We start from the raw sequence: 57,671 nt of genomic DNA, 5'->3' as shown, positions 1-57,671 counted from the left end.
CGGGTCCGACACCGCCTGGTCAGTGGACGGGACGACACCGGCGAGGATCACCGTGCCGCCCTCGACCGCCTCGCCGAGGTCGTCGTCCTGGCGCTCGGTGAGGAGCGAGAGGTCCAGCGAGATGCCGGCGGCTCCGGCCCGGCGCAGCAGCGGCACCGGCACGTCCGGGGCGCAACTGTGCACCACCACGGGCGCGTCCAGGCCGCGGATCAGCTCCCGCAGCGCCTCCTCGGCGACCTGCCGGTCCACGGCGCGCAGCCGCTGGAAGCCGCTCGCGGTCTTCACCTGGCCCTCGAGCACGGCGGGCAGCGCGGGCTCGTCCAGCTGGAGGACGAGCTGCGCCCCCGGGACGCGCCCGCGCACCTCCGCGAGGTGCCGGCGCAGGCCCTCGGCGAGCGAACCCGCGATGTCCCGGCAGGCGCCGTGGTCGGAGAGCGCCTTCTCCCCGTGCTTGAGCTCGACGGCCGCCGCCAGCGTCCACGGGCCGACGGCCTGCACCTTGAGCGCGCCCTGGTAGCCCTGGGCGAACTCCTCCAGGGCGTCCAGGTCCTCCCCGAGCCAGGAGCGGGCGCGCCGGGTGTCCCGGCCGGGGCGGTCGGCGAACCGCCAGCCGGACGGTTCGGTCTGGGCGAACAGCTCGACCAGCAGCCCGGCACTACGGCCGATCATGTCGGCGCCGGGGCCGCGCGCGGGCAGTTCGGGCAGGAACGGCAGCTGCTCCAGCGCCCCGGTGGAGGTCCTGGCGGCCTCCCGGGCGTCGGTGCCGGGCAGCGAGCCGACGCCGGTGGCGGCGCCGCGCAGGTCAGGGAAGGGGTGTCCGGTACTCACCCGTCCGAGCCTAGTGCGCGGCGGCACCCGGCCGGTCAGCGCCCGGGGCGGACGGTGATGTCGGTGATCTCGGCGTCGCGGGAGGCGTCCAGGGCTGCGAGGACCGCCTTGGCCACGGACTCCGGCTCGATCCAGCGGGCGGCGTCGTACTCCTTGCCCTCCTGCTGGTGCACCTTGGCCTGCATCGCGGTGGCGGTGCGGCCCGGGTAGACCGAGGTGACCCGCACGCCGTTCGGGTGCTCCTCCTGGCGCAGGGCGTCGGCGAGCGCCTTGAGGCCGTGCTTGCTGGCCGCGTACGCCGACCACTCGGCGTGGGCGGTGAGGCCGGCGCCGGAGTTCACGAAGACCACGTGCCCCTTGGCGAGCCGGAGGGACGGGAGCAGCAGCCGGGTCAGTTCGGCGGGCGCGGTGAGGTTGACGTTGAGCGTCTCCTGCCACGCCTTGACCGAGAGGTCGCCGACCGTGCCCAGCTCGACGACGCCCGCGACGTGCAGCAGCGAGTCCAGCTCGACGGGCGGCTGCTGGTGCCCCAGGGCCCAGGAGAGCCTGCCGGGGTCGCCGAGGTCGCCGACCAGGGTGCGGGCGCCGGGGAACCGCTCCCGCAGCTGCGCGGCGCGACGGGCGTCGCGGGCCAGCAGCCAGAGTTCGTCCCCTCGTTCGGCGAGCAGCTCGGTCAGGACGGCGCCGATGCCGGATCCGGCGCCGGTGATCAGATGTGCAGGCATGGCTCCGATCCTCTCAGGCCTTGAGCTGCACGAAGACCTCGGCGGGCGTGTCGGCGAAGGTGACCAGCTCCGACAGCGGCCGTGGCAGGAAGCCCTCGGCGTCCATCCGCTCCAGCTGGGTGCGCAGGCCCGCGTAGAAGCCCTCGGCGTCGAGGACGACGACCGGCTTCTCGAACATCCCGTGCTTCTTGAGCTCCAGCACCTCGGTGACCTCGTCCATGGTCCCCAGGCCGCCCACCAGGACCACGATGGCGTCCGCGCGGGCGGCCAGCTCCGCCTTCCGTTCGGCCAGGTCGAGGGCCATGAACAGTTCGTCGGCGCCGACGTAGCCCTTGTGCTTCAGCATCTCGACCATGATGCCGACCAGCTTGCCGCCCGCCGCCTTCACCCCGTCGGCGAGCAGGCCCATCAGCCCGGCGTTCGAGCCGCCCCAGACCAGGGTGTGCCCGCCCTCGCCCAGCAGCCGGGCGAATTCGGCGGCGGGGGCGGAGTAGCGGTCGTCGAGCGAGTACGCGGAGCAGAAGACGCAGATGTTCATAGTGCTGACTGGTCTATCACGCCCACCCGCCGGCGATGGGGGGCCGACCCCCTTCGCCGTGCGGGACCGGACCGGACCGGACCGGAGCGGAGCGGCCGGCTACGCCGTGACGGCCGGGCGCTCCGTCGTGGCGATCGTGGCGGAGCCGACCACCCGGGTGCCGTCGTACAGCACCACGGCCTGGCCGGGGGCGATGCCCCGGGCCGGGGTGTCGAGGCGCACGTGGAGCTCGCCGTCGACCACCGACGCGCTCACCGGGACCTCCTCGCCGTGCGCGCGCAGCTGGGCGGTGTAGCGGCCCTCGGCCAGGGGCTCGGTGCCGCACCAGCGGGGGCGGATGGCGGTGAGCGCGGTGACGTCGAGGCCCTCGACGGGGCCGACCGTCACGGTGTTGTTCACCGGGGAGATGTCGAGCACGTAGCGCGGCTTGCCGTCGGCCGCCGGGCGGCCGATCCGCAGGCCCTTGCGCTGGCCGATGGTGAAGCCGTACGCGCCGTCGTGCTCGCCGAGCTTGGTGCCGTCGACGTCGAGGATGTCGCCGGTCGCGGTGCCGAGGTGCTTGGCGAGGAAGCCCTGGGTGTCGCCGTCGGCGATGAAGCAGATGTCGTGGCTGTCCGGCTTCTTGGCGACGGCCAGGCCCCGGCGCTCGGCCTCCGCGCGGATCTCCTCCTTGGTGGTGTCACCGAGCGGGAAGAGCGAGTGGGCCAGCTGGTCGGAGTCGAGCACGCCGAGGACGTAGGACTGGTCCTTGGCGGCGTCCACGGCCCGGTGCAGCTCGCGCTCGCCGGACGGCAGGTCGACGATCCGGGCGTAGTGGCCGGTGCAGACGGCGTCGAAGCCGAGGGCGACCGCCTTGTCGAGCAGCGCGGCGAACTTGATCTTCTCGTTGCAGCGCAGGCACGGGTTCGGCGTCCGCCCGGCGGCGTACTCGGCGACGAAGTCGTCGATCACGTCCTCGCGGAAGCGCTCGGCGAGGTCCCAGACGTAGAAGGGGATGCCGATCACGTCGGCGGCCCGCCAGGCGTCCCGGGAGTCCTCGATGGTGCAGCAGCCGCGCGCGCCGGTGCGGAAGGACTGGGGGTTCGCGGACAGCGCCAGGTGGACGCCGGTCACCTCGTGGCCGGCTTCGACGGCGCGGGCGGCGGCGACGGCGGAGTCGACTCCGCCGGACATCGCCGCGAGCACGCGCAGGCGGCCGGTGGACGGAGTGGTCGGGGCACCCGGGAAGTCAGTCATGGTGACTACAAGCGTACGGGGCCGCCGGACATGCCCTACCGCCGTACGGTCGCCAGCCCGGCGTTGCGGGCCCGCAGCACCGCCGGGCCGATGGCCGCCGCCAGCGCCGTGACGTCCTGCCGCACCGAGGTGTGCCCGAGCGAGAACCGCAGCGAGGCGCGGGCCAGCAGCGGGTCCACGCCCATCGCGAGCAGCACGTGGCTGGGCTGCGGCACGCCCGCCGAGCAGGCCGAGCCGGTGGAGCACTCGATGCCCTGGGCGTCCAGCAGCATCAGCAGGGCGTCGCCCTCGCAGCCGGGGAAGGAGAAGTGGGCGTTGGCGGGCAGCCTGCCCGCCGTCGACGGGTCGCCGTTGAGCACCGCGTCCGGGACGGCGGCCAGGACGGACGCCACCAGTTCGTCGCGCAGCCCGCCGAGCACGGCCGCGTGCTCCTCCCGCCGTTCGACGGCGAGCGCCGCGGCGGCCGCGAAGCCGGCGGCGGCGGGGGCGTCCAGGGTGCCGGAGCGCACGTCGCGCTCCTGCCCGCCGCCGTGCAGCAGCGGTACGGGCGCGGCGCCCCGGGAGAGCAGCAGCGCGCCGATGCCGAACGGACCGCCGATCTTGTGCCCGGTGACGGTGAGCGCGGTGAGCCCCGAGTCGGCGAAGGAGACCGGGACCTGACCGAGCGCCTGCACCGCGTCGGCGTGCATCGGGATGCCGTACTCGGCGGCCACGGCGGCGAGTTCGCGCACCGGCTGGACGGTGCCGACCTCGTTGTTGGCCCACATCACGGTGACCAGGGCCACGGACGCCGGGTCACGCTCGATCGCCGAACGGAGCTCCCCGGGGTGCACCCGGCCGTACGTGTCCACCGGCAGGTACTCGACCGAAGCGCCCTCGTGCTCGGAGAGCCAGTGCACCGCGTCCAGCACCGCGTGGTGCTCGACCGGGCTGCACAGCACCCGGGTGCGGGCCGGGTCGGCGTCCCGGCGGGCCCAGTACAGGCCCTTGACGGCCAGGTTGTCGGACTCGGTGCCGCCGCCGGTGAGCACGATCTCGCTCGGACGGGCGCCCAGCGACTCGGCCAGCGACTCCCGGGACTCCTCGACCACCCGGCGGGCCCGGCGGCCGGCCGCGTGCAGGGACGAGGCGTTGCCGACCACCCCCAGGTGCGCCGTCATCGCGGCGATCGCCTCGGGCAGCATCGGCGTGGTCGCCGCATGGTCCAGGTATGGCATAACCATCCGATTGTAGAGGGCGCCACGATCGGGGCCCCGGGTCGGTGCCTCGATCCGGCCACCGGACGCGCCCCGGCCGGACGGCGGCGTCCGGCACTGGTTTGCACCACTGCGCCACCCAGCGGTTAGCCTGACGGACACTTCTCAAGCGAGTTCCAGGGGGGCGTCATGTCGCAGTCGGTCGACCGCGCGCTGACCCTGCTCGGCTCGCTCGGCGAGGGGCCGCTCTCGCTGGAGCAGGCCGCGGGCAGCCTCGGGGTGCACAAGTCCACCGCGCTGCGGCTGCTGCGCACCCTGGAGGAGCACGGCTTCGTCCGGCGCCAGCCGGATCTGCGCTACCGGGTCGGCGGCCGGGTGCTCTCGCTCGCCGACCGGGCACTGGAGGATTTCGACGTCCGGCAGGTCGCCGCGCCCTACCTGGCCGCACTCAACGCCCGCTGCGGCTACACCGTCCAGCTGGCCGTGCTGCACGACGGCGAGGTGCTCTACCTGGACGAGGTGGCCGGGCCCCGGGCGGCCCGGCCGTCCCGGATCGGGCGCCGGGCGCCGGTGACCGGCACGGCGGTCGGCCGGGTGCTGCTCGCCGGGCTGCCCGAGGACGGCGCCCGCGAGGACGAACTGCCGCCCGAGCTGGCGGCGGTGCGCCTGCGCGGCTGGGCGGCCGAGTCGGCCGAGCACCGCGAGCCGGTGACCTGCGTGGCCGCGCCGGTCGCGGGCAGCGGCGGGCGCACGGTCGCGGCCTGCGCGCTGAGCGCCCCGGCCAGCCAGGTCCGGCCGGCCGAGCTGGCCCGGATGGTGCCGGAGCTGCTCTGCACGGCCGAGGCGATCTCGCTCGCGTGCGGCGGCTCGCCTACTCCTCGCTGGTGCGAGAACCGTTGCGGTGCCAGGCCCGCGGGGCACGCCAGCCGTACTTCAGGGCGAGCATCCGCAGCCCGAAAGCGGTGAGCGCGGCGGCGGTGCCGGTGGCCCCGGTGAGGCGGTCGGCGCCGATCAGCAGGGCCACCAGGGCGGCGCCGACCAGGGCCGGGACGGCGTAGATCTCCCGGTCCCAGCGCAGCAGGGAGGGTATCTCCCCGGCCAGCACGTCGCGGATCACCCCGCCGCCGGCCGCGGTCACCATCCCGAGGGCGACGGCCGCGGCCGCGCCGAGCCCGTAGTCGTGGGCCTTGGCGGTGCCGGTGACGCAGAACAGGCCGAGGCCGAGGGCGTCCAGGGTCTGCACCGCCCGGTTGATCCGCTCGACCTGGGGGTGCAGGAAGAACACCACCAGGCCGGCGGCGAGCGGCGTCACGAAGTAGCCGAAGTTGCTGAAGGCGGCCACCGGTGTCGCCCCGATCACCAGGTCGCGGATCACCCCGCCACCGAGCGCCGTGGCCTCCGCCAGTACGCAGATCCCGAAGATGTCCATGTTCTTGCGGACGGCGAGCAGGCCACCGGAGAGGGCGAAGACGAAGATGCCGGCGAGGTCGAGGGACTGCTGCACGTCGGAGGGGAAGATCTGCGAGGTCACCCCACAACTATGACCTGTGCGGAACCCTCCCCTCCGCCTGCGGTCTCAGGAGGTGCCCGTACCCCCCTCCGGGCTGTGTCAGTCGCTCCCCTCGCTACCCTCCGGGAAGTGACACGCCACCTGGTGCCCGGTCTTCAGCGCCACCAGCGGCGGCTCCTGGGCGGCGCACACGTCCTGCGCCTTCCAGCAGCGCGTCCGGAACCGGCAGCCGCTGGGCGGGTTGATCGGCGAGGGCACGTCGCCCTTGAGCAGGATCCGCTCGCGCCCGGAACGCTGGCGCCGGCGCGGGTCCGGCACCGGCACCGCCGACATCAGGGCGGTGGTGTAGGGGTGCATCGGGCTGCGGTAGAGCGAGTCCCGGTCGGCGATCTCCACGACCTTGCCGAGGTACATCACCGCCACCCGGTCCGAGACGTGCCGGACCACCGAGAGGTCGTGCGCGATGATCAGGTAGGTCAGGCCCAGCTCCTGCTGGAGGTCGTCCAGCAGGTTGACCACCTGCGCCTGGATCGACACGTCCAGCGCGGAGACCGGCTCGTCCGCGACGATCATCTTGGGCTTCAGGGCGAGCGCCCGGGCGATGCCGATGCGCTGGCGCTGGCCGCCGGAGAACTCGTGCGGGTAGCGGTTGTAGTGCTCGGGGCTGAGCCCGCACAGCTCCAGCAGCTCCTGGACGGCCTTCTTGACCCCGCCCTCGGGCTGCACGCCCTGGAGCTTGAACGGCGCGCTGACGATGGTGCCGACGGTGTGCCGCGGGTTCAGCGAGGAGTACGGGTCCTGGAAGATCATCTGGATGTCGCGCCGCATCGGCCGTATCGCGCCGGCACTGAGATGGGTGATGTCGGTGCCCTCGAACTCGATCTTCCCGCCGGTGGGTTCGTCGAGCCGGGTGACCAGCCGGCCCATGGTCGACTTGCCGCAGCCGGACTCGCCGACGACGCCCAGCGTCTCGCCGGCGTTGACCGTGAAGTCGATGCCGTCGACGGCCCGCACCGCGCCGGTCTGGCGCCGCAGCAGTCCGCCGCGGATCGGGAAGTGCCGGACCAGGCCGGTCACCTTCAGCAGCGGCTCGCGCTCGGGGGCGGGCGCGGGCGCGGGGACCGCGGCCGCCTGAGTGTCCGTCATCGGTTCTCTCCAGAAAGGTGGTACGAGGCCGGGCTCACAGCCGGGGCGCGATCTCTTCGGCGAAGATGCGGTGCCGCTCGTCGGCCGGCAGGTGGCAGGCCGCGAAGTGGCCGGGCGTGGCCTCGGCCAGCACCGGGACCTCGTCGGTGGAACGTCCGCCGGTCAGCTGGGCGTACGGGCAGCGCGGGTGGAAGGCGCAGCCGGACGGCACGTTGATCAGGCTCGGCGGGGTGCCCCGGACCGGGACGAGCCGCTCCTGCAGCTCCCGGTCCAGCCGCGGCATCGATCCCAACAGGCCCCAGGTGTAGGGGTGTTCGGGGGCGTCGAAGAGGGTGTCGGCGGGGCCGCGCTCGACGCACTTGCCGCCGTACATCACCAGGATGTCGTCGGCCAGCTCGGCGACCACCCCGAGGTCGTGGGTGATGATGATGACGGCGGAGCCGAACTCCTCCTGGAGGTCGCGGATGAGGTCCAGGATCTGCGCCTGGACGGTGACGTCCAGGGCGGTGGTGGGCTCGTCGGCGATCAGCAGCGAGGGGTCGTTGACCAGCGCCATGGCGATCATCGCGCGCTGGCGCATGCCGCCGGAGAACTGGTGCGGGTAGTCGTCCACCCGGCGGTCGGGCTGCGGGATGCCGACCCGGTCGAGCATCTCGATCGCGCGGGTGCGGGCCTGCTTCTTGGAGGCCTGGGGGTGGTGCACCCGGTACGCCTCGACGATCTGCTGCCCGACCGTGTAGTAGGGGTGCATCGCGGTCAGCGGGTCCTGGAAGATCATCGCCATTTCGCGGCCGCGCAGTTGGCGCACCCGGTCCGGTCCGGCGGCGATCAGTTCCTCGCCGCCCAGCCGGATCTCGCCGGTGATCCGGGCCCGCTTGGAGCGGTGCAGGCCCATGATGCCCAGCGAGGTGACGGACTTGCCGGAGCCCGACTCGCCGACGATGCCCAGGGTGCGGCCCTTGTGGACGTCGAAGCTGACCCCGTCCACCGAGCGGACCAGGCCGTCGTCGGTGTCGAAGTGGATCCGCAGGTCGCGGACGGAGAGGAACGGGTCGCCCGACGGGGGCGACGCGGCGTCCGCCGGGGTCTTCTGGAGCTCGGTCACGAGAGCCTCACGCGGGGGTCGACGAGGGCGTACAGGAGGTCGACCACGAGGTTGCAGACGACGATGAAGAAGGCGGCCAGCAGGGTGACGCCGAGGACCTTGGGCAGGTCGTTGTCGGTGATCGCCTGGACGGCGAACTGGCCGACGCCCTTGAGCGAGAAGACCTGTTCGGTGATCAGCGCACCGCCGAGCAGCAGGCCGAGGTCCATGCCGAAGATGGTGACGATGGGGGTGAGCGCGGAGCGCAGGCCGTGCTTGACGACCACCTTGCGCTCGACCAGGCCCTTGGCGCGGGCGGTGCGGATGTAGTCCTCGCTCATCGTCTCCAGCATCCCGGCGCGGGTGAGCCGGGCGTAGAGCGCGGAGTAGAGGAAGGCCAGCGAGATCCACGGCAGGATCAGGTTGCGGGCCCACATCAGCGGGTCGGAGGTGAAGTCGACGTACTCGAGGTTGTCCAGGATCGGCCACTCGTAGCTGAAGACCGTCAGCAGCAGGGCGCCGGTGAAGAAGACCGGCAGCGAGACGCCGGCCAGCGCGACGCCCATCGAGAGCCGGTCGAAGATCGAGCGCGGCTTGAGCGCGGAGATCACACCGGTGGTGACGCCGGAGATCAGCCAGAGCACCGCCGCGCCGATGGCGAGCGAGATGGTGACCGGGATCCGGCTGGTCATCTCCGGCCAGACCTCCAGGTGGTTCTTGAAGGAGTAGCCGAAGCAGGGCACGTGGCAGGTGGCCGGTTCCGGCCCGAACTTGTACTCGGCGCCGCTGACCAGGCCCTTCAGGAAGTGCCAGTACTGGGTGTACAGCGGCTGGTCGAAGCCGAGGTTCTGTTTGACCGCCGCGATCGCCTCGGGCGACGGGTTCTTCCCGATGTACTGCGCGGCCAGCTGGTCGGTGGTCTCGCCGGCGAAGCGCGGGAGCAGGAAGAAGATCGCGAAGGTGACCGCGCTGACGACCAGCAGCAGCACCGCGGCCGCGAGGATCCTGCGGATGATGTAGGCAAACACAGTTGGGCGGCTCCGGCGGCCCGCCGCCGTCCGGGGTCTGCCGGACGGCGGCGGGCGCCGCTGCCTTCACCTGCCTTCAGGGATGCGGAGCCAGGCTCTTACTTGGTGGTGCCGATGTTCAGGTAGTCGTACTCACCCGAGAAAGCCGAGGTGGAGGCGACGTTGGTGGCGGTGTCCGAGCGGTACAGGAAGACCTTGAAGTCGGTCAGCGGCACGTAGGAGGCGGACTCCATGACCTTCTTGTCGATGTCGCCGTAGATCTTCTCGCGGGCGGCCTGGTCGGAGTTGACCGCGGCGTCGTCGAGCAGCTTGTTGACGGCCGGGTCGTCCAGCTGGGCGAGGTTGCTGTTGCCGGACGGCTTGATGGCGCGGCCGTCGACGATCTGCTGCAGGAAGCCGTAGCCGGTCGGCCAGTCGGCGCCCCACTGCATCATCATCAGACCGATGTTGTGGTCCTGGGTGAACTGCGGGGCACCGGCCGAGTCGGTCAGGTACTTGCCCTGCGGGTACTGCTGGATCTCGACGTTGATGCCGATGTTCTTCAGCTGGGCCTGGATCGCGGTGGCCGCGGCGACCTCGGTGGCGCGCTCGGTGCGGGCGGACAGGACGGTGGTGAAGCCGCCGTCCTTGCCGCAGGCCTTCAGGGAGTCCTTGGCCTTGGCCTGGTCACCCTTGTTGTCCTTGGTCTCGTACAGGTTGAAGTCCTGGTGGCCCGGGATGTCCGGCGGCAGGACGGTGTTGGCGATCTGGCCGCGGATCGGGCCGCCGAGCGCGGTCTGCACCGAGACCTTGTCGATCGCGTACTGGACGGCCTTGCGGCACTCCAGGTTGTCGAACGGCGCGACCTTGGTGTTGATCGCCATGTAGACCAGCCGGCCGCCGTAGGCGTTGTCGGTCTTGGCCTTGAGCTTCGGGTCGCGCAGGATCTGCGCCTGGGTCTGCGGGTCGACGCCGCCGCCCACCAGGTCGACCTGGGCGTTGCCGGCCAGCAGGTCCTTGTCGATGGTGGCCTGGTCGATGTTCATCTTGAGCACGATCTTGTCCGGCAGCTGCTTCCGGATCGGGTCGGTGCTCTTGTCCCAGTTGGTGTTCGGCACCAGGACGGCCTGCTTGCCGTCCTCGTAGGACTCGAACTTGAAGGAGCCCGAGGACACGATGTGCTTCACGTAGTCGGCACCGGTGTCCTTCGCCTGCGGGACCGGCGCGGTCTGCGGGGCGCTGACCAGGTAGTCGAAGTCGGCGAAGGGGTGCTTCAGGTGGAAGACGACCGTGGTGTCGTCCGGCGTCTCGATCGAGTTCAGGCCGCCGTCCTTGTCCTTGTACGGACCCTGGTACGGCGTCGCGTTGTCGACCAGCAGGTCGTGGAAGTAGGTCGGGCCGTTCGAGTTCACCTCGGGCGCGAAGTTCGAGCGCTCCACGGCGTACTTGACGTCCTTGGAGGTGATCGCCGTGCCGTCGTCGTACTTCAGGCCGGCGCGCAGCTTGTACGTCCAGGTCAGGCCGTCGGCACTGGGCTTGCCCATCGACTCGGCGAGGTCCGGCACCAGCTTGTTGCCGTCGGCGCCGGCCGCCGGGTTGAAGGTGGTCAGCGAACGGGCGTACAGGCGCGAGAAGTTGTAGATGTACGCATAGTAGGTGTTGCCCGGGTCGAGCGAGTCCGGGGTGCCCTTCATCTCGTAGGTGACCGTCCCGCCCTTCTTGTCCGAGACGTTGACGATCTGCTTGGTGGCCGCGTCGGCACCACTGCCGTCGTTCGAGCCGGCGGAGGAGGACTTGCCGTCGCCGCTCTTCGAGCTGGACGAACAGCCGGTCACGACCAGGACAACGGCGGCGGCCGCGGCGGTCAACGCGACGGTACGGGACCTACGCATGGGTGAGATCAACCCCTTGAGGATGTGGAGGAAGGAGAATTCCGACGCCGGGTCAGTTGCTCTTGGGATCGAGGGCGTCACGAAGCCCGTCGCCGAGCAGGTTGAACGCGAGCACGGTGATGAAGATCGCCAGGCCCGGTACCACCATGTACTGGGGGTCCACCTGGTAGTAGTTCTTCGCGTCGGCGAGCATGCCGCCCCAGGAGGACTGCGGGGGCTGGATGCCGACACCGAGGAAGCTCAGCCCGGCCTCGAAGAGGATGTTCGTCGGGATCAGCAGGGTCGAGTACACCAGGATCGGCCCGACCAGGTTCGGCAGCAGTTCCTTGAACAGGATGAACGGGCCGCGGGCGCCGAGGCTGCGGGCGGCGTGGACGAACTCCCGCTCGCGCAGCGAGAGGGTCTGTCCGCGCACGATCCGGCCCATGTAGGGCCAGTTGAAGAAGCCGATGACGAAGATCAGCACCATGAGGTGCAGCGGGAGGCCGTGCAGGCCGAACGCGCCGCCCTGGAGCGAGGCGGAGATCGCGATGGCGAAGAGCAGCAGCGGGAACGCCAGGAAGACGTCCATCAGGCGGCTGATCACGTTGTCCACCCAGCCGCCGTAGTAGCCGGCCATCACGCCCAGCACGGTGCCGAGGGTGTTGGACAGCAGGGTCGCGCCGAAGGCGACCAGGAGGGAGACCCAGGAGCCGTCGACCACCCGGGCGAGCAGGTCACGACCCTGCAGCGGGTCGATGCCGAGCAGGTGGTCCCCGCTCATCCCGCCCCAGTCCCCGAGCGGCAGGCCGCCGAGGTCGGCGTCCAGCAGGTCCGGGTTCGGCTGGTCGGGGTCGAGTCCGAACAGGGCCTCGATCGGCCCGGACAGCACGGCGAGCAGGATCAGCAGGATCACCACGATGCCGCCGGCGACGGCGGCCTTGTCCCGCTTGAAGCGGGTCCAGGCGATCCGACCGAGGGAACGGCCCTCGATCGTCTTGGCCGGGCTCGCGGTGGCTGGCGCCTCCGGTTCGTGCCCGGCGGTGGTCACGGATGCGGTCATGGTCAGTTGGTCCCCTCGCCGACGGTGGCCGGCCCACGGGTGCCGGGCGCCGGCTTCGGCGGTGCGGCTGCGGACGTGCGGAGGTGCTTAGGAGGAGCGGGTGCGCGCGGCAGTGCGTCGTGCACAGGCACTGCCACCACGCGGGATGGGCGTCGCGTGGTCGAGCTGTCGGCGTGCGCGCTCACCTTTGTGGGGTTTCCAGTACGCGCGATGCGTTGCGCAGAACTCTCTGTCATGCGAACTGGCTTGCGCCAGCCCTGACAACCGACAGATGCCCAACTGTGATCTGCGTGCATGCACGTCCCCGGTCTTCGGCATATCCCTCTTCACACGGCTGTAACAGGCATGTCAAGATGGGTGGACTTCGGGGACGGGAAATTCGTCCGGAAAGCACCGAAGCCGACCTGATGGTCAATCAAGTCGGCTTCGCGAATATGCCTTCGGCTGTTCCGGCAATCAGCGTCCGGGGTATCCGGGCCACGACCGAGGCGCCTGCGGCTGCCCCCAGCCCGGCGCGGGCGGCTGGGCGCCGTAGGGCCACGCCGCGGCCGGCTGCCCCGGCAGCGACTGCGCCGGGTACGGCGCCGGCGGGTACGGGCCGGCCGGCGGCCGCCCCGCCTCCCGGTCGAAGAACGGCCGGGCGTTGGCCCGCATCCACAGCGCCACCGGGTCGTACTCGTCCGCCATCGCCACCGTGGACACCGCGAGCCCCTCCGGCGCCACCGCGATCGCCCGCTGCATCAGCGCCCGCACCGCCTCCACGGCCGGCGGCGAACTCTCGTACAGGTCCAGGCCGATCGCCAGGTACGGCTCCCCCACCGTCGGCCGCACCCAGGCCCGGCGCAGCGCCCGCACCGCGCGCACCTCGCCGGCCTGCCGCTCCAGCAGCGCGAAGAACTGCTGGGCGTTCACCTGCGGCTCGCTCAGCTTCAGGGGGCCGGCCGGCAGCCGGTCCAGACCGGCGGCGATCCGCCGCAGGTCCGCCCACGGCACGCCGACCCCGCCGCCGGGCGCGTGCGGGTTGAGCCACAGGCCCCAGCGGGTGCGGTACAGCGAGGCGGCGATCTCCCGCCCGGAGATGACCTCGTGTGCTCGGGCCCAGCCGGAGGCCGTCAGCTGCTCGGGCGAGGTCACGGCCGGCGCGTAGCCGTGGCCGCTGATCTCCATGTTCCCGTACTGCGCGTCCGGGCTGCCCGGCGTGCCGTGCCAGAGCAGCATCCAGACCTGGCCGTCGGCGAGCGCGTGCAGCAGCCGCTCGTACGCGTCGTAACGCTCCGGCGCGACGTCGCGCAGGGCGCGCTCCAGCGCGCCCGGATCCGCCGGGCGCCCGGCCGGCGCCTGGCCCCAGGGGCCCGGCCCACCGCTTCCCGCTCCCGCACTCATGCGCCCACCTCGCCGCGCCTCTTTCCTCAACCCAGCCGGCCCGTCAGCCGTCTGCACGCACCCTATGGCGCGGCACCGGCCGCCGCCACGGCGACGTGCTCACGAACGATCCCCGCTCACATCCGCGTGTAGAAAGGCAGTACCCGGGTGAGCAACCACTCGACCACCGGGTCCTCGGCGAGGTCGAGCAGCACGAGGTGGACGCCGCCCGGCAGCGGCGCGGTTCCCAGCGCCCGGCCGAGCGCCTCGTTCACCGCGCCCGGGTCCGCCGGGGCGGCCGGATCCAACTGGACGCCCACGAACATCACGGTCGGCTCGCCCTCGATGCTGGCCAGTGCCCGGCGCGCGGTCAGCACTCCCGGCAGGGCCGACAGTTCGGCCCGGCAGGCGGCCAGGAAGTACTCCGGGTCCTCCCCCGGCACCGGCTCGCGCAGCGCCACCCGGCCGCCGGTCGGCGCCGCCGGCTGCTGCTCCCAGCGGTCCTCCCGCGGCCCGCGGCGCAGCTCGGCCACGCCCTGCGGCGGCACCGGGATGCCCACCGCGGCCTCGGGGTTGACCGCGATGCCCACGCCCAGCGGCAGTCCTCGGGCGAACTCCCAGGCCGGCGCTATCGCGAAGGCCATCCCCGGCGCCTGCTGCAGGAACACCTCCTGTGAGGAGAACACCGGCACGTACGGCTCCCCGGCCAGTTCGACGGTCGGCAGGTCCAGCGACTGCCCGGCCGGATCGCCCCCGGCCGGCAGCGGGATCCACACCTGGCTGCGGGCCAGCACCTCGATCACCCGCGGCGTCGCGCCCGGGTCGCCCAGCGCGGCCGTCAGCACCTGCTCCAGCTCGTTGGCCGGCCAGGCGCCGCCCGGCGGCACCGACTCCGGCCCGCCCCACCCCTGCTGCTGCTCCACCGGGTACTCCATGCGCCGCCGATCCGCCCTCGTGCCGGTCGGCCGCCCACTGCTGCGCCGACGCGCAGAAGTCTAGGCCGCGGGCAGGGTGCCGGTGGGGCACGGGTGGCGCAGGGGTTCGGTATCGGGCGGGGTGACCGGGCCCCCCTCCCCCCGCGCGCGTGGACGTGCCATGATGTGCGCGTCCGACGGCATGCGCCGCGGGCCCCCACAACTCCATACCGGCCGCTCGAACCCGCGCGGGAGAGCCCGGAGTGCCGCTCAGGCGGTACGGCCGGCGCCGAAGGAGCAAGTCCTCCCCGGAATCTCTCAGGCCCCCCTACCGCACGGGTTAGGCACATCTGGAAAGTGGCGCTCGGCCCTGTCGCGCGCCCACCCACGGTGCAAGCCGCCATGCTGTCCTGGATGCTGGAAACAGCTGCGGGCAGGTGGGCGGTGAAGCTCTCAGGTTCGACGACAGATGGGGAGACCCACGCCGCCGCATGCCCGCGCGCAGGGTCGGTCCCCGAGCGGGTCCGGTCCCGGCGCGTGCACCCCTGAGTGCCCCGACCGAGGAGTTCCTGGCCATGTCGTCCCTCCGCCTGACCGCGCTCGACGCGCTGCACCGCGCCCTCGGCGCGACCATGACCGACTTCGCCGGCTGGGACATGCCGCTGCGCTACGGCAGCGAGCGCGAGGAGCACCTCGCCGTCCGCACCAAGGCCGGTCTGTTCGACCTCTCGCACATGGGCGAGATCACCGTCACCGGCCCGCAGGCCGGCGAGATGCTGGACCACGCGCTGGTCGGCTTCGTCTCCGCGCTCGGCGTGCTGCGCGCCCGCTACACCATGATCTGCGCCGAGGACGGCGGCATCCTGGACGACCTGATCGTCTACCGGCTGCGCGAGGACGCCTTCCTGGTCGTCGCCAACGCCTCCAACGCCCAGCTGGTCCTGGACGAGCTGATCGCCCGCGCCAAGGGCTTCGACGCCGTCGTCACCGACGACCGCGACACCTACGCGCTGATCGCCGTCCAGGGCCCGGAGTCCACCGCGATCCTGGCCGGGACCACGGACGCCGACCTGCCCGGCCTGAAGTACTACGCGATCCTCCCGGCCCGGGTGGCCGACCGCGAGGTGCTGCTGGCCCGTACCGGCTACACCGGCGAGGACGGCTTCGAGATCTTCTGCCACCCGGGCGACGCCGAGGACGTCTGGCAGGCGCTGACCGCCGCCGGCGAGGGCCGCGGCCTCGTGCCGTGCGGGCTGTCCTGCCGCGACACCCTGCGCCTGGAGGCGGGCATGCCGCTGTACGGGCACGAGCTGTCCACCGACCTCACCCCCTTCGACGCGGGCCTGGGCCGGGTCGTCCGCTTCGACAAGACCACCAACGACGGCGCCTTCGTCGGCCGCAAGGCGCTGGAGCAGGCGGCCGCCGCGGCGGAGGCCAACCCGCCGAAGGTGCTGGTCGGCCTGGTGTCCGAGGGCAAGCGGGTGCCGCGCGCCGAGTACACCGTGGTCTCCACCGAGGGCGCCCCGATCGGCCGGATCACCTCGGGCGCGCCGTCCCCGACGCTGGGCAAGCCGATCGCGATGGCCTACGTCGACGCCGCCCACGCCGCCCCCGGCACCACCGTCGCGGTGGACGTGCGCGGCACGCACGAGCCGGTCGAGGTCGTGGCGCTGCCGTTCTACAAGCGCGCCCGCTGAGTCCGTCCGGCCGGGCCCGCGCGGCCCGGCCGGCACCCGCTTTCCCCATACCCGCACGTCGAAGCCGTCCGCGTGGCGGCCCGCTTCGTCGTACCCGCTTCCCATCCTGGAGAATGACGCCATGAGCAACCCCCAGCACCTGCAGTACACCGAGGAGCACGAGTGGCTGACCGCCGCTGATGACGGTGTCTCCACCATCGGCATCACCCAGCACGCCGCCGACGCGCTCGGTGACATCGTCTACGTGCAGCTGCCCGAGGTCGGCGACACCGTGACCGCCGGCGAGACCTGCGGCGAGCTGGAGTCCACCAAGTCGGTCAGCGACCTGTACTCCCCGGTGACCGGCGAGGTCACCGAGGTCAACCAGGACGTCCTGGACGACAACGGCCTGGTCAACAGCGCCCCCTTCGAGGGCGGCTGGCTGTTCAAGGTGCGGGTGGAGTCCACCGGCAAGCTGCTCAGCGCGGACGAGTACGACGCCTTCGTCAAGGCCTGACCCGTTCGTGACCGGGCGGGCCGCGCGCACGCCGGCCCGCCCCACCGCCCGGCCGTCACCCGGCACCACCCCTTGCGAGGGCGCGCTCGCACGGCACCCCTGATCCTCCTCCTCCCGGGAAGACCACACCATGACGGTTCTCAACCAGTCCCTGCACGCCCTCGACCCGGAGATCGCCGCCGCGGTCGACGCCGAGCTGCACCGCCAGCAGACCACCCTGGAGATGATCGCCTCCGAGAACTTCGCCCCGGTGGCGGTCATGGAGGCCCAGGGCTCGGTCCTCACCAACAAGTACGCCGAGGGCTACCCCGGCCGCCGCTACTACGGCGGCTGCGAGCACGTCGACGTGGTCGAGCAGATCGCGATCGACCGCGTCAAGGCCCTGTTCGGCGCCGAGCACGCCAACGTCCAGCCGCACTCGGGCGCGCAGGCCAACGCCGCCGCGATGTTCGCGCTGATCCAGCCGGGCGACACCATCCTGGGCCTGAACCTGGCCCACGGCGGTCACCTGACCCACGGCATGAAGATCAACTTCTCCGGCAAGCTCTACAACGTGGTCGCGTACCACGTGGACGAGAAGACCGGCCAGGTCGACATGGCCGAGGTCGAGCGCCTGGCCAAGGAGCACCAGCCGAAGCTGATCATCGCCGGCTGGTCCGCTTACCCGCGCCAGCTGGACTTCGCCGAGTTCCGCCGGGTCGCCGACGAGATCGGCGCCCTGCTCATGGTGGACATGGCGCACTTCGCCGGCCTGGTGGCCGCCGGGCTCCACCCGAACCCGGTGCCCTACGCGGACGTGGTCACCACGACCACCCACAAGACCCTGGGCGGCCCGCGCGGCGGCGTCATCCTGTCCAAGGCCGAGCACGCCAAGAAGATCAACTCCGCGGTCTTCCCCGGCCAGCAGGGCGGTCCGCTGGAGCACGTGATCGCGGGCAAGGCCGTCGCCTTCAAGGTCGCCGCCTCGGAGGAGTTCAAGGAGCGCCAGCAGCGCACCCTCGAGGGCGCCAGGATCCTCGCCGAGCGCCTGCTGCGCGAGGACGTCGCCGAGGCCGGCGCCACGGTGCTGTCCGGCGGCACCGACGTCCACCTGGTCCTGGTCGACCTGCGCAACAGCCGGCTCGACGGCCAGCAGGCCGAGGACCGCCTGCACGAGGTCGGCATCACGGTCAACCGCAACGCCGTCCCGAACGACCCGCGCCCGCCGATGGTCACCTCGGGCCTGCGCATCGGCACCCCGGCCCTGGCCACCCGCGGCTTCCGGGCCGAGGACTTCCGCGAGGTCGCCGACATCATCGCCGAGGCGCTCAAGCCCGCCTTCGACGAGACCGTCGCCGCCGGCCTCAGGGCCCGCGCCACCGCGCTGGCCGAGAAGTACCCGCTCTACCCGAACCTGGCCAACCAGGAGTGATCCGGCCCCGTCCGGTTCACCGGGCACAGGGCCGCCCCGGGTGACCGGCCTCACTCCGCCGGTGCACCTGGGACTCCGGGGCACCGCGCACACTGGACAGTGCGCGCGGTGCCCCGTCCCGTGTCGGCCCCCGCCCCGCCCCTTCCGCAGCACAGTCCTTCCACGAGACCAGACAAGGACGTCCCCGTGGCCATCAGCGTCTTCGACCTCTTCTCCGTCGGCATCGGCCCGTCGAGTTCCCACACCGTCGGCCCGATGCGCGCGGCCCGGATGTTCGCCCGCCGGCTGCGCTCGGAAGGCCTGCTGCCCCGGGTCACGGCCGTGCGCGCCGAGCTGTACGGCTCGCTGGGCGCCACCGGCCACGGCCACGGCACCCCGAAGGCCGTCCTGCTGGGCCTGGAGGGCAACTCGCCGCGCACCGTCGACGTCGACCAGGCCGACAAGGACGTCGAGCGGATCACCGCCGAGAAGCGGATCACCCTGCTCGGCGAGCACCCCATCGACTTCGACACCGACAGCCAGCTGGTCCTGCACCGGCGCCGCTCGCTGCCGTACCACGCCAACGGCATGACCCTGTGGGCGTTCGCGGCGGACGGCTCCACGCTGCTGGAGAAGACCTACTACTCGGTCGGCGGCGGCTTCGTCGTGGACGAGGACGCGATCGGCGCGGACCGGGTCAAGCCCGACGACACCGTGCTGCGCTACCCCTTCCGCACCGGCGAGGAGCTGCTGCGGCTCACCCGGGAGACCGGGCTGTCGATCTCCGGCCTGATGCTGGAGAACGAGAAGGCCTGGCGCAGCGAGGCGGAGATCCGGGCCGGGCTGCTGGAGATCTGGTCCGTGATGCAGGAGTGCGTGCGGGCCGGCATGACCCGCGAGGGCATCCTGCCGGGCGGCCTGAAGGTCCGCCGCCGCGCCGCCGCCGCGGCCCGGGCGCTGCGCGCCGAGGGGATCGGTCCGGCCAACGCGATGGAGTGGGTGACCCTCTACGCCATGGCGGTCAACGAGGAGAACGCCTCCGGCCGCCGGGTCGTCACCGCGCCGACCAACGGCGCGGCGGGCATCATCCCGGCCGTCCTGCACTACTACCTGAACTTCATCCCGGGTGCTGACGAGGACGGCATCGTCCGCTTCCTGCTCGCGGCGGGCGCCATCGGCATGCTCTTCAAGGAGAACGCCTCCATCTCCGGCGCCGAGGTCGGCTGCCAGGGCGAGGTCGGCTCCGCCTGCTCGATGGCCGCCGGCGGCCTCGCCGAGGTCCTCGGCGGCACCCCCGAGCAGGTCGAGAACGCCGCCGAGATCGGCATCGAACACAACCTCGGCCTCACCTGCGACCCGGTCGGCGGCCTGGTCCAGATCCCCTGCATCGAGCGCAACGGCATGGCCTCGGTCAAGGCCGTCACCGCGGCCCGGATGGCCCTGCGCGGCGACGGGCGGCACCACGTCTCGCTGGACAAGGCGATCAAGACGATGAAGGAGACCGGGGCCGACATGAAGATCAAGTACAAGGAGACCTCCCGCGGCGGCCTCGCCGTTAACGTCATCGAGTGCTGATCCCGGCGGCCCCGGGCCGTCCGCCCCGGGGCCGCCGGCCCGGCTACCCGGCGAGGAAGGCCAGGCCGCCGGCCAGGACCGCGAGGCCGCACCAGGAGAGCGCCGGCAGCCGCTCCCCCAGGGCGGCGACGCCGAGGACGGCGGCGACGGCGGGTTCGGCGAGGGTGAGGGTGGTGGCGGTCCGGGCCGGGGTGCGGCGCAGGCCGTGGCCGAACAGCCGGTAGGCGAGGAAGGTGGTGATCACCGCGAGGTGGAGCACGACGCCCGCCCCGCGCACCGAGAGCAGCCAGCCGGTCGGGCCGGCCGCCAGCACCGGCAGCACCAGCAGCGCGGCAGCACCGAACATCGCGCCCATCACCCCGCCGGACGGGTGCCCGGCCGTGATCAGCCGGCCGCCGATCAGCGAGTACACCGCGTACGAGAGCCCGGACAGCGCCGCCAGCAGCACGCCGACCAGGTCCGTCGACGCGCCGCCGCCGGCGAGTTCGGGCCCCAGCACCAGCACCGCACAGCCCAGCACCGCGAGCGCCGTGGCCCCGGCCCAGCGCGCACCGGGCCGGCCCTGCCGGGCGAGCCACCCGAGCAGCCCGGTGAACACCGGCGCGCTCCCCAGCGCGATCACCGTGGCCACCGCCACCCCGGTGCGGGCCACCGCCGGGTAGAAGCTGAGCGGGTATCCCGTGACCGCGACGGCCCCCAGCACCAGGAGCCACCGCTCGCGCACCGTGCACCGCCGCGGCAGCACCCGGGCGGTGCGGTCGGTGACGAACAGCAGCAACCCGCCGAGCACCAGGGCGGCGGAGCCGATCCCGGTCGCCGGGGCGGCGGCGGGCGCCAGCGAGCCGACGGTCCCGGTGGTGCCCCAGAGCAGCGCGGCGGCCAGGATGGGCACCGGCCCGTCGAGCGGGCGGAGGCGGCGGGCCGCGGGGGCCAAGGGGGTACGGGCGGGCGCAGACAAACGATTCGGCACAGTCGTGAACTTCCGTCGTCGAAATCCGTCAGGAGGAGTCGGTTTCGAAACGGGCGCACACCGCCGCCCCCGGGCCTCGGCAGAAGCCGGGCGGGGTCGGGAGTTCAGCTCACCAGCGCGTACGCCCGCTCAGGCGGACAGCGGTGGCAGCGCGACGCGCCAGTACGAGTTCACGGGCCCGATGGTAGCGGTCGGTGAGGGGATCCGTGCGATCATGAATATTCACAGGTAATCGCGTTAACCTATGCAAATTCTCAAGGTGAACTAGGTTACAAACCTTGCAATCCAAGCCGACCGGTTTGCCCACATGCTGAGATCGTGCGATAGTCGAGGCATCGACTTCGGCGGGCCCGACCTGGCACTGCCGACGCCCATCGCGCGGCACGCACCCCCTTGGCCGGCGCGATGACTTGCAGGGGCCCCCATCCGCCGGAACACGGCGAATCCGGGGGCCCCGCGCGTATCCCGGGCCCGACGCGGCACCGCCTCACTGCCGGTCGCGCACCCGCAGCTCGAACCAGACGCCCTTGCCGCGCGGCAACAGGTCCGCGCCCCACCGGTCGGCCAGGTCGTCGACGATCTTCAGCCCGCGGCCGCCCTCGTTCACCGGCCGGGCCTCGGCCAGGATCATGCACGGCAGCGCGCGCGAGGAGTCGCGGACCTCGATCCTCAGCCACCCGGGCTTGCGGCTGACATGGAGGCCGATGGTGCGCCCGGCGGCGTGCCGCACCGCGTTGGACACCAGCTCGCTGGTGAGCAACTCGCCCGCCTCCAGGTGCTGGTGGAGCTCCCAGGACTCCAGGACGTTCAGCACCAGCCGACGGGCCACCGGGCCCGACTCCGGCCGGGACGGCAACCGCACCTCGTTCGGCGCGGACTGATCGCACAGCCTGCCGGAATACATCTCCTGCAGCTCCTCGGAGCTCAGCCGCTCGAGCGCCGAGAGCGCTCCGTGGACGTCGATCCAGGACGCCTCGGCGACCACGCCGGCCCCGGGAACCGATGACTGATCTGTTTCGCCCCAACCCGCCATGCGGACCATCATTGCGGAACGCAAGCAGCCGCGTACGGACAATGAGCAAACGATCTCGCCCGCGTCGGCATATGCCCGCGGCAGGAAAAGGACGACCCGGGCCCGCGCGCGTCAAGCCCGGGTTGACCACGAAGGGCCGCTACCTGCCGGTTACCACTGGCTCCACGACAGGTTCCAGCCGCTCAGCCCGTTCGCCGGGTCGAGCGTGTCCTTCTTGGTGGAGTTCTTCACGATCACCACGTCGCCGACCAGCGAGCCGTCGTAGAACTTGCCCATCGAGGTGCCGTCCCCGCCGCCCTTGACGTCCTTCAGGCCGACGCAGCCGTGGCTGACGTTGTCCTCGCCGAAGGCGTCGCTCCAGTAGTTGCCGTGCACGTACGTCCCGCTGGAGGTGAGCCGCATCGAGTGCGGGACCTGCAGGTCATAGGGCGCGCCGGTCATGCCGGGCAGGGTGCTGGACTGCATCCGCACGGTGCCCTCCTTGGACATGACCACCATCGTGCCGTTCCAGGTGGGGTGTTCGGGCGACCCGGAGGTGATGTCGATGTCGCTCGACTGCCCGTTCCGGACCACCGTCATCCGGTGCGTGGCGGCGTCAACCGTCGAAATCTGGGATCGCCCGATCGTGAAGGGCTCGTCCCGGTCGGTGCCGTACACCCCAGGGGCGATCTCGACGCTCTTGAGCCGGTAGTGCACCGTCACCCTGGTGCCCGGCTTCCAGTACTGCTCCGGGCGGAAGTCCAGCCGGCGGTCGTCGAACCAGTGGCCCTTGACCACCGTGCCGTTGTCGGTCTCGAAGCTGATCCCCTTCGCGACCGCGTCCTTGTTCTCGACGTCCTTGCTGAAGTCCACCGAGACGATCATGCCGACGCCGTAGGTGGCGTTGTCGTCCACGTTGTCGGCGGCCTTGGCCAGCGCCGCCGGGGTCAGCGTGGTGAAGCTGCTGTCCGCCGTGGCGACCGCGCCGCCGGCGTCCGCGGCCATCGCGCTGACCTGGTAGGCGGTGCCCACCGACAGGCCGGTGGACGGGGTCCAGCTGCTGCCGTCCGCGGCGATGGTGCCGGGGACCTCCTTGCCGCTCCTGTCGCTCACCTTGACGGTGGTGAGCCGGCCGCCGCTCGCCGCGATCCTGAGCGCGCCCGGCGCCACGTCGACCGCGCCGTTCGCCGGCTCGATGCTCACCTTCGCCGCCGACACCTTCGGCGCCGGACTCGTGGGCGCCGCGGCGGGCTTGGCGGCGGCCGCACCGGCCCCCAGGTCGGCCTTCGCGGCGCTTCCGCCCCCGCCCCCGCTGCCACCGCCACAAGCCGCGGTCAGCGCCATCGCCCCGCCCACCAGCCCGGCGGTCACCACCCTGCGTATCGACCTCAACGTCGACTCCCTCCCTCAGAACTCCCCGTGGACCCGACGCACTCGGCGCACCCGGCGGGCCCGCCCCGTACACGCGCCCGGCCACCGGAAAGGTTGCGCCATTCGGGGGGCTGCCCGCCCGAAAACCGGGCGGCCCGAACCCCAACGGGTGAGGATCGGGCCGCCCGGCGTCAAACCTCCCGGGCCACCGGTGGCTACCAGTTGGCCCAGGACACGTTCCAGCCGCCCAGCCCGTTGGAGGGCGAGACGGGCTTCTCCTTGGTGTTCACGATCTTCACGACGTCGCCGACCATCGAGTCGTTGAAGAACTTGCCCGCGACCGAGGTGTCACTGCCGCCCTTCACGTCCTGCATGGACACGCAGCCGTGGCTCGCGTTGGTCTTGCCGAACGGGCTGGCCCAGTAGTTGCCGTGGACGAAGGTGCCGGAGGTGGTCAGCCGCATGGCGTGCGGCACGTCCTGGATGTCGTACTCGCCGCCGAGACCGACGGTCTGCGAGTTCATCCGGGTGACCTTCTCCTTCTCCATGACCACCATCGTCCCGCCCCAGGACGGCGTGGCGTCCGCGCCCAGGGTGACCGGGACGGTGGTGCTCTTGCCGTCCCGTTCGACGGTCATCTGGTGCGTCTTGGCGTCCGCGGTGGAGATCATCGACCGGCCGACGGTGAACGGCTCGTCCTTGTCCACGTCGCCGTAGACGCCCGGCGCGACCTCGACGCTCTTCAGCCGGTACTTGATGGTCACCTTGGTGCCCGGCGCCCAGTAGTGCTCGGGGCGGAAGTCCACCCGGCGGTCGCCGAACCAGTGGCCCTTGACCGCGGTGCCGTTGCTGCTCTCGAAGGTGATGCCCTTGAGGACGGCGTCCTTGTTCTTGACGTCCTTCGAGAAGTTCACCGAGACGATCATGCCGACGCCGTAGGTGGCGCCGTCGCTGATGTTGTCGTTGGTGGCGACCGTCTTGCCCGGCGTCAGCGTGGTGAACGAGCTGGTCGACGCGGATACCAGCCCGGCGTCGTCCTTCGCCTGAGCGTTCACCTTGTAGGCCATGCCGACGGCGAGCGCCGCCGAGGGCTTCCAGCCGGATCCGTCCGCGGTGATCGCGCCGTCGACCGGCTTGCCGTTCTTGTCGGTCACCTCGACCGTGGTGAGCTTGCCGTTCGAGACGGACACCTGCAGGGCGTTGGGCGCGACGTCCTGGGCGCCGTCCTTCGGCTCGACCGAGAGCACGGCCGCCGAGGCCTTCGGCGTGGCCGCGTTGCCCCCCGGGGCGGCCGTCGCGTTCGCGTCCGCCGGCGCCGTCGCGGCGGCGTCGCCCGAACCGCCGCCCTTGTCGTCGTTGCACGCCGCGGTGAGCAGCAGCACCCCGCCCATGACCAACGCCATCGCGCCCCGGCGCCCGTAGCGCTTGCCGGTGCGTATCGCGGCGTCGGCCGCCTTACCCGTCTTCACGGAATCTCCCCTCCCGGTATTCACTCTCTTGACGCGCTGAGTGCCTCCAGGAGTTGCACCGGGCGCTGATCTTTCGCGCCGGGGCCCGACGCGCCGGAGCAGGATAGCTGGGCCGTCTGAGTGAAACCTCGGGAGAGGTGGGTGGAGCGGTGGTGAACCGGCGGTGAAGGGGCGGCGCGGGGCCGCCGGCAGCCCTGCCCCGCCCTGCGGGGCTACCGCAGGGCGCTGCCCGCCACCCACTGGTCCCAGGGCACGTTCCAGTCCCCCAGCCCGTTCGACGGCGGCACGAAGTCCCCCGCCGAGGCCCGCACCTCCAGCACGTCGCCCGGGATGGTGTGCTCGAACAGCCAGCCCGCCGGGGTGTCCTTGCTCGCGCCGCCCTTGGCGTCGGCCAGGCCGATGCAGCCGTGGCTGGTGTTGGCGGTGCCGAACACCCCGGGGTCGGCCCAGTAGTTGCCGTGCACGAAGGTGCCGGAGGCGGTCAGCCGCATGGCGTGCGGCACGTCCTTGATGTCGTACTCGTCGCCCATCCCGACGGTCTGCGAGTTCATCCGGGTCACCTTGTACTTCTCCGACACCACCAGCACCCCCCGGTAGGTGGGGTGCTCGGGGCTGCCGCCGGACACCTTGAGCACCTTGACCACCTTGCCGCCCGGACCGGCCCGGACGGTCAGCGTGTGCGCGTCCAGGTCGACGGTGGACACCTGCGCCCGGCCGACGGTGAAGCGCAGGTCCCGGTTCTGGCTGCCGAACTCCCCCGGCGCGCCCTGCACGTCCTTCAGCCGCAGCGCCACGGTGACCCTGGTGCCGGCCGCCCAGTACCGCTGCGGCCGGACGTCCAGCCGCTGGTTGCCGAACCAGTGCGCGGCCACCGGCACCGGCGGGTCGGCGGCGACCCGAACGGCCCGCTCCACCGCGGCCCGGTCGGTGATCGGACGGCTGAAGCGCAGCGAGACGGGCATCCCGACGCCGACCGTGGAACCGTCCTCCGGGGTGAAGAAGGCGACGAAGGTGTGCGCCCGGGCCGCGGTCGAGAAGGCCGAGTGCTGGGCCGCCCGCTGGCCCTGGTCGTCCTCGGCGACCGCGTCCAGCGTGAAGGCGGTGCCCAGGGGCAGCGGGCCGTCCGGCGCCCAGCCGGCACCGTCCGGGCTGATCGTGCCGGGCAGCTCGGCGCCCTTGGCGTCGGCCAGCCGGACCGACACCAGCCGACCCTGGGCGGCGGTCACCCGCACCGGTCCCTCCGGCGGCACGTCCTGGGCGCCGTCCGCGGGCAGCGCGGTGAGCACCGCCCTGGAGGGCGGCGGGGGCGGGGTGCGCGACGCCCCGGGCAGGGCCGCGTCCCCGCCCGGGGCGCCCGGCGGGGCGCCGTCGACGCACCCCGTGAGCACCATGAGGCACCAGCCCGCCACCAGCGCGCGCCGTGCCCACACCCGAACCCGGCGCCGCATCCCGGGGCCTCCCACCACTCGGTCCCACGCCTTGGGCGTCCGACGCCGGGAACAACGACCCCGCGCGCCCCCGGATACGGACCCCCACCCGCCATCCGCCGGTAAGCCCCCGTTCAGCGGCTTCCTCCCCGCCCAATCCGGGAAAGAGAAGGTGAACGGGGTCCGGGACACCCCGTCCAGGGAGGGTACGGCCATGGCGTCAGGGCAGGAGCTGGAAGCCGGGGTACGGCCGGGCGGCGGCCCGCACCCCGCCGAGCCACCGTGGCCCGGCAGCTGGCAGCCGCTGGGCGCCCGCTTCCGGACCGACCAAGTCGGCGGCGAGGGGACCAACTTCGCGCTCTGGGCGGCCGGCGCCGAGGCCGTCGACCTGTGCCTGTTCGACGAGGACGGCCGGGAGAGCCGGCACCGCCTCACCGAGCAGGACTTCCAGATCTGGCACGGCTTCCTGCCCGGCGTGCGCCCCGGCGCCCGCTACGGCTTCCGGGTGCACGGCCGCTGGGACCCGTGGACGGGCGCGCGCTGGAACCCGGCGAAGCTGCTGCTCGACCCGTACGCCCGGGCCGTCGACGGCTGCTACACCGCCCACGACGCCGTCTGCTCCGCCGTCCGCAACTGGCCGGAGGCCGACGTCGCCGACACCGTCCGGGACAACCGCGACTCAGCCCCCTACGTCCCGAGATCCGTGGTCGTCCACGACGACGACGACTGGTACGACGACCACCGCCCCAAGACCCCGTGGGCCGAGACGGTGCTCTACGAACTCCACGTCCGCGGCTTCACGATGCGTCACCCCGACATCCCGCCCCACCTGCGCGGCACCTACGCCGGCCTGGCCCACCCCGCCGCGATCGCCCACCTCACCCGGCTCGGCGTCACCGCCGTCGAGCTGCTGCCGGTGCACCAGTTCGCCAGCGAGGACCACCTGCAGGCCCGCGGCCTGGTCAACTACTGGGGCTACAACACGATCGGCTACTTCGCCCCGCACGCCGGCTACTCCGCCTCCGGCTCGCGCGGCGGCCAGGTCGGCGAGTTCAAGCGGATGGTCCGCGCCCTGCACGCCGCCGGGATCGAGGTGATCCTCGACGTGGTGTTCAACCACACCGCCGAGGGCGCCGAGCTCGGGCCGGCGCTCTCCCTGCGCGGCATCGACAACGCCGGCTACTACCGCCTCGCCCCGCACCGCCCGCGCGGCTACGCCGACTACACCGGCTGCGGCAACACCCTGGACACCCGCCGCCCCCAGGTGATCCGGCTGATCACCGACTCGCTGCGCTACTGGGTCACCGAGATGGGCGTGGACGGCTTCCGCTTCGACCTCGCCGCCGCCCTGGCCCGGGGCACCGACGGCGTCGACATGGAGCACCCCTTCCTCGCCGCCGTCTCCCAGGACCCGCTGCTGAGCCGGGTGAAGCTGATCGCGGAGCCCTGGGACGTCGGCCCGGGCGGCTACCAGGTCGGCGGCTTCCCCCCGCTGTGGGCCGAGTGGAACGACAAGTACCGGGACACCGTCCGGGACTTCTGGCGCGGCGCCCGCCCGGACGTGCGCGAGCTCGGCTACCGCCTCTCCGGCTCCTCCGACCTCTACCAGCGCGGCGGCCGGCGCCCCTACGCCTCCGTCAACTTCGTGACCGCGCACGACGGCTTCACCCTGCGGGACCTCGTCTCCTACGACCGCAAGCACAACGAGGCCAACGGCGAGGCCAACCGGGACGGCACCGACGACAACCGCTCCTGGAACCACGGCATCGAGGGCGAGACCGACGACCCCGAGGTCAACGCGCTGCGGCTGCGCCAACTGCGCAACCTGATGGCCACCCTGCTGCTCTCCACCGGCGTCCCGATGATCACCGCCGGGGACGAGTTCGGCCGCACCCAGGGCGGCAACAACAACGCCTACTGCCAGGACGGCGAGCTCAGTTGGCTCGACTGGTCGCTGCTGGAGCAGCCCGGCTGGCGCGGGCTGTGCGAGCTGACCGCCCGGCTGGTCCGGCTGCGCCGCGCCCACCCGGTGCTGCGCCAGCGGGCGTTCTTCTCCGGCCGGGCCCCCGCCCCCGGCGGCCAGCCGGACCTCGCCTGGTTCACCCCGCTGGGCAAGGAGATGACCGAGGCGGACTGGTTCGCCCCCACCGCCTGCCTCGGCATGCTGCTCTCCGGCAGCGCGATGTCCGAACGGGACCAGACCGGGCTGCCGTCGTGGGACGACAGCTTCCTGCTGCTGCTCAACGCGGGCCGGGAACCGGTGGTGTTCACCCTGCCCGGCGAGCCCTGGGCGGCGCCGGAGGCCGCGTACGAGACGGTGGTGGACACCGCGGCCGCGGGTACGGGAGACCCGCACCCGCGGGGCACGGTGGTGCTGGGCGGGCGCTCCCTGCAACTGCTGCGCGCGCCCGGCCGGCCGCCCCTGGATCAGCCGAGGGCGTGACCGAGCTCGACGTTCTCCAGGATGCCGATCGCGTCCGGCACCAGCACCGCCGCCGAGTAGTAGGCGCTGACCAGGTAGGACGCGATCGCCTTCTCGTCGATGCCCATGAAGCGCACGTTCAGCCCGGGCTCGACCTCATCCGGGATGCCGACCTGGGTGAGACCGATCACGCCCTGGTTGTCCTCGCCGACCCGCATCGCGATGAAGGAGGTGACCTGGTCCTCGCTCACCGGGATCTTGTTGCACGGGAGGATCGGGACCCCGCGCCAGACCGGCCGCCGGCTGCCGAGGACGTCCACCGTGCCGGGGTACACGCCGCGCCGGTTGCACTCCCGCTCGAAGGCCGCGATCGCCCGCGGGTGGGCGAACAGGTAGTCGGTGTCACGGCGCATGCTGAGCAGCTCGTCCAGGTCGTCCGGAGTGGGCGCGCCGGTGTGGGTCTGGATCCGCTGGTCGAAGTCGGTGTTGGCGAGCAGGCCGAACTCGGGGTTGTTGACGAGTTCGTGCTCCTGCCGCTCCCGCAGCGCTTCGATGGTCAGGCGCAGCTGCTCCTCGGTCTGGTTCATCGGCTTGTTGTAGAGGTCCGCGACCCGGGTGTGCACCTTGAGGACGGTCTGCGCCACACTCAGCTCGTACTCGCGCGGCGCCGGCTCGTAGTCCACGAACGCGGTGGGCAGCTCGTACTCGCCCTGATGCCCGGCGGAGAGGTCGATCTCCGCCTCGCCGTGCTCGTTCTGCGCCTGGGCGGCGTCGGCGGCGAAGCCCAGCAGCTGCTCGCGCAGCGCCTCCGAGCGGCCGATCACCTCCTGGAGCACCGGCCAGGACAGTGCCATCGCGACCCCGGCGGTGGCCGCCTTCACGGTGTACGGCCAGCTGCCGCCGCCCTCGGTGATCACCTCGTCGCCGATGTGGTCGCCGTCCGCGAGCGAGCCCAGGACGGTCCGCTCGCCGTACTTGCCGGTGCCGATCCGGTCGACCTTGCCGTGCGCGATGAGGAACACCTCCTCGATCGGCGCGCCCTCCTGCACCAGGACCTCACCGGCGGCGAAGTCCCGCTGGGTGAAGCGGCGGGCCAGCTCCTCCAGCACCTCCTGGTCGTCGAAACCGCGCAGCGCCGGCACCTCGGCCAGCGAGGGCGCGATCACGGCCACCGCGGCACCGGTCTTGGTGAAACTCACCCGGCCCCGCCCGGTGGCGTAGCTCAGGCGGCGGTTCACCCGGTAGGTGCCCGCGCTGACCTGCACCCACGGCAGCGTCCTGAGCAACCAGCGGGAGGTGATCTCCTGCATCTGGGGCTTCGACTTGGTCGTCGTCGCCAGGTTCCGTGCGGCGGTCGTGCTGAGGCTCAGCTGGGTCCGCACCTGTAGCACCGCGCCCCCGGCAGCACCGGGCTCGATGTCGACCGACATGACGTATCTCCCATCGCTTCACAACGGTTACGAACCGTCAGGACATGTCATCGGAAAGCGACAGGGCGTGCGCAAGAGGCGCTCGACGCATCCGTCCCTGCACGAACGGACGCGTGCGCCCCACCTGTCACTCCCGCCCCACCCGTCCGGGTGGCCGGTTCTCGCCGGGGGCCGCCGACAGGTGCGAAAAACCGGATGAGAAGTGACGGGTTCTCTGCCTACCCTCACCGCGATGGCCGAGAACAGACAAGACGCCCCCACGACCGGGAGCCACCGCTCCACGGTCCGCTCCCTGTTGCGCCTGTGGCCCTACGCCCGGGCCGTCCGCGGCCGGCTCGCCGTCTCCGTGTCCGCCGCCTCGCTCGCCATGCTCAGCACGCTCGCCGTCCCGGTGGTGCTCGGCCGGATCGTCGACGGACCGCTCGCCGAGCACGACCTCGCCGGCCTGTGGCCGCCGGTCGGGCTGCTGCTGGTCCTCGGCATGGTCGAGTCCGCCCTGTTCTACACCCGCCGGGTGGTCCTCTCCCGGCCGCTGGGCCGGCTGGAGGCGGCCATGCGCGGCGAGCTCTACGCCAAGCTCCAGCGGCTGCCGGTCTCCTTCCACGACCGGTGGGGCTCCGGACAGCTGCTCTCCCGGGCCACCACCGACCTGAGCGCCATCCGGCTCTTCCTGGCCTTCCCCCTGGTGTTCCTGGTCGTCAACTCGGTGACGTTCCTGGCCGGCACGGCGGTGATGTTCACCCAGGACTGGCGGCTCGCCCTGATCGTCCTGCTGCCCTCCGCGCCGCTGTTCGTGCTCACCCGGCGCTTCGAGTCCGGCTACTCGGGCGCCGCCCGGCTCGCCCAGGACCAGAACGGCGACCTCGCCACCGTGGTCGAGGAGTCCATCCTCGGGATCCGCATCCTCAAGGCCTTCGGCCGCCACCGCTCGATGGCCGAGCACTTCCGCGCACAGTCCCACCGGCTGCGCCGCACCGAACTGCGCAAGGCCCACCTGCTCGCCAACCTGTGGGCGGTCATCGTCGGCCTGCCGGAGATCGCCCTCGGCTGCGCCCTGGCCCTCGGCGCCTACCTGGTCGCCCACGACGAGCTGAGCGCCGGCACCCTGGTCGCCTTCCTCTCCACCGCGCTCGCCCTGCGCTGGCCGGTCGAGTCGCTCGGCTGGCTGCTCGCCTACGCCAACGAGGCCGCCACCGCCACCGACCGCTTCTTCGAGGTCCTGGACGCCCCCGAGGCCGAGGACGCGGGCACCGCCACGGGCCTCGGCGCCCCGGACGGCATCCGCTTCACCGGCGTCCGCTTCCGCTACCCCGACGCCCCCGACGACAGCCCCGACCTGCTGGCCGGCATCGACCTCCACATCCGCAGCGGCGAGACGATGGCCCTGGTCGGCGCGACCGGCAGCGGCAAGACCACCCTCACCGCCCTGCTGCCCCGGCTGTACGAGGCCACCGCCGGGACCATCACCCTGGACGGCCGGGACATCCGCGAGCTGCCCCGGGAGAAGCTGCGCGAGCTGGTCGCGGTCGCCTTCGAGGAGCCCACCCTGTTCTCCGCCACCGTCCGGGAGAACGTCCTGATGGGCGCGCCCGGCGCGGACGAGCGGCAGCTGCGCTCGGCCCTCGCCACCGCCCAGGCCGGCTTCGTCGACAAGCTCCCGGCCGGAGCGGACACCGAGGTCGGCGAGCAGGGCCTGAGCCTCTCCGGCGGCCAGCGCCAGCGCCTCGCCCTGGCCCGCGCGGTGGTCGGCGACCCGTCCTTCCTGGTGCTGGACGACCCGCTCTCCGCCCTCGACGTGCACACCGAGGCCCTGGTGGAGCGCGCGCTGCGCGAGGTGCTCGGCTCCACCACCGCCCTGGTCGTCGCCCACCGCCCGAGCACGGTGCTGCTCGCCGACCGCGTCGCGGTGCTCGCGGACGGCCGGATCGAGGCCGTCGGCACCCACCGGGAACTGCTGCGCGACTGCCCGCACTACCGCGAACTGATGTCCGGCGAGCCAGCCGCCCGACCTGACGGCCCCTTCGCCCCGGAGAGGGAACGCGTCCGATGAGCACCACCGTCCAGCCCGTCCAGCCCGACCACCCCGACCCGGCCGACCCGACCCAGCCGCCCCAGCCGACCCGGCCGGTCGAGCCGGTCGAGGAGGAGCTGCCCCCGCCCGCGGCCGACGAGGAGGACATCCCCGTCCCGCCCGGCGCGCCCCGGGCGCTGCTGCGCTCACTGCTCGGCCCGCACCGGGCCCGGATCGCCGTCGCGATGCTGGTGATCCTGATCCAGCAGGCGGCGCTGCAGTCCGGCCCGCTGCTGGTCGCCGTGGCGATGGACCGCGGCATCCCGGCGCTGCGCGAACACGACCGGGGTCCGCTGGTCGCGGTGGTCGCCGGCTACCTGTTCTGCGCCCTGCTCAGCCCGCTGCTGCAGTGGGTGTTCATCAAGATCAGCGCCCGGGTCAACCAGGACGTCCTGCTGGAGCTGCGCGGCCGGATCTTCCGGCACGCCCAGCGGCTCAGCCTCGACTTCCACGAGCGCTACACCTCGGGCCGGATCATCTCCCGCGCCACCAGCGACATCGACGCGCTGCGCGAGCTGCTCTCCGAGGGCCTCCAGGAGCTGCTGACCGTCTTCCTGTCGGTCTGCTACATCTCGGTGCTGCTGCTGGTGCTGGACTGGCGCCTCGGCCTGGCCTCGCTGCTCTCCATCCTGCCGCTGGCGCTGATCGCCCACTCCTTCCGCACCCGCTCGCGCCGGGTCTACCGCCGCTCCCGGACCGCCGCCGCCTCGATGATCGTGCGCTTCACCGAGACCATGAACGGCATCCGCCCGGTCCAGGCCTTCCGTCGCGAGCGGAGCAACGACGCCGCCTTCGCCGTGGTCAACTCCCAGTCCTCGACGGCCAATGCGGAGGGTTTCCTGGAACTCGCCCGCTACGTCGGCCTCTCCCGCGCCACCGCCAACCTCTGGACCACCGGCATCGTGCTGCTGGGCGCCTACCTGGTGGTGGACGACGCGCTGGAGCTGGGCGTGCTCACCGCCTTCGTGCTCTACCTGCGCCGGCTGTTCGACCCGATCGACCAGCTGGCGATGTTCCTGAACAGCTACCAGGCGGCCGCCGCGGCGCTGGAGAAGATCGCCGGCCTGCTGGCCCACGAGCCGACGGTCGCCGAGCCGCCCGAGCCGAAGGACCTGCCGCCGGCCTCCGGCAAGGGCCGCGAGGTCGTCTTCGAGCGGACGCGCTTCGCCTACCGCACCGGCAAGGAGGTGCTGCCGCCCTTCGACCTGGTGATCCCGGCCGGGCAGACGGTCGCGGTGGTCGGCGCGACCGGCGCGGGCAAGTCGACGGTCGCCAAGCTGCTGGCCCGCTTCTACGACCCGACCGACGGCCGGATCCGGCTGGACGGGGTGGACCTGCGCGACCTCGCCACCCCCGAACTGCGGCGCGGGGTGGTGATGGTGACCCAGGAGTCCTTCCTCTTCTCCGGCACCGTCGCGGAGAACATCGCGATCGGCCGCCCGGGCGCCACCCGTGCGGAGGTCGAGCAGGCCGCCCGTGACATCGGCGCGTACGAGTTCGTCACCGCGCTCCCGGACGGCTTCGACACCGACGTGCGCAAGCGCGGCGGCCGGATCTCGGCCGGCCAGCGCCAGCTGGTCGCCTTCGCCCGCGCCCTGCTGGCCGACCCGGCCGTGCTGATCCTGGACGAGGCCACCAGCTCCCTGGACGTGCCCGGCGAGCAGGCCGTCCAGCGGGCGATGCGCACGGTGCTGGCCGGCCGGACGGCGGTGATCATCGCCCACCGGCTGTCCACGGTGGAGATCGCCGACCGCGTCCTGGTGATGGACCAGGGCCGGATCGTCGAGGACGGCTCCCCGCAGGAGCTGATCGACGGCTCCGGGCGCTTCGCCACCCTGCACCGCGCCTGGCGGGACAGCCTGGTCTAAGGCGCGCCGGCCCCGCCCGCCCGCGGGCCACAGTCGTGGGGGGGGGGGGGGGGGGGGGGGGGGGGGGGGGGGGGGGGGGGGGGGGGGGGGGGGGGGGGGGGGGGGGGGGGAGGGGGGCGGGGGGGGGGGTTCCCCGCCCCCCCCCCCCCCCCCCCCCCCCCCCCCCCCCCCCCCCCCCCCCCACCGCCCCCCCCCCCCCCCCCCCCCCCCCCGGGCCGCTCCGACCCTGTCGGCGGGTCAGTCCACCGTCACCGCGAAGTCGGTGTGCCAGTCCGGCGAGGGGCGGTCCTCCTGCCCGGCCACGTCCAGCGTCCCGCCCGCCAGCACCTGCCCGGCGACCGCCGAGGGGTCGATCACCACGGCCGGGTCGATGTAGATGACGTCGTGGTAGCGCGGCCCCTCGGGGAAGTGACAGGTCAGCGTGCGCGGGCCGGTGGCCGTGCAGTCGTACGGCGGCGTCCCGGTCAGCGTGGTGTGCTCCGGCACGGTGATCCGCACGTCGATCGGGTGCCGCGAGTACGAGGGGCCGGCGTTGTACACCCACAGCGGCAGGTCGATGGTCGCCCCGGGCTTGCCGGTGAGGTCGCCCGGCTGTGGGTCGGGGTGCCCGGCCTGCCAGGCGGAGGAGGCGCCGACCATGAAGTGCGCCTTGGTGTCGGCGGTGGTGAGGCTGTACGGGGTGGTGTGGCCGGACCGGTCCGGGTCACCCGGGTAGAACACCTGGACGTCGCCGTTGACCGTGACGAAGGAGAAGGTGCTCGGCGAGACCTCCAGTGACAGCCGCTCGACCGAGCTCGCCCCGGGCGCCAACCCGGCCGGGACCTGGTAGGAGCTGCCGGTGCCGAAGTAGGTCAGGGTGACCGGCGGGTCGGCCGCGCGGACCACCCCGGGTGAGGGGAGGTGGACGACCACCCGGGTGTCGTCCCCGGTCGCCGCGGGGCCCCGGTTGGTGACCTTCACCTCCAGGATCCCGTCCTCGCCCGGGACCACCGGGCCCTGCGGCGGGCAGAGTTCGACGGACAGCTGCGCGGTCGCCGGCGGCGCCGCGAGGGGGGCGGTGGCGGCCTGGGCCGGCCACGCCGCGAGGAGCACGGAGCACGCGGCCAGAGCGGCCGTCCGCAGAGTTCGCTTCATGCCCCTCACGGTCGCCCGGCCCACTACACCGTGCAAACGGACGGCTGCCGTCCGTAGGAGTCCGGACGGCAGCCTGAACGGTGCGCACCACCCGCGGGCGTCAGCGCAACAGCCCCGCGTCCATTCCGGCCGACTCGGCCGGCAGGGCGACCAGGCCCATTTCGGCCGGGGAGGCCAGCCGCGGGTGGGCGGGCAGCACCCGGACGGTGTAACCGAACGGGCCGGTCCGGCAGAGCTCCAGCGAGCCCTCGTAGCGGGTCCGGCCGTCCAGGTCCGGGCCGCCGACCGGCTTGAGGGCGAGCACCGAGGCGTCCGAGATGCCGTCGGTCTCGTCCACCCGGCCGGAGACCACCTGCACCTCGACGTCGCCCGGCTCCAGCGCCCCGAGCGCGACCTGCACCCGCAGGGACAGCGAACTGCCCAACTCCTGGGCCTCGGCCGGGCAGTCGGCCTCGACGTGCTCGACCCGTACGGCCGGCCAGCCCTCCCGGACCTTGGCCTTCCACACCGCCAGCTCCCGGGCGGCGGTGACCCGTCCGCCCGTCTCCGGGCGGGCGGACGCGGTGCCGGCGCTCCCTTCGGCCCGGGGCGGGAGCTCCGCCGCCAGCTCCCGCTGGGCCAGCGCCGCCGGGGTGTACAGCCGTTCGACGTACTCGCGCACCATCCGCCCGGCCAGCACCTTGGGCCCGAGGGTGACCAGGGTGTGCCGGACCATGGCGATCCAGCGGTGCGGCAGCCCGTCCGCGCCCCGGTCGTAGAACCGCCCGGCGACCTGGTCCTCGATCAGGTCGTACAGCGCGGCGGCCTCGATGTCGTCGCGCCGCTCGGCCTCGCCGCTGTCCGGGTCGAGCGCCCCGCCGGCCTCGTCGGCGGTGGGGATCGCCCAGCCGTTCTGGCCGTCGTACCACTCGTCCCACCAGCCGTCCAGGACGGACAGGTTGAGGCAGCCGTTGAGCGCGGCCTTCATCCCGGAGGTGCCGCAGGCCTCCAGCGGGCGCAGCGGGTTGTTCAGCCAGACGTCGCAGCCCGGGTAGAGGTGCTGGGCCATCGCCATGTCGTAGTCCGGCAGGAAGACGATCCGGTGCCGCACCGCCGGGTCGTCGGCGAAGGCGACCATCTGCTGGATGAGCCGTTTGCCGCCGTCGTCGGCCGGGTGGGCCTTGCCGGCGACCACGATCTGCACCGGCCGGGTGGGGTGCAGCAGCAGCGAACGCAGCCGGTCCGGGTCACGCAGCATCAGGGTGAGCCGCTTGTACGAGGGCACCCGGCGGGCGAAGCCGATGGTGAGCACGTCGGGGTCGAGCACCGAGGAGACCCAGCCGAGTTCGGCCTCGCCGGCCCCGCGCTGGCGCCAGGAGGTGCGCAGCCGTCGGCGGGCCTCGTCCACCAGCTGGGCCCGCAGGTTGCGGCGCAGGTCCCAGATCTCGGCGTTGCCGATCCGCTCCAGGCCGGTCCAGCGCTTGGTCTCGCCGGTGGTCATCGCCTCCTCGGCGCGGTCGGCGCCGATCTCGGCGGCGCCGAGGCGGACCACGGCCGGGTCGATCCAGGTGGCGGCGTGGACGCCGTTGGTGACGGAGGTGATCGGCACCTCGGCGGGGTCGAAGCCGGGCCAGAGGCCGTTGAACATCGAGCGGCTGACCTCGCCGTGGAGGGTGGACACCCCGTTGGCGCGCTGGGCCAGCCGCAGGCCCATCGCGGCCATGTTGAACAGCTTCGGGTCCCCGCCGCGCCAGGTCTCGGCGCCGAGTCCGAGCACCGACTCGACCGGGACGCCGGGCAGCGCCGCGTCGCCGCCGAAGTGACGGGCGACCAGCTCGCGGTCGAAGCGGTCGATGCCGGCCGGGACGGGCGTGTGGGTGGTGAACAGGGTGCCGGCCCGGACGGACTCCAGGGCGGCGGCGAAGTCCAGGCCGGCCTCCGGGTCGGCGACCAGTTCGCGGATCCGTTCGACGCCGAGGAAGCCGGCGTGGCCCTCGTTGGTGTGGAAGACCTCCGGGGCGGGGTGCCCGGTGCGCCGGCAGTAGGCGCGCACGGCCCGGACGCCGCCGATGCCGAGCAGCATCTCCTGGAGCAGCCGGTGCTCGCTGCCGCCGCCGTAGAGCCGGTCGGTGACGTCCCGCTCGGCCGGCGAGTTGGCCTCGATGTCGGAGTCGAGCAGCAGCAGCGGCACCCGCCCGACCTGGGCCTTCCAGATGTGGGCGGCCAGGGTGCGGCCGCCGGGCAGGGCGAGGTCGACCCGGCAGGGGGCGCCGTCGGCCTCGCGGAGCAGGCTCACCGCGAGCTCGTCCGGGTCCAGCAGGGGGTAGCGCTCCTGCTGCCAGCCGTCCCTGCCCAGGGACTGGCGGAAGTAGCCGTGCCGGTAGAACAGCCCGACGCCGATGATCGGCACGCCGAGGTCACTGGCCGCCTTGAGGTGGTCGCCGGCCAGGATGCCGAGGCCGCCGGAGTACTGGGGCAGCGTGGCGGCGATGCCGTACTCGGGCGAGAAGTAGGCGATCGCGGCGGGCGGCGGGGTGGCGCCGGCCTCCAGTTGGGTCTGGTACCAGCGGGGGCCGGTGAGGTAGTCGCGCAGGTCGTCGGCGAGGTCGCCGAGTCTGCGCAGGAACCGCCGGTCGGTGGCGAGTGCGGCGAGTCTGGCGGCCGGGACCTCCCCGAGCAGCCGCACCGGGTCCTCGCCGGTCGCGGCCCAGACCTCGGGGTCCATGGACCGGAAGAGGTCCCTGGTCTCGGGGTGCCATGACCAGCGCAGGTTGAGGGCCAGCTCGTGCAACGGCTGGAGTTGTTCGGGCAGGACGGTGCGCACGGTGAATCTGCGGATTGCCTTCACAGGCGTGAAGCGTAGCCTTCGCGATCGCCTTGACAGTGGGTCAAGTGGACGATTGGCCATCCGTTCGGCCTATTGATGAGATCGCATTCGGCGCATTGGTCTGCGCGGGGGGCGCGCGAGGCGCACATTCCGGGGCGCCGCGCTACCAATGCGTGAACTCCGCGGAACAGGTCCATTTCCGGTTCCTCGCCCTCTCGGGACGGGCCTCGAAACTCCTGTCGTACCGCTGCGAAAACCGTGCTCCCGGTGCGAGGATGAGCCAAGGTCGTTGATGCTGCGGAGGCGTCTCACGCCGCCGTGAAGCAGCACGTCCGAATCCTTTTCGCGTTGCTCGTTCCCTCCTTCTGTCGCCCGTTCGGCGCTCACCGCGCGCCGCCGCGTGTCCTCGCCACCGGTCGGCTCGTTCACGGGTCGTCCGGGCCGCCAGGGGCGTGCCCCCTGGAGGCGTGCGCCGGGACGCGCGCGGGCTCCGGGGCGTCCCGGCACCGGCGCAGCGGGCGCCGGGCAGGTTGCCGGGGACAGCGGCGCGGGCAGGCTTCGGGTCGCACGTCCTCCCCCACCCAGCAGTCCTCCCGGCACTCCCCCGGCCCGCCCCCCCGGCCCCGCAGGAGCTGCCGCTGATCTCGGGCAGGAGTTTGGCATGCACGGCGACACGCGGGACCAGTCCACACCGGTGGCCGAAAGCCTCGACGCAGCGGTCGCGGAATCCGCCGGACGGATGGATTCTGACACTCGTACAGACCCGGCGATGCCGTCGCCCCGGGGGTCCGGGGCGGTTCGTGACGAATCCTCCGAAGCCCGGCCCTCCACCGCACGGCCTTCCACCGCACGGCCCTCCGCCGCGACCCCACAACCCGGGGTCGAGGAGGGCGGGACCGCGGCCCCGCGCAGGCGCACCACCACGCGCCGCACGAGCGCCGCCACGACGGCCATCACCCACCAGGCCGCCGACCCCGGGGCCGCCGACCCGGCCGCCGCACCCGCGAAGGCCGCTGTCCGCAGGAGCGGCGCCAAGGCCGCGGCGGGTACGGCCACGAGCACCGCCAGGGCCACCGCCACCGCCAGGCCCGCCGTCAAACCCACTGCCAAACCTGCTGCCAAACGCGCCGCCAAACCCGCCGCCAAGCCCTCCGCCCGCAAGACGACAGAGAGCGACACCGTGATCGGCCGCATCCCCGTCCTGGACGTCAGCCCCCTCGTCGACTCCGGCCGCCGCCCGGCCAAGGCCGTCGTCGGTGAGACCTTCCTGGTCACCGCGACCGTCTTCCGCGAGGGCCACGACGCCGTCAACGCCAACGTGGTGCTGCGCGACCCGCGCGGCCGCAGCGGCCCGTGGACGCCGATGCGCGAACTCGCCGAGGGCACCGACCGCTGGGGCGCGTACGTCACCCCGACCGCGCCCGGCCGCTGGTCGTACCTGGTGGAGGCGTGGAGCGACCCGGTCGCCACCTGGCGCAAGGCCGCCTCGATCAAGCTGCCGGCCGGGATCGACACCGCGCTGGTGCTGGAGGAAGGCGCCCGGCTGTTCGAACAGGCGGCCGCCGGCGTGCCGAAGAAGGAGGGCCGGGCGCACGTGCTGGCCGCCGCCGACGCGCTGCGCGACCCGGGGCTGCCCCCGCTGTCGCGGCTGGCCGCGGCGCTCGCCCCCGAGGTGCTGGAGCTGCTGGCCCGCTACCCGCTGCGCGAACTGCTCAGCGCCTCCCGGCCGCTGCCGCTCCAGGTGGACCGCGAGCGCGCGCTGTTCGGCTCCTGGTACGAGTTCTTCCCCCGTTCGGAGGGCGCGGTGGTGGACCCGAACGGGGTCGAGCCGCCGCGTTCCGGCACCCTGCGCACGGCGGCCGAGCGGCTGCCGGCGATCGCCGCGATGGACTTCGACGTGGTCTACCTGCCGCCGGTGCACCCGATCGGACGAGCGTTCCGCAAGGGACCGGACAACACCCTGACGGCCGGTCCGCACGATGTCGGCTCGCCGTGGGCCATCGGCTCCCCCGAGGGCGGCCACGACGCGATCCACCCGGACCTCGGCACCATCGAGGACTTCGACCACTTCGTCGCCGAGGCCCGGGCCCTGCACCTGGAGGTGGCGCTCGACTTCGCCCTCCAGTGCTCCCCGGACCACCCGTGGGTGAACAAGCACCCGGAATGGTTCAGCCACCGCGCGGACGGCACCATCGCGCACGCCGAGAACCCTCCGAAGAAGTATCAGGACATCTATCCGATCAACTTCGATCAGGACATGGACGGAATCGTCAAGGAAACCGTCAGGATCCTTCGATTCTGGATGTCCCACGGCGTTCGGATCTTCCGGGTCGACAACCCCCACACCAAGCCGGTGGTCTTCTGGGAGAAGGTGCTCGGCGACATCGCCCGCACCGACCCGGACGTGGTGTTCCTGGCGGAGGCCTTCACCCGCCCGGCGATGATGCACACCCTCGCGAAGATCGGTTTCCACCAGTCGTACACGTACTTCACCTGGCGCAACACCAAGACCGAACTCACCGAGTACCTCACCGAACTCACGGGTGACGCGGCGGCCTACATGCGCCCCAACTTCTTCGCCAACACCCCGGACATCCTGCACGCCTTCCTCCAGCACGGCGGCCGGGCCGCGTTCGCGATCCGCGCGGTGCTCGCCGCCACCCTCTCCCCCAGCTACGGCGTCTACGCCGGCTACGAGCTGTGCGAGAACGAGCCGGCCCACCCGGGCTCCGAGGAGTACCTGCACTCGGAGAAGTACGAGCTGCGCCCGCGCGACTGGACCCGCACCGACACCCTCGCCCCGCTGCTCACCGTGCTGAACCGGCTGCGCCGGCGCCACCCCGCCCTGCAGCAGCTGCGCAACCTGCGCTTCCACCCCACCGACAACGAGCAGGTGCTCGCCTACTCCAAGACCGCGACCACCTCCGAGGGCCTGACCGACCAGGTGATCACGGTGGTCAACCTCGACCCGCACCACGTCCAGGAGGCCACCGTCACGATCGCCCTGCCCGGGCACGACGCTGACGGCCCGTACACGGTGCACGACGAGCTCACCGGCGCCGTCTACACGTGGGGCCGGCACAACTACGTCCGGCTCGATCCCTCAGCCGAGCCGGCTCACCTCCTCACGGTTCGGAGGAACCCAGCGTGACAGTGAACGAGCCCGTCCCCGACACCTTCCCCGAGACCTCGAAGAAGAACCTGGACCCCGAGTGGTTCAAGCGTGCGGTCTTCTACGAGGTGCTGGTGCGGTCCTTCCAGGACAGCAACGGCGACGGGGTCGGGGACCTCAAGGGGCTCACGGCCAAGCTCGACTACCTCCAGTGGCTCGGCATCGACTGCCTCTGGCTCCCGCCGTTCTTCGCCTCGCCGCTGCGCGACGGCGGGTACGACGTGGCCGACTACAAGTCGGTCCTGCCGGAGTTCGGCGACATCGCCGACTTCATGGAGTTCGTCGACGCCGCGCACGCGCGCGGCATGCGCGTGATCATCGACTTCGTCATGAACCACACCAGCGACCAGCACCCGTGGTTCCAGGCCTCCCGCGCGGACCCGGACGGGCCGTACGGCGACTTCTACATGTGGGCCAACGACGACAAGCAGTACCCGGACGCCCGGATCATCTTCGTCGACACCGAGACCTCCAACTGGACGTACGACCCCGTGCGCAAGCAGTACTACTGGCACCGCTTCTTCTCCCACCAGCCGGACCTCAACTACGACAACCCCCGGGTCCAGGACGAGATGATCGCCGGACTGCGGTTCTGGCTCGACCTCGGCATCGACGGCTTCCGGCTAGACGCGGTGCCCTACCTGTTCGCCCGCGAGGGCACCAACTGCGAGAACCTGCCGGAGACCCACGAGTTCCTCAAGCGGGTCCGCAAGGAGATCGACGCCGACTACCCGGACACCGTGCTGCTCGCCGAGGCCAACCAGTGGCCGGAGGACGTCGTCGACTACTTCGGCGACTTCGCGGCGGGCGGCGACGAGTGCCACATGGCGTTCCACTTCCCGGTGATGCCGCGGATCTTCATGGCCGTGCGCCGGGAGTCCCGCTACCCGGTGTCCGAGATCCTCGCCAAGACCCCGCAGATCCCGGGCGGCTGCCAGTGGGGCATCTTCCTGCGCAACCACGACGAGCTGACCCTGGAGATGGTCACCGACGAGGAGCGCGACTACATGTACGCGGAGTACGCCAAGGACCCCCGGATGCGCGCCAACGTGGGCATCCGCCGCCGGCTCGCCCCGCTGCTGGAGAACGACCGCAACCAGATCGAGCTGTTCACCGCCCTGCTGCTCTCCCTGCCCGGCTCGCCGGTGCTCTACTACGGGGACGAGATCGGCATGGGCGACAACATCTGGCTGGGCGACCGGGACGGCGTGCGCACGCCGATGCAGTGGACCCCGGACCGCAATGCGGGTTTCTCCTCCGCCGACCCGGGCAGGCTCAGTCTGCCGCCCATCATGGACCCGGTGTACGGCTACCAGGTGACCAACGTCGAGGCGCAGCAGAGCAGTTCGAGTTCGCTGCTGCACTGGACGCGTCGCATGATCGAGATCCGCAAGCTCAATCCGGCGTTCGGCCTCGGCACCTACACCGAACTGCCGTCCAGCAACCCCGCCGTACTGGCCTTCGTGCGCGAGTACGAGGGGGACCTGGTCATGTGCGTGAACAACTTCTCGCGGTTCGCGCAGCCGACCGAGCTGGACCTTCGGCAGTACGGCGGACGGTACCCGGTCGAGCTGATCGGTGGGGTGCGCTTCCCGTCGATCGGCGAGTGGCCCTACCTGCTCACGCTGGCCGGGCACGGCTTCTACTGGTTCCAGCTCCGGCAGCCCCCGCGCCTGAGCGGCACCAGGCGGTCGAAGTAACGATCCGCCGCGCCGCGCCGGCCGCCGGTCCGCACGGCACCACCAGACCCTCCGGGGGCGCGAGTTGCACCCCGCGCCCCCGGAGCTCTCTGCACCACCGCGTACGGAGAACAGCCCAACGGCCACCCACACGAAGGCGTGACACCCGAGCCGTGCTCGCGTGCCGCGACCGCCGCGCCGCCGAAATCCGGAAGACTGACGGACCCGGCCACGACCCGTCGGGCAGTCCGCGTGCTTCCGGGGAAAGGGAGTCATGTCCGAAACCTCCCGTTCTCAAGCCCATGTGCAGCCCGACGCCCCGGCCGGTCCCGCCGCGCCCACGGGCGTGCGCGGCACCGGGCCCCGGAGAACCGCCCTGGGGGTCAGCGAACTCGTCCAGGCGGCCCTGCCGCTGATCGCCGAGTGGCTCCCCACCCAGCGCTGGTACGCCGGGAAGGGACGGCCCATCACGGGACTCACCCCGGTGGTCGGAACCCCGCTGCAGGTCGGCGACCCGGCCCTGCTGCACCTGCTGCTGCGGGTCGAGCACGCCACCACGGCCGGCGCCCCGCACGGCGACATCTACCAGCTCCTGCTGGGCATCCGCTCCCAGGGCCCCGCGGGGATCGAGCCCAGCGCGGTGCTCGGCCGGCTCAGCCAGGGCCCGTACGACGGCGCCGCCCTCTACGACGCCGTGCACGACCCGGAACTCACCGGCCGCCTGCTGGAACACCTCGCCACCGGTGACCGCTTCGGCGCGCTGTCCTTCCGCCGCACCCCGGGCTCCGGACTGCCCGCCAACCTCCCCGGCCGCGCCTCCACCGCCGAGCAGTCCAACAGCTCGGTCATCTACGGCACGTCGTACATCCTCAAGCTGTTCCGGCGCATCCACCCTGGCACCAACCCCGACCTGGAGCTCTCGCTCGCCCTCTCCCGGGCCGGCTCCACCCGCATCCCCCGGGTCGCCGCCTGGTTCGAGAGCCGGATGGAGCGCGCCGAGCCCGCCACCCTGGGGCTGCTGCAGCGCTACCTGCCGGACGCGGAGGACGGCTGGGAGCTCGCCCTCGACCAGGTCGGCCGGCTCAAGGGCGACCGCTCCCCCGGCAACTTCGCGATCGAGGCGCACCGGCTCGGCCGGGCCACCGCCGAGGTACACCGGGTGCTGGCCCGCTCGATGCCGGTCGCCCGGCTCGACCGCACCCAGACCGGCCGGCTCGCCACCGCGATGGCCGACCGGCTGGACAGCGCGGTCGCCGCCGTCCCCGGACTGCTGCGCTTCCGGTCCGCGCTGCGCAACGCCTTCCAGCAGCTCGCCGACGCCCACCCGGACGGCCTGCCGGTCCAGCGCATCCACGGCGACCTCCACCTCGGACAGGCCATGCGCACCCCGCACGGGTGGGTGCTGCTGGACTTCGAGGGCGAGCCGGCCAAGTCCGTCAACGAGCGCCGCGAACCGCAACCCGCCCTGCGGGACGTCGCCGCGATGCTGCGCTCCTTCGACTACGCGGCCGCCCACCTGCTGGCCGGCGGCCCGGTCGACCCGGAACTGGCCCACCTCGCCGCCGCCTGGGCGCAGCGCAACCGCACCGCCTTCTGCGCCGGCTACACCGCCGGGGGCGGCGCCGACCCGGCGGCCTCCCCGGAGCTGATGCGGGCACTGGAGATCGACAAGGCGGTGTACGAGGTGGTGTACGAGGCCCGGCACCGGCCCAGCTGGCTGCCGATCCCGCTGGCCGCGATCAACCGGCTCGCCCTGTCCGTCTGATCCCCGCACTCACCCCGCTCCGCCACGAGTTCGCCCACCCCGCAGGAGGACCACGCCGTGACGCCGCTCGACCCGACCGGCCGCCCCAGCCGCCCCGTTCCGGCCGCCTCGCCGGCCGACCCGCCCCGAGCCGAAGGGCGCGCCGGTGCCGAGAGCCCGGGGGCGAGCGGGGAAGTCCCGGCGGCCCCCGTCCCGGCGGACACCGCCACCGGCTCGCTGCGCCTGCCCGAAGCGCCGCTGCCGCCGGCCGAGGTGGACCGGCTGGTGAGCGGGCAGCACCACGACCCGCACGCGCTGCTCGGCGCCCACCCGGTGAACGGCGGCACGGCGATCCGGGTGCTGCGCCCCTTCGCCGAGCGGGTGGTGGTGGAGACCGCCGAGGGCCCCGCCGAACTCACCCCTCAGCACGGCGGGTTGTTCACCGGCCTGCTGGCCGGCGGCGACCTCCCGGACTACACCCTGCTGGTGACCTACCCCGGCGGCGAGCCGCTGCGCCAGCACGACGGCTACCGCACCCCGCCCACCCTGGGCGAGCTCGACCTGCACCTGATCTCCGAGGGCCGGCACGAACAGCTCTGGCGGGCGCTCGGCTCGCACGTGCGCACCGTCGACGGCGTCCCCGGCACCGCCTTCGCGGTCTGGGCGCCGAACGCCGTCGGAGTCCGGCTGATCGGCGACTTCAACCACTGGAACGGCACCGGGCACCCGATGCGCTCGCTCGGCTCCTCCGGGATCTGGGAGCTGTTCGTGCCCGGCCTCGCCGAGGGCGCCACGTACAAGTACGAGATCCACACCCGGCAGGGCTGGGTGCTCGACAAGGCCGACCCGCTGGCCCGGGCCGCCCAGTGCCCGCCCGGCACCGCCTCGGTGGTCACCTCCTCGGCGTACGCGTGGCAGGACGGTGAGTGGATGGCCCGCCGGGCCCGCAGCGCCCACCACCGCGCGCCGATGTCGGTGTACGAGCTGCACCTGGGCTCCTGGCGGCCCGAGCTCACCACCTACCGGGAGATCGCCGAGGAACTGCCCCGCTACCTCCAGGAGCTGAACTTCACCCACGTGGAGTTCATGCCGGTGATGGAGCACCCCTTCGGCGGCTCCTGGGGCTACCAGGTCTCCGGCTACTACGCGCCCACCGCCCGGCTCGGCTCCCCCGACGACTTCCGGTACCTGGTGGACGCCCTGCACCGGCACGGCATCGGCGTGATCGTCGACTGGGTGCCCGCGCACTTCCCGAAGGACGACTTCGCACTCGCCCGCTTCGACGGCGAGCCGCTGTACGAGCCGGCCGACCCGCTGCGCGCCGAGCACCCGGACTGGGGGACGCTGGAGTTCGACTACGGGCGCAAGGAGGTGCGCAACTTCCTGGTCGCCAACGCCGTCTACTGGTGCGAGGAGTTCCACGTCGACGGCCTGCGGGTGGACGCGGTCGCCTCGATGCTCTACCTCGACTACTCCCGCGAGGGCGGCGCCTGGACGCCCAACCAGTTCGGGGGCCGGGAGAACCTGGACGCGGCCGCGTTCCTCCAGGAGATGAACGCCACCGTCTACCGCCGCTGCCCCGGCGTGGTCACCGTCGCCGAGGAGTCCACCGCCTGGGAGGGCGTCACCCGGCCCACCGACGCCGGCGGGCTCGGCTTCGGACTGAAGTGGAACATGGGCTGGATGCACGACTCGCTGGTCTACATGTCCAAGGAGCCGGTGCACCGCAAGTACCACCACAACGAGATCACCTTCTCGATGGTGTACGCGTACTCCGAGAACTACATCCTGCCGATCTCGCACGACGAGGTCGTCCACGGCAAGCAGGCCCTGGTCGCCAAGATGCCCGGCGACTGGTGGCAGCAGCGCGCCAACCACCGCGCCTACCTGGGCTTCATGTGGTCCCACCCGGGCAAGCAACTCCTGTTCATGGGACAGGAGTTCGCCCAGGGAGCGGAGTGGGACCACGAGCACGGCCCGCAGTGGTGGGTGCTCGACGAGAAGTGGCCGGCCCGCGAGGAGCACCTGGGGGTGCGCCGCCTGGTCCGCGACCTCAACCGGGTCTACCGGGACACCCCGGCCCTCTGGGAGCTCGACACCGTCCCGGACGGCTTCCGCTGGCTCGACGGCGGCGCCGCCGACGACAACCTGCTCTCCTTCGTCCGCTTCGCCGCCGACGGAACCCCGCTGGTCGCCGTCTGCAACTTCTCCCCCGTGGTCCGCCACGGCCGCCGGGTCGGCCTGCCCGCCCTCCCGGGCCGCGAGCAGCTCTGGGATGAGGTGCTGAACACCGACGCCGAGACCTACGGCGGCAGCGGCGTCGGCAACTCCCACCCGGTCAAGGCCGACCCGGTCGAGTGGGACGGCCAGCCCCGCTCCGCCGAACTCGTCCTCCCCCCGCTCGCCACCGTCTGGCTCCGCCCGGCCCGCTGACCGCCGCCTCCGGGCGCCCCTCCCCCCGGGCGCCCGGAGGTGACCTTGGTCCCTTGCCGCCCCGGCCGGACCCTGCTAGCGGACGGCCGCGCGGAGGTCGAAGGTATGGTCGATATGACCAGCTTCCGAGACGACGGGACGGAGACACCCACGTGGCGCGCAGCGTGTACGTGACCGGCATCGACCGAGGGGACGGCCGGCAGGCGGTCGAACTCGGGGTCATGGAACTGCTCACGCGCCAGGTGGACCGGGTCGGGGCGTTCCGCCCGCTGGTGCACGCGGCCGCGCCCGGCGAGCCGGGCTCCGACCACGTGGTGGAGCTGCTGCGCGGGCGCTACCGGATCGAGCTGCCCGGCTCCGAGCTGTACGGGCTCACCTACGAGGAGGCCGCCGCGCTGCAGGCCGCCCGGGGGCAGGACGAACTGGTCTCCGCCCTGGTCGACCGCTTCCGGTCGCTGGAGCGGCGCTGCCAGGCCGTCCTGGTCCTCGGCACCGACTTCGCGGACACCAACATCCCGGACGAGCTGGCCTTCAACGCCCGCCTGGCCAACGAGTTCGGCGCCGCCGTGCTGCCGGTGGTCGGCGGCCAGGGCAAGGACCCGGAGGCCGTGATCGCCGAGGCGCTGGGCGCCCACCGGGCGTACACCGACCTGGGCTGCGAGACCCTGGCGATGATCGCCAACCGGACGGCCGCCGGCGCCAAGCAGCGGATCCAGCGCACGCTCACCGAGAAGCTGCCGATCCCCGCCTACGTCATCCCGGAGGAGCCGGCCCTGGCCGCGCCGACCGTCGCCCAGCTGGTCGAGGCGACCGGCGCCGAGGTGCTGCTCGGCGACGCCGCGGGCCTGGCCCGGGACGTGCGCGGCTTCGTCTTCGGCGGCGCCATGCTACCCACCTTCCTGGACGCGCTGACCGAGGGCGCCCTGGTGGTCACCCCCGGGGACCGCGCCGACCTAGTGGTCGGCTCGCTGGCCGCCCACGCGGCCGGCGAGCCGCCGATCGCCGGCGTGCTGCTGACCCTCGGCCTGCACCCCGGGCCGAACGTCATGGCGCTCGCCGCCCGGCTCGCCCCCGGCACCCCCGTCGCGGTCGTCCCCGAGGGCAGCTGGCCCACCGCCGCCACCCTCACCCACCTGGAGGGCAAGCTCACCACGGCCAGCCCCCGGAAGGCCGAGATCGCCCTCGGCCTGTTCGAATTGCACGTGGACACCGTGGAGTTGACGAACCGGATCGAGGTCGGCCGGTCCGAGCGGGTCACCCCGATGATGTTCGAGCACGAGCTGCTGGAGCGCGCCCGGGCCGGCCGCCGGCACGTCGTGCTGCCCGAGGGCACCGAGGAGCGGGTGCTGCGCGCCGCGGAGATCCTGCTGCGCCGCAACATCTGCGACCTCACCCTGCTCGGCGAGGTCGACGCGGTTCGCCGCAAGGCCGCGAGCCTGGGCATCGACCTCCCGCAGGTGGGGGCGCCTCCCGGCGGCCAGGCCGGGGGAGAGCCGGGCGCCGACCGCGCCCAGGTCCGGATCGTCGACCCGACCACCAGCCCGCTGCGCCGCCAGTTCGCCGAGCTCTACGCCCGGCTGCGCGCCCACAAGGGCATGACCGTCGAGCTGGCCCTGGACGTGGTCACCGACGTCTCCTACTTCGGCACCCTGATGGTCCAGGAGGGCATCGCCGACGGCATGGTCTCCGGCGCGGTGCACTCCACCGCGGCGACCATCCGGCCCGCCTTCGAGGTGATCAAGACCTCGCCGGGCGCCTCGATCGTCTCCTCCGTCTTCTTCATGTGCCTCGCCGACAAGGTGCTGGTCTACGGCGACTGCGCGGTCAACCCCGACCCGGACGCCCAGCAGCTGGCCGACATCGCGATCCAGTCCGCCGCCACCGCCGCCCAGTTCGGGGTGGAGCCGCGGGTCGCGATGCTCTCGTACTCCACCGGCACCTCGGGCTCCGGCGCGGACGTCGACAAGGTCCGCAAGGCCACCGAGATCGTCCGCGAGCTGCGCCCGGACATCCTGGTCGAGGGCCCGATCCAGTACGACGCGGCGGTGGACGAGCACGTCGCGGCCACCAAGCTGCCGGGCTCGCCGGTGGCCGGGCGGGCGACGGTGCTGATCTTCCCGGACCTCAACACGGGCAACAACACCTACAAGGCCGTCCAGCGCTCGGCCGGCGCCGTCGCGGTCGGCCCGGTGCTGCAGGGGCTGCGCAAGCCCGTCAACGACCTCTCGCGCGGGGCACTGGTGGAGGACATCGTCAACACCGTCGCGATCACCGCCATCCAGTCCCAGGACGACAAGGAGCCGCAGGCATGACCGCAGGGACCCGCGTCCTCGTTCTCAACGCCGGCTCCTCGTCGGTGAAGTACCAGCTGATCGAGATGCTGGACGGAGCCCGGCTGGCCTCCGGGCTGGTCGAGCGGATCGGCGAGGCCGGCGGCCGGCTGGCGCACACCCCGCGCACGGGCGAGCGGCGCGAGCTGCTGCAGGTCTTCCCGGACCACTCGGCCGCGCTGAAGGCCGTCGCCGAGGAGCTGGCCGCCGACGGCCTCGGCCTGGACTCCCCCGAGCTGGCCGCGATCGGCCACCGGGTGGTGCACGGGGGCAAGCGGTTCACCGAGCCGACCGTGATCACCGACGAGGTGCTCAAGGAGGTGCGCCGGCTGATCCCGGTCGCGCCGCTGCACAACCCGGCCAACATCACCGGCATCGAGGTGGCCCGCGCGCTGCGCCCCGACCTGCCGCAGGTGGCCGTCTTCGACACCGCCTTCCACGCCTCGATGCCCGAGTACTCGGCCCGGTACGCGATCGACAAGGCCGTCGCCGACGAGCACCGGGTGCGCCGCTACGGCTTCCACGGCACCTCGCACCAGTACGTCTCGCGGGCCACCGCCCGGCTGCTCGGCAAGGACCCGGCCGAGGTCAACGTCATCGTGCTGCACCTGGGCAACGGCGCCTCCGCCTCGGCGGTCAGCGGCGGGCGCTGCGTGGACACCTCGATGGGCCTCACCCCCCTGGAGGGCCTGGTCATGGGCACCCGTTCGGGTGACATCGACGCCGGCGTGGTGTTCCACCTGCACCGGGTCGGCGGGATGTCCATCGACGAGATCGACGACCTGCTCAACCGCCGCAGCGGCCTGCGCGGCCTGTGCGGCGAGAACGACATGCGCGAGGTCATGCGCCGCGCCGACGAGGGGGACGCGGACGCGAGGCTCGCCTTCGACGGCTACGTCCACCGGCTGCGCAAGTACATCGGCGGCTACTACGCGGTGCTCGGCCGGGTGGACGCGATCGCGTTCACCGCGGGCGTCGGCGAGAACGCGGCGCCGGTGCGCGCGGCGGCCACCGCGGGGCTGGCCGAGCTGGGCATCGCGGTGGACCCGGAGCTGAACTCGGTGCGCTCCGGCGAGCCCCGGATCATCTCGCCCGCGTACGCCCGGGTGGCGGTCGCGGTGGTGCCCACCGACGAGGAGCTGGAGATCGCCCGACAGGCCTTCGCCCTGGTGCACCGGGAGGGTGGTGTGTCCGAGGACTGACACGAAATCGTCTCACTCCTCGAAACTCTTCGTCGGCGATTCCTCCCGGTCCGTGCGGAATGCACCTATAACACGAACGGATAGACTGATCCATATGCGCCGAGCGAAAATTGTTTGCACCCTGGGTCCGGCCACGGACTCCTACGAACAGCTGAAGGCCATCGTCGAGGCGGGCATGAACGTCGCCCGACTGAACATGAGCCACGGCAACCACGCGGACCACGAAGAGCGGTACCGCAAGGTCCGCCAGGTCTCGGAGGACACCGGCAAGGCCATCGGCGTCCTGGCCGACCTCCAGGGCCCCAAGATCCGGCTGGCGACCTTCGCCAACGGGCCGGTGACCGTCGACAACGGCGACGAGTTCACCATCACCACCGAGGACGTCCCCGGTGACCAGCACATCTGCGGCACCACCTACAAGGGCCTGCCCGGCGACGTGAAGCCCGGCGACCCGATCCTGATCAACGACGGCGTCATCGCCCTGGAGGTCGTCAGCGTCGACGGCCCGCGGGTGAAGACCGTGGTGGTCGAGGGCGGCGTGCTCTCGAACAACAAGGGCATCAACCTGCCCGGTGCGGCCGTGAACGTGCCCGCCCTGTCCGAGAAGGACAAGGACGACCTGCGCTTCGCGCTGCGCCTGGGCGTCGACATGGTCGCCCTGTCCTTCGTCCGCAACGCGGACGACATCAAGGACGTCCACGAGGTCATGGACGAGGTCGGCATCCGCGTGCCGGTCATCGCCAAGATCGAGAAGCCGCAGGCCGTCGAGGCCATGGAGGAGATCGTCCTCGCCTTCGACGCCATCATGGTCGCCCGCGGCGACCTGGCCGTGGAGTACCCGCTGGAGCAGGTGCCGCTGGTCCAGAAGCAGCTGATCACGCTGGCCCGCCGCAACGCCAAGCCGGTCATCGTCGCCACCCAGATGATGGAGTCGATGATCCACGCCTCGCGCCCGACCCGCGCCGAGGTCTCGGACGTCGCGAACGCCATCCTGGACGGCACCGACGCGGTGATGCTCTCCGCCGAGTCCAGCGTCGGCAAGTACCCGGTCGAGACCGTCCGCACCATGAGCCGGATCTGCGAGAAGGCCGAGGAGGAGCTCATCTCCCAGGGCCTCCAGCCGCTCAACCCGGGCCGCAAGCCGCGGACCCAGGGCGGCTCGGTCGCCCGCGCCGCCTGCGAGCTGGGCGACTTCCTGAACGGCAAGGCGCTGATCGCCTTCACCAAGTCCGGTGACACCGCGCGCCGGCTGTCCCGCTACCGCTCGCCGATCCCGGTGATCGCCTTCACCCCGGACTCGGCCACCCGCAACCAGCTCTCGCTGAGCTGGGGCGTCGAGTCGTACGTCACCGAGCAGGTGGCCACCACCGACGCGATGGTCGCTCAGGTCGACCGCGAGCTGCTGAAGATGGGCGAGCTGAGCGAGGGCGACACCGTGATCGTCACCGCCGGTGTCCCGGTCGGCATCCCCGGCACCACCAACATGGTGCAGGTGCACCGCCTGGGCAGCCACGGCGAGTGACGCCGGGCCGTACGAACGCCGGTGGGGCGGTCCTCCTTCACGGGAGGGCCGCCCCACCGGCGTTTCGCCGTCGGCTTCTTGTCGCGCCCGTCGCCTCTACTCGCCGCTACTCGGCGCTACTTGTCGCTGTAGGGCGCGTCGTCGTTGAACAGGTGCATCCCGGGGATGTGCAGGGTGCCGCCGAACTGGCCGGCCTGCTTGGCGGTCACCCCGGTCAGCTCCAGGTCCAGCGGGATCGGGATGGCGCCGATCAGGTCGTACAGCCAGCGCGGGAGGGTGTCCGGAGTGAGCGTGATCTCGCCCAGGTCGATCGGGATCGGCAGGCCGAGCACCTTGGACAGGTGGCCGGACAGCCGCTCCACGTACATGGTGACCGGGCCGTTGCGCATGGTCGAGGTCGAGCCCGGGGCTCCCTGGACGTGGAAGGTGACGCCGTTGCCCTCCAGGGTCGACATGTCGAGGTTCTCGATGTCCACGCTGTCGACCACGAACTTCAGCACCCGCTTGGTGCCGGTCGGGGTCTTCACGTCGTAGACGCCGTGGAACACCGCGCCGTGCAGGCCGAGCCGGCTGGTCTGCAGCGTCCAGTTCTGCTCCGGGACGACGTGCTCGGCGGCGGCCGCACCGGCGGTCAGACTCCGGGCGTCGACCGTGCAGTTGGGGTCGGCGGTGGGCGAGGCGGACGGCGTGCCGGAGGCGCTCGCGCCGGGCGTGGGCGTCGTCGTGGCACCGGCCGAGGGAGTCGTGGACGCAGACGCCTTCGGGCTCGCCTTGCCGGTCGGCGCGGTGGCGACCGACGACGACTGCCCGGAAGACTTCCCGCCGGAGGACTGCGCGCCGGAAGACTGCGCGGCGGGTGGCGCGGCCTGCTGGGCGCCCGCGGCCGGGGCCTGCGACTGGGCGGGCTGTGCCGGGGTGCCGGCCTGCGGCGCCGGGGCGGCCGGGGTCTGGGGAGTGCCCGGCGCGGGGGCCGGGGTCGGGGTGGCACTGGGTGTCGGACTGGCCGACCCACCCGGGTTCAGCAGGTGGTTGATGCCACCCACGATGTCGTCGATCAGCCCGGCCTGGCTCGCGGTGGCCGTGCCGTTTCCGGCGCCCTGGTAGACGGCGCTCACCGCACCCGACCCACCGGTGCCGGCGGAGCGGACGACGGGCGGCTTCACCGGCGAGGTGGGCGCCGTGGCGGCGGGCGGCTTCACCGGCGAGGTGGGCGGTGCGGCCGTCGGCGTCGGGGCCGCCGTCGGGCTCGGCGTGGTCGGGGGCACGGCGGTCGGACCCGTGCTCGGGGCGGCCGTCGGCCCGGTGGTGGGCGCGGCGGACGGGCCGGGCGGCGGCTCGGGCAACTCGCTCTTGGGGACGGGCGTCTCGACCGGCGCGACGTCCGGCACGGTGGCCGGCGCGGTGGGGCAGGACTTGCTCGCGGTGGACTCGGCGACCGCCGCGTTGGGCGTGTAGGCGGCGGCCATCAGCAGCGCGGTCGGCACCGCGGCCATCGCCAGCGCGCGGCCTCTCAGCCGGACCCGGACCGGCGTTCTCGGCGCCGCGTGCCGGCCGGAGCGCTGCGCGGGGGCGGCCGTGCCCTCTGCTTGCTCGGCCGGCCCGGTCACCGCGCCTCCTCCTGCTCCCCGTCGGCGCGCTGCTGCGGCACGGTCGGCCCGGCGGCGGGCTCGGCCGCAGCGGGCTCCTGCGGCGCGGCCTGGGCGGGCAGCTTCGCGGTGGGCGCCTCGGCGGCCGCCTCAGGGGTGGGCTCGGCGGCGGTCCCAGCGGCGGGATCGGTGACGCTCTCAGCGGCAGGGTCAGTGGCGACGCTCTGCGCCACCGAGGGGTCAGCCGCCTTCTCGGCCCGCCGCGCGCGCCGGCCTCCGACCGGCTCGGCCGAGGGTTCCGGCAGCGGCGCCCAGGAGACCATCAGCCCGCCGCCGATCAGGCCGGGCAGCAGCGCCATGCCGAAGCCGGCCAGGTTGGAGACCGGGATCGAGACCAGCGTCAGCAGGATGGTCGCGATGCCGCCGAACACCCGCACGGCGGGCTGGAACCAGGCGGTCAGACCGAGGATGATCATCAGTACCCCGATGATCAGCGACCCGGCGCCCGCCGTGGTGGACATCGCGATGGTCAGCCCGCCGAACGACAGGTGCGCGTAGGGGAAGTAGAGGATCGGGACGCCGGCGATCATGGCCAGCAGGCCGCCCCAGAAGGGCCTGGTGCGGCGGAATTCACGGAAGTGCCGCCACAGCCACCCGACCGGGTTCTGCTGACGGGGCCGCGTCTCGACCGTTGCGCTGGACATGGTGCAACTCCTCGACGTCGCTACGAGGTTGGAACAAAAGGGGGGTGGCCGAGGAGCGGCGGTGATCCGCCGCCCCCCGGCCGCAGGTGGACCCGTCACGCCGGCACACCCGGTGGTGTGCCGTCAGACCGGACTCAGAAGCACTCGTTGCCCGGGCCGTCGCCGCTCTTCAGCGCGAGGTTCAGGCCGTTCAGCTTGAAGGTGCCGGCCGAGGTGGCCCGGGCCGTCTGCTGAACGCCGGCCAGGTCGGCCTTCTGGGCGGCCTGGGCGAAGCCGGTCGGACCGCTCGGCAGGCCGGCGCCGCCGCCCGCCTTGGTGACGCCCGGGTGCGGGGTCCAGCCCTGGGTGGCCGTACCGGAGAGGGTGGAGGCGTCCTGACCGATGTTGATGTTGGTGAAGGTCGCGTCCGCCTTCAGCTGCTCGAGGTCGATCAGCAGGTTGTCGGCCTGGACCGGCTTGCCCGCCTCGGTGCCGGCGTGCAGCTGCAGGGTGATCTTGCCCAGGCCGAACCCGGACAGGTCGGTCACCACCGACTGGCACAGGTTGGTGATGTCGGCGTGGTCGAAGGCCGAGACCGCGACCGGGTGGGGCTTGCCGTTCGCCTCGATGTCGACCGAGCCGAACTGGGCGAAGTTGGTGCCGTGCAGCTGGTCGGTGCTGACCTTGAACTGCTGGCCGGAAATGCTGAACGAGGCGGCGAGCGCGCTGTTGGCGATCGAGACGCCGACCATCGCGGTGGCCGCGACGCTCGGCACCATCACCAGGGCGAAGCGCTTCCAGCGGGTCTTGCCGTAGGCCTTGGACATGCGAGTCCTCCTTCTAGGACGTACATCTCCGGCTCCCGGCGGCGCGTCCCGCGCCGGTGGGGGCCTGGGATGGGAGAGAGCTACGTCCTCGGTAGCGGAGAGCGCCTTGGGCGTCGCCGGACGCGGGAGCGGCCGGCGCAACGCGGCACTCCCGTCCCGATACCGGCCGTCCTTGCGGGACGACGGGTCGGACCGACGACATCGGCGATCACCCCCGAGCGACAACCAGCGACCGCGCAGGGCCGCGCGGCCGGTCGAGGACAGGAACCGCCGTGGGACCGCGGATACCCCCCTGCCCTCCCTCCCGCCGACCGGAGCCGGCGGATCACCCGGTGGGGATCCCGCGCTCCGTTTCGGCCGACCGGCTGTCGGCGGCTGTGGAGTCTGGGACCGGGCGTGGCCGATCGTGCTTGAATCCCGGGCGAAGCACAAGGGGTGACTTACTGACGGGTAATCCAACAGTCGGTGGAGCCGATCATGAAAACGTCCGAAATTACACCGTGCGTGACGACTTGAAGGAAACGTGACGGCGAAACTCCCCCGAAACACCGACGAAACACCCGTGGGTGGTCACTGAACGTGACCACCCACGGGTGAAATCAAGATTTGGTAAACGTCTGTCCGGTGGACCGGATTGTCGCCATATCACCAGCGACACCGCAGGTCATCCGCCGTGCCAGGCACTCGGTGCCAGGCGCGACGACCGGGCTCAGAACAGCACGCGCGCCAGCGCCGTCCGGGCCGCGACGACCCGCGGGTCCTCGGCGCCGATCACCTCGAACAGCTCCAGCAGGCGCAGCCGGGCGGTGTCCCGGTCCTCGCCGAAGGTCCGGCCGACGGTGTCCACCAGGCGCCCGAAGGCGTCCTCGACGTGACCGCCCACCAGGTCCATGTCCGCGGCGCGGAGCTGCGCCTCGACGTCCTTCGGGTCGGCCGCGGCGGCCGCCCGGACCGTCTGCAGGTCCAGGCCCTCGACCCGCTGCAGCAGCTGGGCCTGGGCCAGGCCGAGCTTGGCCTCGGTGTTGCCGGGCTCGTCGGTCAGCACGTTCCGGTACGCCTGGATGGCGCCGCCCAGGTCCCCGGCGTCCAGCGCGTCGTGCGCGGCGGCCAGCGCCGGGTCCTCCGGCCGCTGCGGGGCCGCGGCGGGCTCGTCGCCCGGGGCGCCCACGCCGCCGGAGATGCCGAAGCGCTGTTCGGCGACCAGGATCAGCTGGTCCAGCACCTTGCGGACGTTGGCGGCGCTCTCCGCGCCCTGGAACAGCGGCACCAGCTGGCCGGCCACCACGGCCATCACGGCCGGGATGCCCTGGATGCCGAACTGCTGGGCGATCAGCTGGTTGGCGTCCACGTCGATCTTGGCGAGCACGAAGCGGCCGGCGTACTCCTCGGCCAGGCTCTCCAGGATCGGACTGAGCTGCTTGCAGGGACCGCACCACTCGGCCCAGAAGTCGATGACGACCGGCACCTCGGTGGAGCGCTGGACGACCTCGGTCTCGAAGGTGTCCTCGGTGACGTCGATGACGAGCCGGTAGTCGGCGGACTGGGCGGGGGCGACTCCGGCCGCTTCGGCGGCGGCCGCCTGACGGGCCCGCTCGGCCCGGGCCTGCTCGGCCTTCTGGGCGGCCTCGCCGGCCGCCTTCACTGCGGCGAGGTCGACCGCGCCGCGCAGGGCGGCGCTGTTGAGACGCGAATTCCGTGGCTGCATGGCACCATCCTCCCCCGTCCGCGCTGCTCGCGGGCGCCAACCTCCGGAAAGTCGCCCCGCGCGGGCTGCGCGGCGACGGGTTTCCGGGCGGTGCGCCCTTCCCCCGGTAGCCTGAACCGTTCGGCACGGATCCCCACCCGCACCGCGCCGCCCCCGTCCCACGGATGCGGCGCCTGGTTGTCACTGCTTTCGCTACAGGTCGTAGCGTAACTGGAGCCGGTGCCCCGGCCGCAAGCCCCACCAGCGCTTCGGGGACGTGACCTGTCCCACTTTCCCGGCTCCGGCGGCTGCCCGAATCGGCGAACAGTCGCTACCGTTACCAGCCCCACCCAAGTTACTTACCAGTAAAGCGCAAGGAGACCCGGTGCCGGCCGCCCAGCCCCCCGCGAGCCCGGACAGCACAGTCCGGGAGCGCGCCCACGCGTTCCGGGCCAAGGGCCGCCCGCGCAGCGCCGCCGCCGACCTCGCGATCCTCGACGCCACCCGCGAGGCGCTCGCCGAACTCGGCTGGGGCGGACTGACCATGGGCCATGTCGCGGCCCGCGCCAAGGTCGCCAAGACCACCCTCTACCGCCGCTGGCCGTCCAAGAACGAACTCGTGGTGGACGCCGTCGCCAGCCTCTTCGACGAACTGGTGATGCCCGACCTCGGCAACCTGCGGGACGACATCGAGGCGGTGGTGACCCAGTTCGCCGACCTGCTGGCCCGCCCGGAGACCCAGGCCGCGCTGCTCGCGCTCTTCGCCGAGGGCATCCGGGACCCACAGCTGCACCGCCGGATCCGCGAAGCGATCGTGGACCCGCAGAAGCACCTCGTCCGGCAGGGCCGGGCGTCCGCCCAGGCGCGCGGCGAGCTCGAACCGGACACCGACGCCGAGGCGGCGGCGCAGGAGGTCGACATCATCTTCGACACCATCGCGGGCACCGTCGAGCACCGGGTCCTGATCAGCGGCGAACCGATCACCCCCGAGTGGACCCGCCGCTTCACCGACCTGCTGCTCGGGCCGCTCACCACCGGCTGAGGACACGCCGGGGGGGGGGGGGGGGGGGGGGGGGGGGGGGGGGGGGGGGGGTGGGGGGGTGGTGGGGGGGGGGGGGGGGAGGCAGAGCTACGGCAGCGGCTGTTCTTCTTCGTTCTGCTCTTATCTCTTGTGGTGGAGGGTGATCGCAC

The 57,671-nt window shown here is 72.6% G+C and carries 41 protein-coding genes and 1 riboswitch (1 of these 42 cut by a window edge); of the genes, 16 read left to right on the top strand and 25 right to left on the bottom strand.

All coding sequences use genetic code 11. The annotated features are described in order from the left end of the window. The 5 genes from ACZ4WV_RS02970 to ACZ4WV_RS02950 form a co-directional block, all read right to left on the bottom strand. Window positions 1-828, bottom strand: partial view of a methionine synthase gene (locus ACZ4WV_RS02970; RefSeq protein ID WP_465742142.1) — the 5' portion only. It extends 183 nt beyond the left edge of the window; only the first 828 of its 1,011 coding nucleotides appear in the window; its start codon is at window positions 826-828; its stop codon lies beyond the left edge, outside the window. Window positions 829-863: 35 nt separating this feature from the next. After that, a complete protein-coding gene (locus tag ACZ4WV_RS02965) occupies window positions 864-1,553 on the bottom strand; it encodes an SDR family oxidoreductase (protein WP_465742140.1) in 690 nt (229 codons plus the stop codon). Between the two features lie 13 nt (window positions 1,554-1,566). After that, window positions 1,567-2,091 carry an LOG family protein gene (locus ACZ4WV_RS02960; RefSeq protein WP_465742138.1) on the bottom strand — a complete coding sequence of 175 codons (525 nt, stop codon included), beginning with the start codon at window positions 2,089-2,091 and terminating at the stop codon, window positions 1,567-1,569. A 99-nt stretch (window positions 2,092-2,190) separates the two neighbouring features. Continuing rightward, entirely contained in the window at window positions 2,191-3,327 is a 1,137-nt protein-coding gene (mnmA, locus tag ACZ4WV_RS02955) for a tRNA 2-thiouridine(34) synthase MnmA (protein WP_465742136.1), read from the bottom strand. Window positions 3,328-3,362: 35 nt separating this feature from the next. Continuing rightward, complete coding sequence (locus ACZ4WV_RS02950) at window positions 3,363-4,544, bottom strand: cysteine desulfurase family protein (RefSeq protein WP_465742134.1); 1,182 nt, start codon at window positions 4,542-4,544, stop codon at window positions 3,363-3,365. Between the two features lie 168 nt (window positions 4,545-4,712). Here ACZ4WV_RS02950 and ACZ4WV_RS02945 point away from each other — a divergent pair, with 168 nt between their 5' ends. Beyond that, window positions 4,713-5,489, top strand: a complete 777-nt coding sequence (locus ACZ4WV_RS02945) for an IclR family transcriptional regulator (protein WP_465742132.1) — start codon at window positions 4,713-4,715, stop codon at window positions 5,487-5,489. Here the strand turns inward: ACZ4WV_RS02945 and ACZ4WV_RS02940 are convergent. The 8 genes from ACZ4WV_RS02940 to ACZ4WV_RS02905 form a co-directional block, all read right to left on the bottom strand. Continuing rightward, window positions 5,395-6,054, bottom strand: a complete 660-nt coding sequence (locus ACZ4WV_RS02940; protein ID WP_465742130.1) for a trimeric intracellular cation channel family protein — start codon at window positions 6,052-6,054, stop codon at window positions 5,395-5,397. The genes ACZ4WV_RS02945 and ACZ4WV_RS02940 overlap by 95 nt on opposite strands. A gap of 78 nt (window positions 6,055-6,132) precedes the next feature. Beyond that, on the bottom strand, window positions 6,133-7,179 hold the full coding sequence (locus ACZ4WV_RS02935) for an ABC transporter ATP-binding protein (RefSeq protein WP_465742128.1): 1,047 nt from the start codon (window positions 7,177-7,179) through the stop codon (window positions 6,133-6,135). 34 nt (window positions 7,180-7,213) lie between these two features. After that, entirely contained in the window at window positions 7,214-8,284 is a 1,071-nt protein-coding gene (locus tag ACZ4WV_RS02930) for an ABC transporter ATP-binding protein (RefSeq protein ID WP_465742126.1), read from the bottom strand. Then, window positions 8,281-9,291, bottom strand: coding sequence for an ABC transporter permease (locus ACZ4WV_RS02925; protein ID WP_465742124.1), 1,011 nt, complete (start codon window positions 9,289-9,291; stop codon window positions 8,281-8,283). Before ACZ4WV_RS02925 ends, ACZ4WV_RS02930 begins: the two co-directional genes overlap by 4 nt. 98 nt (window positions 9,292-9,389) lie before the next feature. Further along, window positions 9,390-11,162 (bottom strand): ABC transporter substrate-binding protein, encoded by a 1,773-nt coding sequence (locus ACZ4WV_RS02920; RefSeq protein WP_465742122.1) that lies wholly within the window; start codon window positions 11,160-11,162, stop codon window positions 9,390-9,392. 52 nt (window positions 11,163-11,214) lie between these two features. Beyond that, window positions 11,215-12,204: an ABC transporter permease gene (locus ACZ4WV_RS02915; RefSeq protein ID WP_465742120.1), complete on the bottom strand. Its 990-nt coding sequence runs from the start codon at window positions 12,202-12,204 to the stop codon at window positions 11,215-11,217. Between the two features lie 456 nt (window positions 12,205-12,660). Then, window positions 12,661-13,587, bottom strand: coding sequence for an enhanced serine sensitivity protein SseB C-terminal domain-containing protein (locus ACZ4WV_RS02910; RefSeq protein WP_465742118.1), 927 nt, complete (start codon window positions 13,585-13,587; stop codon window positions 12,661-12,663). A gap of 116 nt (window positions 13,588-13,703) precedes the next feature. Continuing rightward, complete coding sequence (locus ACZ4WV_RS02905) at window positions 13,704-14,489, bottom strand: enhanced serine sensitivity protein SseB C-terminal domain-containing protein (protein ID WP_465742116.1); 786 nt, start codon at window positions 14,487-14,489, stop codon at window positions 13,704-13,706. 230 nt (window positions 14,490-14,719) lie between these two features. After that, a riboswitch (glycine riboswitch) is annotated at window positions 14,720-14,824 on the top strand. Window positions 14,825-15,055: 231 nt separating this feature from the next. Between ACZ4WV_RS02905 and gcvT the strand changes: the two genes are divergently transcribed. From gcvT to ACZ4WV_RS02885, 4 genes are all read left to right on the top strand, one after another. After that, on the top strand, window positions 15,056-16,177 hold the full coding sequence (gcvT, locus tag ACZ4WV_RS02900; protein WP_465742114.1) for a glycine cleavage system aminomethyltransferase GcvT: 1,122 nt from the start codon (window positions 15,056-15,058) through the stop codon (window positions 16,175-16,177). Between the two features lie 121 nt (window positions 16,178-16,298). Continuing rightward, window positions 16,299-16,673 (top strand): glycine cleavage system protein GcvH, encoded by a 375-nt coding sequence (gene gcvH, locus ACZ4WV_RS02895; protein ID WP_465742112.1) that lies wholly within the window; start codon window positions 16,299-16,301, stop codon window positions 16,671-16,673. Between the two features lie 130 nt (window positions 16,674-16,803). Further along, the gene (glyA, locus tag ACZ4WV_RS02890) at window positions 16,804-18,084 is read left to right on the top strand and encodes a serine hydroxymethyltransferase (protein WP_465742110.1); all 1,281 of its coding nucleotides are present in this window, start codon (window positions 16,804-16,806) and stop codon (window positions 18,082-18,084) included. Between the two features lie 186 nt (window positions 18,085-18,270). Beyond that, on the top strand, window positions 18,271-19,638 hold the full coding sequence (locus tag ACZ4WV_RS02885) for an L-serine ammonia-lyase (protein ID WP_465742108.1): 1,368 nt from the start codon (window positions 18,271-18,273) through the stop codon (window positions 19,636-19,638). Window positions 19,639-19,681: 43 nt separating this feature from the next. Here ACZ4WV_RS02885 and ACZ4WV_RS02880 read toward each other — a convergent pair whose 3' ends face one another. The 5 genes from ACZ4WV_RS02880 to ACZ4WV_RS02860 form a co-directional block, all read right to left on the bottom strand. Beyond that, window positions 19,682-20,530, bottom strand: a complete 849-nt coding sequence (locus ACZ4WV_RS02880; protein ID WP_465742106.1) for an EamA family transporter — start codon at window positions 20,528-20,530, stop codon at window positions 19,682-19,684. 565 nt (window positions 20,531-21,095) lie between these two features. After that, window positions 21,096-21,641, bottom strand: coding sequence for an ATP-binding protein (locus tag ACZ4WV_RS02875; protein ID WP_465742104.1), 546 nt, complete (start codon window positions 21,639-21,641; stop codon window positions 21,096-21,098). Between the two features lie 150 nt (window positions 21,642-21,791). Next, entirely contained in the window at window positions 21,792-23,012 is a 1,221-nt protein-coding gene (locus ACZ4WV_RS02870) for a L,D-transpeptidase (RefSeq protein WP_465742103.1), read from the bottom strand. 194 nt (window positions 23,013-23,206) lie between these two features. Next, the gene (locus tag ACZ4WV_RS02865; RefSeq protein WP_465742101.1) at window positions 23,207-24,460 is read right to left on the bottom strand and encodes a L,D-transpeptidase; all 1,254 of its coding nucleotides are present in this window, start codon (window positions 24,458-24,460) and stop codon (window positions 23,207-23,209) included. A gap of 212 nt (window positions 24,461-24,672) precedes the next feature. Next, the gene (locus tag ACZ4WV_RS02860) at window positions 24,673-25,908 is read right to left on the bottom strand and encodes a L,D-transpeptidase (RefSeq protein ID WP_465742099.1); all 1,236 of its coding nucleotides are present in this window, start codon (window positions 25,906-25,908) and stop codon (window positions 24,673-24,675) included. Between the two features lie 193 nt (window positions 25,909-26,101). Between ACZ4WV_RS02860 and glgX the strand changes: the two genes are divergently transcribed. Further along, on the top strand, window positions 26,102-28,330 hold the full coding sequence (gene glgX / locus ACZ4WV_RS02855; protein WP_465742097.1) for a glycogen debranching protein GlgX: 2,229 nt from the start codon (window positions 26,102-26,104) through the stop codon (window positions 28,328-28,330). On the opposite strand, the gene ACZ4WV_RS02850 is transcribed toward glgX, so the two are convergent. Continuing rightward, the gene (locus ACZ4WV_RS02850) at window positions 28,315-29,739 is read right to left on the bottom strand and encodes a family 2B encapsulin nanocompartment shell protein (protein WP_465742096.1); all 1,425 of its coding nucleotides are present in this window, start codon (window positions 29,737-29,739) and stop codon (window positions 28,315-28,317) included. The genes glgX and ACZ4WV_RS02850 overlap by 16 nt on opposite strands. Window positions 29,740-29,971: 232 nt before the next feature. Between ACZ4WV_RS02850 and ACZ4WV_RS02845 the strand changes: the two genes are divergently transcribed. After that, window positions 29,972-31,789 (top strand): ABC transporter ATP-binding protein, encoded by a 1,818-nt coding sequence (locus ACZ4WV_RS02845; RefSeq protein ID WP_465742095.1) that lies wholly within the window; start codon window positions 29,972-29,974, stop codon window positions 31,787-31,789. Continuing rightward, window positions 31,786-33,678, top strand: coding sequence for an ABC transporter ATP-binding protein (locus ACZ4WV_RS02840; protein ID WP_465742094.1), 1,893 nt, complete (start codon window positions 31,786-31,788; stop codon window positions 33,676-33,678). The genes ACZ4WV_RS02845 and ACZ4WV_RS02840 overlap by 4 nt, the downstream gene beginning before the upstream one ends. Before the next feature lie 237 nt (window positions 33,679-33,915). Here the strand turns inward: ACZ4WV_RS02840 and ACZ4WV_RS02835 are convergent, their stop codons facing one another. Beyond that, on the bottom strand, window positions 33,916-34,812 hold the full coding sequence (locus ACZ4WV_RS02835; protein ID WP_465742093.1) for a hypothetical protein: 897 nt from the start codon (window positions 34,810-34,812) through the stop codon (window positions 33,916-33,918). Window positions 34,813-34,912: 100 nt separating this feature from the next. Beyond that, on the bottom strand, window positions 34,913-37,639 hold the full coding sequence (gene glgP, locus ACZ4WV_RS02830) for an alpha-glucan family phosphorylase (protein ID WP_465742092.1): 2,727 nt from the start codon (window positions 37,637-37,639) through the stop codon (window positions 34,913-34,915). 1,159 nt (window positions 37,640-38,798) lie between these two features. Between glgP and ACZ4WV_RS02825 the strand changes: the two genes are divergently transcribed. The 7 genes from ACZ4WV_RS02825 to pyk all read left to right on the top strand — a co-directional run bounded on the left by ACZ4WV_RS02825 (window position 38,799) and on the right by pyk (window position 51,700). After that, complete coding sequence (locus ACZ4WV_RS02825; protein WP_465742182.1) at window positions 38,799-40,769, top strand: alpha-1,4-glucan--maltose-1-phosphate maltosyltransferase; 1,971 nt, start codon at window positions 38,799-38,801, stop codon at window positions 40,767-40,769. Further along, entirely contained in the window at window positions 40,766-42,490 is a 1,725-nt protein-coding gene (treS, locus tag ACZ4WV_RS02820) for a maltose alpha-D-glucosyltransferase (RefSeq protein ID WP_465742091.1), read from the top strand. The genes ACZ4WV_RS02825 and treS overlap by 4 nt, the downstream gene beginning before the upstream one ends. A 253-nt stretch (window positions 42,491-42,743) precedes the next feature. After that, on the top strand, window positions 42,744-44,234 hold the full coding sequence (locus ACZ4WV_RS02815) for a maltokinase N-terminal cap-like domain-containing protein (protein WP_465742089.1): 1,491 nt from the start codon (window positions 42,744-42,746) through the stop codon (window positions 44,232-44,234). Between the two features lie 57 nt (window positions 44,235-44,291). Next, window positions 44,292-46,646 (top strand): 1,4-alpha-glucan branching protein GlgB, encoded by a 2,355-nt coding sequence (gene glgB / locus ACZ4WV_RS02810; protein ID WP_465742087.1) that lies wholly within the window; start codon window positions 44,292-44,294, stop codon window positions 46,644-46,646. A gap of 152 nt (window positions 46,647-46,798) precedes the next feature. Then, complete coding sequence (gene pta / locus ACZ4WV_RS02805; protein WP_465742085.1) at window positions 46,799-48,958, top strand: phosphate acetyltransferase; 2,160 nt, start codon at window positions 46,799-46,801, stop codon at window positions 48,956-48,958. Further along, window positions 48,955-50,178: an acetate kinase gene (locus ACZ4WV_RS02800; protein WP_465742083.1), complete on the top strand. Its 1,224-nt coding sequence runs from the start codon at window positions 48,955-48,957 to the stop codon at window positions 50,176-50,178. The genes pta and ACZ4WV_RS02800 overlap by 4 nt, the downstream gene beginning before the upstream one ends. 94 nt (window positions 50,179-50,272) lie before the next feature. Continuing rightward, complete coding sequence (pyk, locus tag ACZ4WV_RS02795; protein ID WP_465742081.1) at window positions 50,273-51,700, top strand: pyruvate kinase; 1,428 nt, start codon at window positions 50,273-50,275, stop codon at window positions 51,698-51,700. A 116-nt stretch (window positions 51,701-51,816) separates the two neighbouring features. On the opposite strand, the gene ACZ4WV_RS02790 is transcribed toward pyk, so the two are convergent. From ACZ4WV_RS02790 to ACZ4WV_RS02775, 4 genes are all read right to left on the bottom strand, one after another. Continuing rightward, complete coding sequence (locus tag ACZ4WV_RS02790) at window positions 51,817-53,307, bottom strand: DNA polymerase III subunit gamma/tau domain-containing protein (protein WP_465742079.1); 1,491 nt, start codon at window positions 53,305-53,307, stop codon at window positions 51,817-51,819. After that, entirely contained in the window at window positions 53,304-53,990 is a 687-nt protein-coding gene (locus tag ACZ4WV_RS02785) for a DUF6114 domain-containing protein (protein ID WP_465742077.1), read from the bottom strand. Before ACZ4WV_RS02785 ends, ACZ4WV_RS02790 begins: the two co-directional genes overlap by 4 nt. A gap of 134 nt (window positions 53,991-54,124) precedes the next feature. Further along, window positions 54,125-54,796: a DUF6230 family protein gene (locus tag ACZ4WV_RS02780; RefSeq protein ID WP_465742075.1), complete on the bottom strand. Its 672-nt coding sequence runs from the start codon at window positions 54,794-54,796 to the stop codon at window positions 54,125-54,127. Window positions 54,797-55,505: 709 nt separating this feature from the next. After that, window positions 55,506-56,501, bottom strand: a complete 996-nt coding sequence (locus tag ACZ4WV_RS02775; RefSeq protein ID WP_465742073.1) for a tetratricopeptide repeat protein — start codon at window positions 56,499-56,501, stop codon at window positions 55,506-55,508. Between the two features lie 364 nt (window positions 56,502-56,865). Between ACZ4WV_RS02775 and ACZ4WV_RS02770 the strand changes: the two genes are divergently transcribed. Beyond that, window positions 56,866-57,522: a TetR/AcrR family transcriptional regulator gene (locus tag ACZ4WV_RS02770; protein ID WP_465742071.1), complete on the top strand. Its 657-nt coding sequence runs from the start codon at window positions 56,866-56,868 to the stop codon at window positions 57,520-57,522. Window positions 57,523-57,671: the final 149 nt, after the last annotated feature.

The sequence above is a fragment of the Kitasatospora sp. NPDC029312 genome, assembly GCF_055569215.1.
The sequence above is the reverse complement of the archived record's forward strand: the minus strand, read 5'-3'. Positions and strand labels throughout refer to the sequence as shown.

Coding starts and splice junctions, on each gene's coding strand:
- ACZ4WV_RS02965 (WP_465742140.1), bottom strand. CDS start 1,553: ATGCCTGCACATCTGATCACCGGCGCCGGATCCGGCATCGGCGCCGTC.
- ACZ4WV_RS02960 (WP_465742138.1), bottom strand. CDS start 2,091: ATGAACATCTGCGTCTTCTGCTCCGCGTACTCGCTCGACGACCGCTAC.
- mnmA (WP_465742136.1), bottom strand. CDS start 3,327: ATGACTGACTTCCCGGGTGCCCCGACCACTCCGTCCACCGGCCGCCTG.
- ACZ4WV_RS02950 (WP_465742134.1), bottom strand. CDS start 4,544: ATGCCATACCTGGACCATGCGGCGACCACGCCGATGCTGCCCGAGGCG.
- ACZ4WV_RS02945 (WP_465742132.1), top strand. CDS start 4,713: ATGTCGCAGTCGGTCGACCGCGCGCTGACCCTGCTCGGCTCGCTCGGC.
- ACZ4WV_RS02935 (WP_465742128.1), bottom strand. CDS start 7,179: ATGACGGACACTCAGGCGGCCGCGGTCCCCGCGCCCGCGCCCGCCCCC.
- ACZ4WV_RS02920 (WP_465742122.1), bottom strand. CDS start 11,162: ATGCGTAGGTCCCGTACCGTCGCGTTGACCGCCGCGGCCGCCGCCGTT.
- ACZ4WV_RS02915 (WP_465742120.1), bottom strand. CDS start 12,204: ATGACCGCATCCGTGACCACCGCCGGGCACGAACCGGAGGCGCCAGCC.
- ACZ4WV_RS02910 (WP_465742118.1), bottom strand. CDS start 13,587: ATGAGTGCGGGAGCGGGAAGCGGTGGGCCGGGCCCCTGGGGCCAGGCG.
- gcvT (WP_465742114.1), top strand. CDS start 15,056: ATGTCGTCCCTCCGCCTGACCGCGCTCGACGCGCTGCACCGCGCCCTC.
- gcvH (WP_465742112.1), top strand. CDS start 16,299: ATGAGCAACCCCCAGCACCTGCAGTACACCGAGGAGCACGAGTGGCTG.
- glyA (WP_465742110.1), top strand. CDS start 16,804: ATGACGGTTCTCAACCAGTCCCTGCACGCCCTCGACCCGGAGATCGCC.
- ACZ4WV_RS02875 (WP_465742104.1), bottom strand. CDS start 21,641: ATGGCGGGTTGGGGCGAAACAGATCAGTCATCGGTTCCCGGGGCCGGC.
- ACZ4WV_RS02860 (WP_465742099.1), bottom strand. CDS start 25,908: ATGCGGCGCCGGGTTCGGGTGTGGGCACGGCGCGCGCTGGTGGCGGGC.
- glgX (WP_465742097.1), top strand. CDS start 26,102: ATGGCGTCAGGGCAGGAGCTGGAAGCCGGGGTACGGCCGGGCGGCGGC.
- ACZ4WV_RS02850 (WP_465742096.1), bottom strand. CDS start 29,739: ATGTCGGTCGACATCGAGCCCGGTGCTGCCGGGGGCGCGGTGCTACAG.
- ACZ4WV_RS02845 (WP_465742095.1), top strand. CDS start 29,972: ATGGCCGAGAACAGACAAGACGCCCCCACGACCGGGAGCCACCGCTCC.
- ACZ4WV_RS02840 (WP_465742094.1), top strand. CDS start 31,786: ATGAGCACCACCGTCCAGCCCGTCCAGCCCGACCACCCCGACCCGGCC.
- ACZ4WV_RS02835 (WP_465742093.1), bottom strand. CDS start 34,812: ATGAAGCGAACTCTGCGGACGGCCGCTCTGGCCGCGTGCTCCGTGCTC.
- ACZ4WV_RS02815 (WP_465742089.1), top strand. CDS start 42,744: ATGTCCGAAACCTCCCGTTCTCAAGCCCATGTGCAGCCCGACGCCCCG.
- ACZ4WV_RS02800 (WP_465742083.1), top strand. CDS start 48,955: ATGACCGCAGGGACCCGCGTCCTCGTTCTCAACGCCGGCTCCTCGTCG.
- pyk (WP_465742081.1), top strand. CDS start 50,273: ATGCGCCGAGCGAAAATTGTTTGCACCCTGGGTCCGGCCACGGACTCC.
- ACZ4WV_RS02785 (WP_465742077.1), bottom strand. CDS start 53,990: ATGTCCAGCGCAACGGTCGAGACGCGGCCCCGTCAGCAGAACCCGGTC.
- ACZ4WV_RS02780 (WP_465742075.1), bottom strand. CDS start 54,796: ATGTCCAAGGCCTACGGCAAGACCCGCTGGAAGCGCTTCGCCCTGGTG.
- ACZ4WV_RS02775 (WP_465742073.1), bottom strand. CDS start 56,501: ATGCAGCCACGGAATTCGCGTCTCAACAGCGCCGCCCTGCGCGGCGCG.